Origin of the sequence: Cutibacterium avidum ATCC 25577 (genome assembly GCF_000227295.1) — a bacterium.
GTDB lineage: Bacteria > Actinomycetota > Actinomycetes > Propionibacteriales > Propionibacteriaceae > Cutibacterium > Cutibacterium avidum.
In genome coordinates this window covers 1,693,675-1,750,271 of the sequence record NZ_JH165054.1, presented here as the reverse complement: position 1 = coordinate 1,750,271, position 56,597 = coordinate 1,693,675, and the positions used below count along the sequence as shown (strand labels likewise).

Genomic DNA, 56,597 nt, shown 5'->3' with positions numbered 1-56,597 from the left:
TGAAGAGCCGGTAAAGGATGAGCTGGAAGCACGCGCCGCGCAGATAATCCAGGGCTTCCTCGACGACACCGAGATGTTGGCGAGCCTGGCTGTGGATCTGGCAGACCACTACAAGCAGACCCATGGGCGCCAAGATGCGATCTTGGAAGGTCTTGAGGAGCGTCGCCGTGATGTGGAGAACAAGCTGGCCAACTTCGTCAAGGCCATCGGGATGGGCATCTTCAACGAAGATACCTAGGCCGCCATGACGTCGCTGCGCGAGCAAAAAGAGGAGCTGGGGGCTGCGATCCAGCTGGAGCGCGTCAGGGCCACGCCGACCGAGAAGGAGGGGCCCATCAGGGAGTTCTACCGGCGCTACGCCAAGGCCATGATGGAAGATCCCCAGACGCGCAAGCTGCTGCTGGAGTACTCCGTCGACAAGATCTTCGCGGGTGGCGAGACGCTCACCATCGCGTCGTGGTTCCACGACCACGGGAAGGAGATCACGCACGAGAACCTCATGCAGGCAAGGAAACGGGGGAAGAGCTGACCCTCTCACGAGAGTTCGACACTTCCCCCTCAGGTGGAGATGGCGGGAATTGAACCCGCGTCCTTGAAAGACCGTCCAGACATTCTCCGGGCGCAGTCGATGCTGTCGTTGTTACTCGGCTCCTGCACTCACACCGACATGGTGCAGACAAGCCCAGTCACGGAAAAGTCCCGTACAGCCTCCGTGACCACGGCTGTACAGCAAGCCTTCTAAACGAGGCCAGAATCCGGACGGAAGGCTACATCCGGGCTGACCCTTCGATCACTGATCAGGCAGCGAGAGCGAAGTCAGTGCGAGTGTTCTCGGCACTTATAGGTTTCCAGGGGTCGTTAACGAGTTGACCCTGGGTCCTCGGCCCGCTTCTCCTGGAACAACCATTCCAAGTCGAAACCAGTCATCCCCTCTATGGTGTTGTACCAGTCAAGTCTACCTCATCGGCCCCGAGCCACCGAACCCGTCAGCCGACGTCGACCGTCGTCGAAGAACTTCAGCGGGATCGCGTCGAGCAGCGGATTCGTCCACTCGACACCCTCGAAGGCACGAGCGGCGTGAGTGATCGTCCCGGCGAACCACGCCATTCCGACGAGGGGGAAGGCGATGACAAGCATGCCCGTTTTGGCAACAACCCCCAACACAACCATGGCCAACAACAAGGCAAGCACCTGGAAATTGGCCTGATGAGCAACTTGACGACGAGTCCAGGAACCTCGAGGCGAAATCGCCACACCCAACATCGGACCCAGCGGCCCGAGGAAGAGCGGAGACAACCCGATCAGCCCGGCAGCCAACGATTCCCCAGGAGCGATACGTGCAGTCTGAGAGGAACGGGCCCGACCACCGATGACAGCCAGACCAGCCAGGGTCGCATTGAGATCAGCTCGTGTCACCGCAGCCAGGGCACGACTCACCCTGTCCTCGAAGTCAGCAGGCGACAGACGACCGTCGACATAGGAATTTCGCAAGAAGTCAACGACTCGATCACGCTGAGCGTCGTTGACGAGCCACTGATCCTCTCCCGACCGCCACGGCTGACAACTATTCACGACATCCATCGTGATTCGGTCCGTTGCCCAAACCAATGAAGGCCACCTCGACACCGACCGCGGTCATAGGGCCACAGCATGAACACAGACCAGCGTCTCAGTCTTGTCCCTCGAATCCGCGAATCGCCTGGACGATGGTCACGATCATCCAGATCAGTACGACCGTACCGAGCGCCGCGCTGCCACCAGAGAATGCGGAAGGAGAGAACGCACCGAAGAAGCCCATCAAGGCGAAGAACACAACCTGAGTGATGAACTGGCGCTTCACCCTGCGTCGCGCCCAGGATCCCCTCCTCGTCACCGCAACACCAATGGCCGGACCGATTGGTCCGCTGATGAATACTGACAAGGCACACAGCCCGACGCCCTTCGTCGTCCTCTCGGCAGGAATGTCAGGCAGGGGTGCCCTGATGGCTTCCGGAACCGATGGCTTGAAGGACGGCAGCCCGCGGTAGCCCTGGTCAAGCTCGGACCGAGTGCGCGCCAACAAGGTTATCTCGGTGCGACGCTCTCGCTCCGCGTCGTCAATCACTCCGTGGGCGTAGGCGTCATTGATGTGGTCGAGGACTCTCTCGCGTTGTTTGTTGGTCACCCGCAGCGAGGCATTCTCCGGTCGCCACCCGGAACTCATCGGGACACGTCCCTCCCGAAATCACTCAACTGCGAAACAGCATCTCGCAACTCAGCAGTCTGTCCGGCCACGCGGACGGGGGCAGTGCCACCGCGTCCGGACCGGGAGCGCACCGACCCCTCGACCGTCATGACTTCACGGACCTGCGGGGTGAGTCGGGGATCAATGGCGGCCAGCTCGTCGTCAGTGAGATCGGCCAATTCCTTGCCCTGGGACTCGGCCTCACGCACACATGCCCCGGAAAGCTCATGAGCGACGCGGAACGGCACCCCCTGTCGCACCAGCCACTCGGCGACATCGGTGGCCAGGGAGAATCCCTGACCAGCCATCTCGGCCATGCGCTCGGTGTTGAACACCGCGGTGTCCATCATCCCGGTCACGGCAGGAAGCAGCAGATGGAGCTGATCGATCTGGTCGAAGACCGGCTCCTTGTCCTCCTGCAGGTCCCGCGCATATGCCAGCGGCATGCCCTTGAGGGAAGCCATGAGACCAGCAAGGTCGCCGATGAGTCGGCCCGCCTTGCCACGAGCGAGCTCGGCAATATCGGGGTTCTTCTTCTGCGGCATGATGGACGACCCGGTCGAGAACGAGTCGTCAAGGGTGACGTAGCTGAACTCGCGGGTATTCCAGATGATGATCTCCTCGCTGAGCCGCGAGAGGTCAACCCCAACCTGGGCAGCCACGAAGGCGAACTCGGCAACAACGTCGCGAGCCGCGGTGCCATCGATCGAGTTGGGAGCAGACGAGGAGAACCCGAGGTCCCGTGCGACGGCTTCCGGATCCAGACCGAGTGACGACCCCGCAAGGGCCCCCGAGCCGTACGGAGAGCAGTCCATCCTGGCATCGAGGTCACGGAAACGCTGCACGTCGCGCACCAGTGGCCAGGCGTGAGCAAGCAGATGATGGGCCAACAGCACCGGCTGGGCGTGCTGCATGTGGGTACGGCCAGCGATGACGGCGTCACCAGCCTCCTCGGCCCGTCGCGCCAACACGTTGACCAGTTCCAGCACCTCGCCGGCCAGGCTACGAGCCTCCTCACGCAGATACCGCCGCAGCAGCGCAATGATCTGGTCGTTACGAGAGCGACCAGCACGCAGACGTCCGCCAAGATCGTCACCAGCTCGTTCCATGAGGCCGCGCTCGAGGGCGGTGTGAACGTCCTCGTCATCAGGGCCGGCGACGAATCGTCCGGAGACGACATCGTCCTCAAGCCTGTCGAGGGCCTCGATCATGCCTTGGTACTGCTCGTCGTCTAGCAGACCCGCGGTGTGGAGAACTCCGGCGTGGGCCCTGGAGCCAGCAATGTCGTGGCGCGCCAGCCGCCAGTCGAACTGGGTCGACACGGACAGGGCCGCCAATGCGTCGGACGGCCCACCGGAGAAGCGTCCACCCCACAATGCCATCGGACGGTCAGAGCTGTTCCGGTTGTGGTCGTGCGGTTCGGTGGTCAAGAAGAACTCCTCACTCGGGGACGTGATTTTCAGCTTACCCACCACCATGACCGCCCCCGTTCATCTGTGGCGTTTCCCGGGGACCCCGACCAGATTGTCAGACGGTCACCGCGTCGATGAGGCCGGGGAGGGCGTCGACGAAGGATTGGGCCTGCTCCGTGGTCAGGATGTATGGAGGGGCCAGCCTCAGCGTCGACGGATTGGCCGCATTGACGATGAACCCAGCGTCGCGGGCCGCAACGACGAGGTCGGCAGCAATCTCGGAATCGAACTGGACACCGAGCAAGGCGCCACTGCCCCGCACCTCGGTGATGCGAGGATGGCACTGCCTCAGCGTGGACGACAGCAAGGTACCGATCTGACGCACATGGGCCAGCAGATCCTCGGACTCGATGGTGTTGATGACTGAGTAGGCCGCCGCGCAGGCCAACGGGTTGCCGCCGAAGGTCGTCCCGTGTTGTCCGGCGGAGAGAATGCCGGAGACGTCGGGTCCGAAGGTCATCGTCGCCCCGATGGGGAAGCCGCCGCCCAGAGCCTTGGCAAGGGTCATGATGTCGGGTGTGATGTGAGCGCCATGGTGAGCGAACCAGTGACCGGTGCGCCCCATCCCACACTGCACCTCGTCAACGACCATAAGGACGTCGTGGGAGGCCGTCAGCTCACGTACCCGTTGCAGGTACGCCACTGACAGCGGCACGACCCCGGCCTCTCCCTGAACCGGCTCGACGAAGACCCCGGCCACGTCGCCCTTGTCCAACTCAGCGGCGAGAGAATCGGGGTCCTCCGCAGGGACGAAGGTCACGTCAACGGCTGAGGGGCCGAAGGGCTGACGGTAGGCGATCTTGTGCGTCACCGAGAGAGCACCCAGGGTCCGGCCGTGGAAGGCATGCTCGAGCGCGATGATTCGACCACCGGGGTCACGGGCAAGGCAGATCTTGACCGCCGCCTCATTGGCCTCGGCACCCGAGTTCGACAGGAAGACCGCGGATCCCTGTGGAGCCTTGGCCAGGGCCAACAGCTTCTCGGCAAGGTCGAGCTGCGGCCCGGTGGTGAAGAAGTTCGAAACGTGGGCAAGGGTCGCGGCCTGATGGCTGACGGCCTCAACCCATGCGGGATGCGCATAGCCCAGGGCGTTGACGGCAATACCGCCGAGCAGATCGAGGTACTCCTTGCCGTCACTGTCGACGACGACGCAACCGTGACCGCGTTCCAGGCACAGCTGGGGGCTGCCGAACACGCCGAGCAGGTCGCGCCGGTAGCGCTCCCGCCAAGTGCCAGTCGTCTGATCGTCAGTCATCGTCATCCCCTCAGACGTAGTCATCGCGCCGGGCCATCGTTCCGACTCCCCTGGTGGTGAAGATCTCCAACAACAAGGCGTGCTCGATTCGTCCGTCGACGATTGCCGCGCTCGCGACCCCGCCGTCAATGGCGTCGAGTAAGGCCTGACCCTTGGGCCGCATCCCCTCCCCCAGGCGAGGGATCATGGCGCGCAGATCCGTGTCCGAGATCTCCGAGATGAGGGTGTGCGGATCCGGCCAGGCGCCGTAGATACCAGCAACGTTCGTCAGCATGACGAGTTTCTCGGCACACAGAGCTTGGGCGATGGCGGTTGCAGCGGCGTCAGCGTTGACGTTGAGGACCTGCCCGGTCGGTCGGCCGGCCTCGTCGACCTCGGGACTCACCGGGGCAATGACGGGGATCTGCCCGCGATCCAACATGGAGTTGATGAGTTCGGTGTTGACGTCGACGATGTCTCCGACCAAGCCCATGTCGATCCGTTCCCCATCAACGATGACCCGAGACTTCCGCGCCGCCAACAATCCGGAATCCTCGCCCGACATGCCAGCCGCAAGTGGTGCGTAGGAATTGATCCGGTTGACGAGCTGACGGCCGACCTGGCCCACGAGCACCATCCGGACGACCTCCATGACCTCGGGAGACGTCACCCGCAAACCGTTGCGGAACTCCACGGGTGTCGCGGATTCGGCGAGCATGGCGTTGATCTGAGGTCCACCGCCATGGACGACGATCGGACGGATACCCACCGACGCCATGAAGACGATGTCGTCGGCAAAGGCCTGCTGCAAGCCCGGGTCAACCATGGCATTGCCACCGTACTTCACGACGACGGTCCGGCCCTGGAACCGTCTGATCCAAGGTAGCGCTTCAACCAGCACCTCTGACTTTCGCTGAGCCGAGAACTGTGAATCGTTGAGGGGAATGTCAAGGGCAAGGGTCATGATGTGTATGCGCTGTTCTCTTCGACGTACTCGTGGGTCAGGTCATTGGTCCACATCGCGGCCTCGGCATCACCAGCGTGCAGGTCAATGTCGATGTGGACCTCTCGCGGGTTCATGTCAACGAGATCGCGGTCGTCGCCGATCCCTCCCGATCTGCACACCTGGATGCCGTTGACCGAGACGTCCACCGCGTCGGGATCGTAGGGGGCCACGTCCTCGGGCACGCATCCGACAGCTGCCAGGATTCGTCCCCAGTTGGGGTCGTTGCCGGCAATGGCGGTCTTGACGAGGTTGGATCGGGTGACCTCGCGTGCGACGGCCACCGCAGCCTCGGTACTCGTCGCTCCGTGGACGGTCACCTTGACGTCGTGGTGGGATCCCTCGGCATCGGCGACGAGCTGGCGAGCCAGGGTTGCACACAAGTCGGTCAGGGTAGAGACAAGGGCATCACCCGTGAGGCTGACGCCGGATGCCCCGGACGACATCGCAACGACAGTGTCATTGGTCGACATACAGGCGTCAGAGTCGACGCGGCTGAACGTGACGTCACACGCCTGGGCCAGGGCGTCCTGGAATTCCTCGGGGTCCACGACGGCGTCGGTGGTAAGGAAGACGAGCATCGTCGCGAGTTGGGGAGCCAACATGCCTGCCCCCTTGGCGATCCCTCCGAATCGTGTCCCATTCCTCTCGACGGTGGCGGACTTGGGAACGGTGTCGGTCGTCATGATTGCTCGTGCCGCCGACTCGTCAACGGCGTCTCCCCTGTCCAAGGAGGTGTGCGCGGTCGTGGCTCCCACCAAGATTGAGGGCATGTCGAGTCGCACACCAATGACTCCTGTCGAGGCGACGACCACCTCGTCAGTCTGACAACCGACCAGTGTTGCGACATGCTCGGCCTCGCACTGGGAGTCCGTCAGGCCGTCGATTCCGGTGCAGGCATTGGCGACAGCTGCATTCGCAATGACCGCTCGTGCCTTGTGGTCAGAAACAACCTGGCGAGACCACTGCACGGGAGCGGCACTGACGCGATTGGTCGTGAACACTCCGGCGACGGTGTCGCGAGGGCCGTCGTTGACGATCAACGCTAGATCCGGGGCCGGTTTGGTTCGCAGCCCGGCCTGGACGCCACGGGCGCGGAATCCGAGCGGATAGGTAACGGACATGAATCCTCCTGTCACGGATTGAGGCCAACCATGGGAAGCCCCGCTGTCTCGGGGAGTCCCATGGCCAGATTGAGGCTCTGGACGACAGCACCGGCGGTGCCCTTGACGAGGTTGTCGAGGGCGACGACGACGGTGGCCAGACCGTTGTCGAGGTCACCGACGGCATTGATGTGCGCCATCGCCGATCCGGCGACGTCATGAGTGTCTGGGTGAGCATTGGTGACGTGAATGAGCGGCTCGTCGTGGTAGACCTCGCGCAGGCGTCCGCCGAGTGTCGCGGTCGAGGCCTGGGACGGTGCGGTACACACCGCGAGAATTCCACGGGTCATGGGGACGAGAACGGCGCTGACGCTCAGGTGCGGATCCGTGGCACCCGAGGTACGCAGGGACTGCATGATCTCGGGGATATGCCGGTGAGCATTGCCGACGGAATAGGGGTGGGCTCCCCCACTCATGCGGGAGAAGGTGAGGTCCGGACGACTCGACTTCCCGGCCCCCGAGGTCCCCACTACCAGGGTCACTGCCGTCTGAGAGGTGTCGACGAGGTCGACCAGCGGCGCCAAACCGAGGGCCACCGCTGAGGCATTGCAGCCGGGTCCGGCGATCCGCCTGGCCCTGACGAGGTTGCTGCGCTGCGAACCGCCGGCAGCCAGCGGAAGTTCCGGAAGACCATAGGTCCAGGTGCCGGCATGATCGCCGCCGTACCAGCGCTGCCAGTCCGAGGACGACGACAGCCGGAAGTCTGCACCGGCATCGACGATGACAACATCAGGATTGACCTCGCTGAGCTCACTGGCAATCCTGCCAGAGGCGCCATGCGGAAGGGCCAGCACGACGGCGTCATGGCTCGCCAACCGATTGACGTCAATCTCGGACAGCGTCCGTTCCCCCGCCACCCCGGCCAGGTGTGGCATCGCCTGGCCCACTGGGAGGCCAGCCTGCCGGTGCGCGGCAAGGTCCCCCATCGTCAGCTCGGGGTGTTGGGCCAGCAAGCGCACGACCTCAGCTCCCGCGTATCCGGAAGCTCCAACCACCGCGACGGTGAATCCTTTTGCGCTCATGTGCATAGTTATACACTAGAACGCATGTTCCTCCAATTCGCATTCACAATGTGGAGTCAGAATGCCGCCACCGCACTGTGAGCGCGGTGGCGGTCGTCAACGATTCAGCGCTTGCGGTTGCGCACGCGATTCGCCAGTGCTCGTTGCGCCTCACGCTTGGCGTCGCGCTCACGAATGGCCTGACGCTTGTCCCAGTCCTTCTTGCCGGTACCGACGGCGATCTCGACCTTGGCGTAACCGTCCTTGAAGTACAGCTGCAGCGGGACGATCGTCTTGCCCGGGCCGTCAGCCTCCCGCGACAGCTTGGCGATCTCGCGTTTGTTGAGAAGCAGCTTGCGCTTGCGCATGACGTCGTGGTTGCGCCAGGTTCCGAAGGCGTACTCGGGGATGTGGAGGTTGTACATCCACACCTCGCCCCTGTCATCGACCTGGGCGAAAGCATCGGTCAAGGTAGCCTTGCCGGCGCGCAAGGACTTCACTTCAGTGCCCTGTAGGACGAGCCCGGCCTCCCACTTGTCACCGATGGTGTAGTCGTGGGTAGCGCGACGATTACGCGCGACGACCTTGACACCCTGTTCCCTGGGCATGGCGGACCTCCTTCGACACAGGACGTTCCATCCTATACGGAGGAACTCAGACCCTGAGGTACTTCTTGGTCGCAATGTAGGCCGGTGCCACAGACAACACGATGGCCACGACGATCATCCACGCGATCGAGGTCCACACTTGAGGCCACCCAATCCACGCCACCGTCGTGATGGAATGAGCCATCTTGCGCATGACCACCAAGTCGGCGCCCAAGGCGAGGGTGAGGCAGGCCAGCAACGCTCCGATGAGACCCGCGATGAGGGACTCCAGGAGGAAGGGCATGAGGATATACGCGTTCGAAGCACCTACCAACTTCATGATGCCCAGTTCGCGACGTCTGGCGAAGGCAGCCATCCGAATGGTGTTGCCAATCTGCAAGGCCGCAGCGACCAACAAGAGCGCCGACATTCCGAAGGTCACCCATTTGAGGGCATTCATCCACAGAAATATCGGGTCCAACACGTTGTGCAGGTCAACGACCGACTGCACACCGGGCAGGCCCTGCGCCTCCGTCACCACCCCCTGATATTGCTGGGGATCGACCAATTTGACGCGATAGGAGTCCTGAATGGTGTCCTCGGTGAGAACGTCCTTGACCGGTGAATCCGCATAGATGCGCTGGTACTCCTGGAAGGCCTCGTGCTTGGACTCGTAGTAGACATGCGAGACCTGGGGATTGGTCTGCAGAGCCTGACGAATCTCGTCCTTCTGAGCCTGAGTGGCGGCCTTCTCCCCCGAGCACTGCGCCCCCGAGACGCCGTCAACACACAGGAAGACCGAGACCTCGACCTTGTCATACCACTTGCCCTTGAGCAGGTCGACCTGCTGGGTGGCCAGCAGGGCCGCCCCGAACAGGGACAGGGAAACCCACATCGTGACGATGACGGCCAGGGTCATCGTCGCATTGCGGCGCAGCCCGGACCACGTCTCTCGCAAGGTGTGACGCATGTATTTCCTCGTTCTGTCTCGTGTCGGGGATCTCAGGAGTTGCGGTAAACGCCCTCGTTCTCGTCCCGGACGACATGTCCGGACTCGAGCTCGATGACTCGTCGTCTCATCTGGTCGACGATCGTCGAGTCATGAGTGGCCATGACAACCGTGGTACCAGTGCGGTTAATGCGATCAAGGACCTTCATGATGCCCACGGCAGTATCAGGGTCGAGGTTTCCGGTCGGCTCGTCGGCGATGAGGATCTTGGGACGATTGACGAAGGCCCTGGCCAAGGCGACGCGCTGCTGCTCACCACCGGAGAGCTCATCGGGCATCCGCTTCTCCTTGCCGTCCAAGCCGACCAGTTCCAAGGTCTCAGGGACGACGGTACGAATCTCCTTGGTCGACTTGCCGATGACCTGCATCGCGAAGGCGACGTTGTCGTAGACCGACTTGCCCGGCAGCAGGCGGAAGTCCTGGAATACCGTACCGATCTGACGACGCAGGGCCGGCACCTTCCACGACCTCAGCTGATTGAGGTTCTTACCGGCGACGTAGAGGGTTCCCCTCGTCGGGCGGTACTCGCGCAGGATCAGTCGGATGAAAGTCGACTTGCCCGAACCGGACTGGCCGACGAGGAAGACGAACTCCCCCTTGTCGATGTCGACGTTGACGTCGGACAAAGCGGCCTGACTCTGTCCGAAATATGTCTTCGTGACGTTTTCGAAGGTGATCACGTCTGTCCCGTCAGTCAGTCTCGTTCTTGCGACGCCAACGGATGCCGGCGTCAATGAAGTCGTCGATGTCGCCGTCGAAGACCGCGTCGGTGTTGCCAACCTCGTGATTGGTGCGCAGATCCTTGACCATCTGGTACGGATGCAGCACGTAGGAGCGCATCTGGGCACCCCACGAGTTGCCTTCCGACTTCAGAGAGTTCATCTCGGCTTCCTGCTCCTCGCGAGCCTTCTCCAGCAGCTTGGCCTGCAGGACTCGAAGGGCAGCAGCCTTGTTCTGGATCTGGGAACGTTCATTCTGACAACTCACCACGATGCCAGTGGGAAGGTGGGTCAGGCGGACAGCCGAGTCGGTGGTGTTGACTCCCTGGCCACCGGGGCCGGACGCGTGGAAGACGTCGACGCGCAGGTCCGACTCCGGAATGTCGACGTGGTCGGTCTCCTCGACGACGGGGAGCACCTCGACACCGGCAAAGGAGGTCTGACGACGTCCCTGGTTGTCGAAGGGGCTGATACGCACCAGACGGTGAGTGCCCTGTTCGACCGACAAGGTGCCGTAGGCGAAGGGAGCATGGACGACGAAAGTCGCGGACTTGATGCCCGCCTCCTCTGCGTACGAAGTGTCGAGGACCTCGATCTTGTAACCGTGACGCTCGGCCCAACGCAGGTACATCCGCAGCAACATCTCGGCGAAGTCAGCCGCGTCGACGCCACCAGCCTCCGAACGGATGGTGACGACCGCCTCACGCTCGTCATACTGCCCGGACAGCAGGGTGCGAACCTCGAGAGCGTCGATCTCCTCGCGAAGCTTGGCTGCCTCGCTCGTCGCCTCCGCCAGGGACTCCGCGTCATCGCCATCAGCTGCGAACTCCAGCAGAACCTTGACGTCCTCGATGCGCGAACGCAGCCGCTCCAGGCGCTCGATCTCAGCCTGCAGGGCAGACAGCCGCGAAGTCACCCGCTGAGCGTTCTCCTGGTCATCCCACAGGTTCGGGGCGGCCACCTGTTCCTCGAGGTCCGCGATCTCGGCCTTCTTGGCCTCGGGGTCGAGAACATTTTCGATCGAGGACAGGGATGTGTCGAGCTCCTCGACAGTCTGTTGAAGGTCTACCAATGCCACGTCAGCCAACTCTACAGGGGCACAACGACAACTCACCGTGTCGACGCCGACCCCGAACGGTGTGCTCACACCCACGACTCGGTACAGTGGTGCATCCGGGGCGTATAGCTCAGTTGGTCAGAGCGCCTGCCTTACACGCTGGAGGTCGCCGGTTCGAGCCCGGCTGCGCCCACCCTTGCGCGCCGCAGATCGCATTCAGGTCAGGTACTACGTTTTGGCGGCTACGAACCACCTTTGCATGTCTGGTTGTGTACGCTGTGACGGTGCTGTGCCATTCAGGTATCCTGAATATTGCTGCCGTCAATTGATGAATAAGGAGTTCGCATGACACAGCCGAACCACCCACAGCAACCTGACTATTTTGGCGGCCCGGAGTGGCCCAGCGAGAGCCACGCGCAAGGCGGTTTCGACCAGTTCGGACAGCCTGTGACCGCTCATCCCTACCAGGCTCCAGATCCTTACTCCAATCACAGTGACCCGTCTGGCGAGGACCACCGAAGGCCGCACGTCGATTTCGGCCGCGCCGTCAAACTCTTCTTCAAGAATTACGCCGTCTTCAACGGGCGGGCATCCCGATCCGAGTACTGGTGGATCTTCCTCTTCTCGATCCTGGTCGAGATGATCCTCAATGCGATCAATTTCGCCATGGACGGGACCCCCAACGACCCGGCGAGGCTCTACGCGGTCCTGAGCACCATCTGGTTCCTGGGTACTCTCATCCCCTCAATCGCGATCGGTGTGCGCCGCCTGCACGACACCAACCACACCGGCTGGTGGCTGCTCATCTCCCTCATCCCGGTCATTGGTTGGATCTGGGTGCTGGTCTACCTCGTCCAGGATTCCGACGAGAATGCGTGGCAGTCCTACGACAAGGAGCCGCTGCCCGTCACCGAGTAACTCTTCAGTCACCAGACATCAGAAAGGGTCCGAACACATCGTTCGGACCCCTCTCGCGTACCTCAGTTCTTGGGTTCCTCAGGCTTCTGCTTGCAGATTCGCGAGGACGTCGTCAAGATCGTCAGGGCGCACCAGCACGTCTCGAGGCTTGGAGCCCTCCGACGGCCCGACGACATGACGGGTCTCCAAGATGTCCATGAGGCGACCGGCCTTGGCGAATCCGACGCGCAGTTTGCGCTGCAACATTGATGTCGAACCCAACTGCAACTCGACCACGAGCTTCGCCGCCTCGAGCACGAGCTCCATGTCGTCACCAATGTCCTCGGCAACCTTCTTCTCGGCGGTAGGGGCGGCGACGTCCTCGCGGTAATGGGCCTCCATCTGGGACTTCACGTGAGCGGCGACCTGGTGAATCTCGGAATCAGACACCCACGATCCCTGTACACGCACCGGCTTCGACGCACCCATCGGCAAGAACAACCCGTCACCTTGACCCACGAGCTTCTCGGCGCCCGGCTGGTCCAAGATGACGCGGGAGTCCGTCATCGACGAGGTCGCGAACGCCAGCCGCGACGGGATGTTTGCCTTGATGAGGCCGGTGCAGACGTCGGTCGACGGCCGCTGGGTGGCCAGTACCAGGTGGATGCCGGCAGCTCGGGCCAGCTGGGTGATGCGGACGATGGAGTCCTCGACGTCACGCGGGGCCACCAGCATGAGGTCAGCCAACTCATCGACGACGACCAACAGATATGGGTAAGGGGCCAGCACCCGCTCGGAACCGGGCGGAAGAGTGACCTCTCCCGCCAGCACAGCCTTGTTGAAGTCCTTGACATGGCGGAAGCCGAAGGCGGCCAGGTCGTCGTAACGCTGGTCCATCTCGCGGACCACCCACTGCAAGGCCTCGGCAGCCTTCTTGGCGCTGGTGATGATGGGGGTGACCAGGTGAGGAATCCCCTCGTACTGGGTCAACTCCACTCGTTTGGGGTCTACGAGCATCATGCGGACCTCGTCGGGGGTCGCTCGCATCATCACAGACGTGATGAGGGAGTTGACGAAGCTTGACTTACCGGAACCCGTCGCACCGGCCACCAAGAGGTGCGGCATCTTCGCGACATTAGCGATGACGAACCCGCCCTCGACGTCCTTGCCCAGGCCGACGACCAACGGGTTGTGGTCATTGCGAGCCTTCGAGGAGCGCAGCACGTCGCCCAAGGAGACGATTTCCTTGTCGCGGTTGGGGATCTCGATGCCGATGGCCGACTTGCCGGGGATGGGCGACAGAATGCGGACGTCCGGGGATGCCACCGCATAGGCAATGTTCTTGCTCAGTGCGGTGACCTTCTCGACCTTGACGGCCGCTCCGAGCTCGACCTCGTAACGGGTCACCGTCGGGCCACGGGAGTAGCCAGTCACCTGGGCGTCGATCCCGAACTCGTCGAAGACCGACGACAATTTAGAGACGACAGCGTCAGAGGCCTCCGTGCGAGCCTGCGGAATCGATCCCGGATGGAGCAGCTCAGAGGCCGGCAGGGTGTAGGCGATGTCACCGGAGAGCTGCAATTGCTCGACGCGAGCTGGCATCGGTTCATGGGCCGGGGGTTCGAGGTCCGCATGTTCGTGAACGGTGAATCCCTGCGGCAACCCGGCAGTCGTGCGTTCCTTGGCAGGTTCGTCGTCCCCGGTCGGAAGGTCGAGCGGCAAGGAATCCCCGGCCACGTCGGAAGGGGGCTCATCGACGATTTCGGCGTCAAAGATCGCGTCAAGACTCTCATCGGTGCGCTCGGAGCTGCTCTTGCGTTTCCTGGAACGACGACCCTTGACAGAGGGCATCTCTTGTGTGGCGATCTCGTCAGGATTGTGGTCAACGAGGGTGTCTGTCACCAGAGGGGTGTCGTAGGCCCGGCGAGACTCGATCTCACGAGGCTTGGCCACCGCGCGACGAGAGGCGTTTCGCACCCGTGCGGCCCCGTCAACGAGGGGGCGTCCCACGATGAGGAGCACGCCCAGGACCGTCACGAGGATGAGCAGAGGCAAGGCGACCCACTTCGTCAGCAGGTCAGCCAGCAGACTCGAGGAGATGTAACCAAGCATGCCGCCGGCGGCGCGGACTGCCTCAGGACGATCCGGGCGGGGAAGGCCGTGGGCAATGTTGACGACGCCAAGTAGGCCGAGGAAGAAACACACCCAGCCCATTACCTGGCGTCCACCCGTGCCGTTGGTCGCCGGGTGACGCAGGATGTGCCACATCATGGCTAGCCCGAGCAGCGGCAGGGCGTAGGACAGCGACCCGAAGATCGTCGCCACACCCATTCGCAATCCGTTGCCGAAGCCACCGGGCAGATCGAACCAGAATCCAGCGGCTACCAGGGCCGACAACAACAGCAGCATGAGCCCGGTACCGTCGTGGGTCACCTCAGGCTCCGCGGGACGTCCACCGATACCGCGGACCATAGTTCCCAGTCCGCGAGCAATACCCGACCAAGTTGCCGACAGCGCTCGGGCCACCGGATTCGTGGAAGTGGGTGCACTCGGTGGCGTCGACCTGCTCCTCGAGCTGGTCGACGTTTTCTTGTTGCTTCCGTTCGAGCGTGTGCCCGAGCCACGTGACGATTTCTTCGCCGTCGTATTTCGGGACCGCGCTGGGGAAGACGCACGGGTCGCCATGCCATTGACGTTATCAACCATGGCCACCAGTGGCCGACAGGCCAGGCGGAGAGTCAGATGATTGATCAGCGAGTGTCATCGTTCGAACGCGATGTCAATGCCGTGGTCATCTCAGGAATGGAAGTGGGTCCAGCCTCGCTCACGCTGCCACGGTTGGCCGTCGACGAGAACCGTGGGGTCGGCGACCTGGTCGGGTGGAAGGACCCGCCCGATGACCGTCCATCCCTCCGGAACGGTGCCGGGAGCAAAGGTTGCCGCCAAGGCATGGTCCTCCCCTCCGGCCAGCACCCAGTCGAGCGGGTCCATCCCGGTGGCCATGCCGACAGTCCGCACTGATTCCTCGATGTCGAGAACCGAGGTGTTGACGTCGATGGCGAATCCAGACTCCTCTGCGATGTGGCCCAGATCGGCCAACAAGCCGTCCGAGAGGTCAATCATCGCGTGGGCGCCCGCCTGAGCCGCCACCCGTCCCTGCCCGTAAGGGACCTCAGGACATCGTTGGGCCGAGACCGCTGCACGCGGTGACCGGAATCCTCGACCGAGCAGCACGAGTCCAGCAGCAGCCAGGCCAAGCTGACCGACGACTGCCACCTCGTCTCCGGGCACGGCGCCGTCACGACGGACCGGGGCCATCCCAGCTGTCTGGCCTATCACGGTGACCGCAATGCTGATGACAGGTCCAGCGGTCGTGTCACCTCCCACGACGCTCACCCCAGCCTGCTCGGCCTCGGCAGCCATTCCTGCCATGAACTCCCGGGCCCAGGACGCCGGCAGATCTCCCGGCGCGGAGAATCCGACGACGAGGGCGACCGGGACAGCGCCCATCGCCTCGATGTCGGAGACATTGACGGCGACGGCTTTCCGACCGACATCGGTAGCCGTCGACCATCTGCGACGGAAATGTACCTCTTCGACGAGGACATCGGTCGAGACGACGACAGATCCGTCAACCTGGAAGACGGCACCGTCGTCCCCCGGTCCCAGGGTGACGGCCTGGCTCATGGGCAGATCCCTGACGATGGAGGAAATGAGCGGGAACTCCCCCACCTGGGAAATGGTCGTCGTGGTGGCCATTGGATCTCCTTGGTACCGGGCTGGTGGTCGAGAACACGTTAGCGTGAGTGCGTGCCCATCCATCATGCAACCCGGTGCGCAACCATGCTGGCTGTCTGTCTGTTGGCCGGCACAGCAGCGTGCTCGAACGAGGAACCCATCACCCATCCGTCTCCCAGCGGTTCAGCCGCTGCCGGATGTCAGGCCGCGATGGCCGATCTGCCACAGACGGTTGCCGGAGCGAACCTCGAGGATCATGACGGGACGGTGGCGACCTGGGGCGACCCCCGCATCGTGCTGCGCTGTGGGGTGGACAAGCCCGCCAAACTCGAACCAACGTCGCGATGTGACGTCATCAACGACGTGGGCTGGTTCGCCGAGCAGATCGAGGACGGCTGGCGCTTCACGACCATCGGGAGGGCTGGCAACGTCGAGGTGACCGTTCCTGCCACGTACGCCCCGGAGGCCGATGCCTTGGTCGACCTGTCGGCCACCGTCAAGAAGGTGCCAGTGGTGCAGCCCTGCCAGTGAGGGCTCAGATCAGCGCAGTCCCAGAGGACGTTCCAGGGCAAGCTCGATGAGTTCGCTGACGATCTGGGCATACGTCATACCACTGGCCTGCCACATCAGCGGGAACCCCGAGCTGCGGGTGAATCCCGGCATAGTGTTGGGCTCGTTGACGTAGACGGTGCCGTCAGGGGCCACGAAGGTGTCAATGCGGGCGAGTCCTTCACAGCCAAGCACCCGGAACGCCTTGATCGCGACCTTCTGGACCCGATTGCGGATCTCGTCATCAAGCTTGGCTCGGGCCTGTACGGAGGCCTTCTGTTCCCCGCTCAGGTACTTGGCCTCGAAGTCATAGAAACCATCCGGGTCATGGACGACGATCTCACCAGGCACGGAAGCTCGAGGGGCGGCACCATGGTGACCGTCGAGGACGGAACACTCGATCTCGCGGCCTCGGATCCCCTGCTCGATGAGGACCTTGTTGTCATGCTCGCGAGCCACCTCGATGGCGGCTTCCAGCCTGTCGGGGCTCATCACCTTGGAGATGCCGATTGACGATCCGCCCCGCGCTGGCTTGACGAACAACGGATATTCCAAGCGGGAAGCGGCCTTGAGAACGGCATTGCGGTCCTCTCGCCACTCATGGTCACGGACGACGACATAGGGACCCACGAGAACCCCGGCCTCGGCCAGGATCATCTTGGTGAGGTGCTTGTCCATGCAGTTGGCACTTGCCGCGACGCCGCACCCGACATAGCGCACGCCGGCCATCTCCAGCAGACCCTGGATGGTTCCGTCCTCGCCGAAAGGACCATGAAGTACTGGGAAGACCACCTGGACGAGATCGGCGTTGCCCTCGGTGTCAACGATGCAGGTACCCTCCGGCATCTGCTTGACCGACACCAAGGAGCGATCCCCCACCTCCACGACGGGAAGCTGGCCGGTGCTGGGCAGGCCAAGGATCTCGTCAACCCCGTATCGCACCCAGACACCATCGGGGGTGATGCCCACACCGGAGACGTCGAATCGTTCACGGTCAATCGCAGCTACCACGTTCGCCGCTGACAGGCAGGAGATCGAATGCTCCGAACTCATCCCACCGAAGATGACGGCAACGTGGGTGCGATTCATGTGAGGTCCTTTCGCTATGACGGCACCCCACCCTACCGAGGCATCACGTCACCGAGGGTCGACGACTGGCCGCGCAGGAGCAACCGACTTGGGAACCCGCCTCCCCTTGCGCATGTCGTAACGGTCCGACGGCGGGAACTCTCCGCGAGCACGGGCGACCTGGGCGTCGATGGCATCCATGATGCGATTGGTGGCCTCGCGGACCGACGCGCGGTCGTGATGGCCATGGAGGTCCGACAGTTCGACCTCGGTCCCGCAGTACAGCTTCATCGTCTTGCGCGGCCACAGTTTGGGGAAGGTCATCTCCTTATATCCCATGACCTCCTGGGGTCCCCATTGCCCCACCGGGATGACGGGTACACCGGTCTCCAGGGCCAGGCGTGCGGCACCTGTTCGTCCGGTCATCGGCCAATGCAGGGGATCCGCGGTGATCGTGCCTTCCGGGTACATGACCACCGTCATGCCCTTGTCCAAGCCAGCCTTGGCGTCGTCGAGGACCTTGGCCGGATTCGGACCCTTCCGGTCCACCGAGATCTGACCACTGGCCGAGGCCACCCATCCGACGATCGGCACCGAGAACAACTCCTTCTTGGCCAACCAGTGCGGCCAACGACCATTGGCCACCAAGAAGGACCCCAGCACGATGGGATCGTAGTTGGAGACGTGGTTGCTCACGACAAGGGCTGGCCCTGGTCCAGGCAGATTCTCGCCACCGTGGTGGTCGAACCGCGTCAAGGTACGAGCCAGCGGGTACAGCGTCCCCACACCCATCCGGAAGATGAGACCAGGGGTGTCGGCTGGATTGGTCACGGCGGGCAGCGCCACGGTATCCCTCCTGAGTGATGTGGATCAACCCACCCTATCGGCTCACTGATACTGTCATCGGTGATCGATGAGTGGGTTGATCAACGGGTCAAGCCGTCGTCGGCAGGAAGGATGGCCGACGAGCCTCGTAAGCTGCGATGTCGTCGGCGTACTCGAGGGTCTCGCCAATGGCATCCAGGCCTGCAAGCAGACGCTGACGGGTGGCGTCGTCGATCACGAACGGGTGGGACGTACCGTCGGGTAGGCTGATGGTCTTGTCTTCGAGGGAGACGGTGAGCTTCTCACCGAGGTTGTGCTCGGCGAAGTCCCACAGTTTCTCGACGACCGCGAGGTCCACCTGGGCGAGCAGCAGTCCGTTGTTTCCGGAGTTGTTGCGGAAGATGTCGGCGAACCGCGATCCGATGACGACCTTGAACCCGTAGTTCTGCAGTGCCCACACCGCGTGCTCACGGGAGGATCCGATACCGAAGTCGGGCCCCACGATGAGGATCGAGCCGGTGCTCCACGGCTCCTTGTTGAGCACGAAGTCCGGCTCGGAGCGCCAGGAGGCGAACAGGCCGTCCTCGAAACCGGTTCGGGTGATCCGCTTGAGGTAGCTCGCGGGAATGATCTGGTCGGTGTCGACGTTGGCCCGTCGCAGCGGGACAGGAACTCCGGTGTGCGTGGTGAAAGCGTCCATCTCAGGCCTCGTGGGAAACGGGTGGCAGATCGGCGGGACTGGAGAGCCGTCCGGTGACAGCCGTGGCGGCAACGACGGCCGGGGAGACGAGGTGGGTTCGTCCTCCCTTGCCCTGACGCCCCTCGAAGTTTCGGTTCGAGGTCGACGCCGAGCGCTCCCCCGGTGACAGCTGGTCAGGGTTCATGCCCAGGCACATGGAACATCCGGCTCCGCGCCACTCGGCTCCGGCCTTGATGAAGACCTCGTCCAGACCCTCCTCCATGGCCTGCAGTCGCACCCGCGCCGAACCGGGAACGACGAGCATTCGGGTGCCTTCGGCGATGTGACGCCCCTTGATGACCTCGGCGGCCAGCCGGAGATCCTCGATGCGACCGTTGGTGCACGACCCCAGGAAGACGGTGTCAATGGGGATGTCGCGCATCTTGGTACCTGGTGTGAGGTCCATGTACTCCAGGGCGCGAGCAGCGGCGCTACGAGCCACCTCATCCTCGAAATCCTCGGCGGCAGGGACGACCCCGCCCAGCGGGACCCCCTGGCCGGGGTTCGTCCCCCACGTCACGAAGGGGGTGAGCTTGGATGCGTCGAGGCGGATCTCGGCGTCAAAGGTGGCGTCGTCGTCAGTACGCAGGGTGCGCCAATACTTGACGGCCTCGTCCCACTGCTCGCCCTTGGGTGCATGCGGACGGTCCTTGAGGTAGGCGAAGGTGGTCTCGTCGGGGGCGACCATGCCGGCGCGGGCTCCCCACTCAATCGACATGTTGCAGATCGTCATGCGGCCCTCCATCGACATCTTCTCGATGGCCTCACCGCGATACTCGACCATGTGGCCCTGGCCACCGCCGGTGCCGGTCTTGGAGATGAGGGCCAGGATGAGGTCCTTCGGGGTGACGCCTTCCGGCAGCTCCCCGTCAACCGTCACCGCCATGGTCCTGGGCTTGACCTGCGGCAGGGTCTGGGTCGCCAACACGTGCTCGACCTCGCTGGTGCCGATGCCAAAGGCCAGAGCACCCAAGGCACCATGGGTCGAGGTGTGGGAGTCACCACACACAATCGTCATACCCGGCTGGGTGAGCCCCAGCTGGGGGCCAATGATGTGTACCACTCCCTGGTCCGCGTCACCCAGAGGATGCAGCGGCACCCCGAACTCAGGAGCGTTCTCACGCAACGCCTCGACCTGTGCCCGCGAGATCGGGTCGGCGATGGGCTGGAGAATGTCGAGGGTGGGGATGTTGTGGTCCTCGGTCGCAATCGTCAGATCCGGGCGACGAACCTTGCGTCCCGCCAACCGCAGTCCGTCGAAGGCCTGGGGACTGGTCACCTCGTGCACAAGGTGGAGGTCGATGTAGAGAAGGTCGCGCTCCCCGTCCTGTCCGTGCCTGACAACGTGGGCGTCCCAGAGCTTCTCGCTCAGCGTTCTCCCCATCGCGTCTTCCCTTTCGCTGGTCGTTCGTCACCGATGTTGTGTGGCATGTCATCAGCCCCCACCGGTTGGCGAGACCCATTCTGACTCGACGATCAGGATTTGGAACGCTAATATCGCCATATGGACGAATCAAGTGGTGTGGGCGTGCTCGACAAGGCCGCCCTCGTGTTGGCTGCCCTGGAGACGGGTCCGGCATCCTTGGCAGGACTGGTTCAGATGACCGGATTGGCCCGTCCGACGGCCCATCGTCTGGCCCGCGCGCTGGAACACCATCGGTTCGTCAGTCGTGATCTGCAAGGCCGCTTCATTCTCGGCCCGAGGCTCTCAGAGCTCGCAGCGGCAGCCGGCGAGGATCGTCTCCTGGCTGCATCTGGACCGATCCTGGCCAGACTTCGAGACATCACCGGTGAATCCGCTCAGCTCTACCGTCGCCAGGCTGGCAGCCGCGTCTGCGCAGCCACCGCCGAGCGTCCGACCGGATTGCGGGACACCATCCCGGTGGGATCCATCCTGTCCATGGACGCTGGATCAGCGGCTCAGATTCTGCTGGCATGGGAGGACAGCGACAAGATCCGTCGTGGATTGAGCAACTCCGCCTTCTCCGAGGTCACCCTCGCTGCCGTACGCAAGCGCGGCTGGTCCCAATCGGTGGGCGAGCGCGAAGCTGGCGTCGCCTCGGTCTCCGCCCCGGTGCGGTCCCCCTCCGGCAAGGTCATTGCGGCCGTCTCCGTCTCTGGACCGATTGAGCGTCTGACCCGCCAGCCCGGACGTATTCACGCTCCTGCGGTCGTCGCTGCCGGAGGGCGTCTGTCCGAGGTGCTGAGGCGCTCCGCCAAGTGAGGCCGGTCGTCCCGGTGTGCGCCTGGGATGCGGGGGAATTCCCTTCCATCCTTTTTTTGATTCTCGGAAATGGCCGCGTCGGTATTTCCCGCTGTGAAAGTAATGGCCCGGATCCTGACGGATCCGGGCCATTACTTGGTGGTAGCCCCGAGCGGATTCGAACCGCCGTTTCAGCCTTGAGAGGGCCGCGTGCTAGGCCGCTGCACTACGGGGCCATACGGACATCAATGCCCGTCGAGTTCGGGTTTTGACAACCTTTTTCTGTTGTTCCCGCATCCTTTCCGGACCGGGCTGGAAAACCTTAGCAATCATTCTGCCGCTTTCGCAACTTCATGGTTTCAGTCTCCCGAGCTGGGGTACCAGGACTCGAACCTGGACTAACTGAACCAGAATCAGTCGGGCTGCCAATTACCCTATACCCCATTGCCGTTCCACCTCGGTGTACCTCAGTGGCGCAACGACGAGGAACTTTAACGAACTCTCCCCCCACTTTGCAAATCAGGACGAAATGCCTTGCCGTGAGGGTGTCCTTCGAGCGACTCTCATGAGGTTCCCAATCCACCACCCGGCCAAGGCAATGGTCAGGAATCCGCCGATGTCCCAGGCCGCGTCGACCCAACCCATCGAGGTCATGCCGCGAGCCTGCGACACCCCTCCCAGGAAGACCGCATAGCCGAAGGCGAAGAGGTTGTTGACGACGTGGGCAGCAACCCCGGCCTCCAAGCCGCCGGTGACGATGACGAGCCATCCAGCGAGCAATCCGAAGGCGAGTCTGTCGGCGAAGAGCCAGGCGTTTTGGGTGCCGTGCATCAAGGCGAAGATGAGGGCGGAGCCGACGACCGAAAGCCATCGACCCGCTTTCTCAGGCAGGTTCAAGGCCAGTCCGGAGATGACGTTCATGAGATACCCCCGAAAGAACATCTCCTCGGCAAGGGCCTGCAAGGGCGATGTGATGATGATCGCCAGCAGCCACACCCACCAGTACCGGGGAACGGTGTAATGGGCGTCCGCTCCCCCGCGCACCAGCAGCTGGGTCAGGTTGAGCACGACGACGGCGACCACAGCCACCAGCAGACCGAAACGCCATCGAATGCCTGGTTGGACTGATGCCACCCACCGAGGCGCGCGATGGTTGAGATACCGCGCCAGCACCAACACCACGACGATGAGGCTTGCCAGCGCCAGATGGGTGGCGATGAGGCCTCCGACGGTGTGATAGCCAGCTGCTCGCTTGTAGTAGGTGCTGAACCCTTCCCCGTCGTTGCACTCGACGAGGAAACCGATCCCCAGGAAGGCGTACAGCAGCCCGGGGACAATGATCGCGTACCCCAGTAACAGCCCGATGAGACCGAGCAGACCGGGACCCGGTCCAGCCGACGAATCGACGAGAACCCGAGTGTAGTCCGCTCGCGGCTCAGGGTCGGTCACCGTCGAGCGGCGGGACACGGCACGAGTCGCCATCAGGCCTCCACGACGGTATTGGCCAGGGTACCGATCCCCTCGATCTCGACCTCGACGCGCTGACCGGGTTCCATGGGCCCAACTCCAGCAGGAGTTCCGGTGAGGAGGACGTCGCCGGGCAACAGGGTCATGAAGGACGAGACGTGGGAGATGAGTTTGGGAATGGTGTGGATCATCTGGTCGGTGTTGCTGTGCTGGACCTCCTCGCCGTCCAGACGAGTGACAATCTGTCGGTGTGAGGCCTCGGCGACGGAGAAGTGGGTAACCATCCACGGGCCGAGTGGGCAGAAGGTGTCCGACCCCTTGGCACGCAACCAGTGGCCGTCGGAGTTCTGCATGTCGCGAGCGGTGACGTCGTTGGCCGCGGTGAACCCGAAGATGACTTCCTGGGCCCTTTCCTCGGGGACGTCCTTACAGATGCGACCGATGACGATGGCCAGCTCCCCCTCGTAGTGCAGGTTCGAGGATGCGGCCGGCCGGACGATGGCCTCGTCAGGTCCGATGACCGAGGTGTTGGGCTTGAGGAAGAGCAGAGGCCGGGATGGGACTTCATTACCCAGCTCACTGGCGTGTTCGGTGTAGTTACGGCCGATTCCGATGATCTTGGAGCGCGGAATCACCGGGGACAGCAACCGGACGTCAGCGAGGTCGTGACGAGCACCGGTGTACTGAACCGGAGCCGCTACTGGATCTCCCGTGATGACGGCGATGGTGTCGGGATGGTCTCCGTGATCGGCGGCGAGCTCAACGATCCCGAAGGCGGGGTCGGAACCAGCTGTGACAAACCGGGCAATACGCATGGGTCAAGAGTAATGGCGACACACGACATAACCGGGGCATCCACACACCGAGAACCCGCTGGTACTGCCATACTTTCCGGCATGACCACCACCTACTCCGTCCTCGACCTCATCCGCGCCAAGCGCGGAGGTCAGACCCTCGACTCCGATCAGATCCGTTGGCTCATTCGCGCATACACCGATGGTGTCGTCGCCGATGAACAGATGTCCGCCATGGCCATGGCGGTGTTCTTCCAGGGTCTGGACGACGAGGAGCTCTCGACCTGGACAACGGCGATGATCGAGTCCGGCGAGCGAATGAGCTTCAAGGGGCTGTCTCGTCCCACCGTCGACAAGCACTCCACCGGTGGAGTCGGTGACAAGATCACCCTGCCTTTGGCTCCCCTCGTCGCTGCCTGCGGTGCAGCCGTTCCCCAGCTGTCCGGCCGCGGCCTGGGCCACACCGGCGGCACCCTCGACAAGATGGAGGCAATTCCCGGGTGGCGAGCCGACCTCTCCCACGACGAGATGGTTGCCCAGCTCGACACTGTCGGCGCCGTCATCTGCGCTGCCGGGCCCGGGCTTGCCCCCGCGGACAAGAAGCTCTATGCCTTGCGTGACGTCACCGGCACCGTCGAGTCGATCCCCCTCATCGCCTCCTCGATCATGAGCAAGAAGATCGCCGAGGGCACCGACAGCCTTGTCCTCGACGTCAAGACGGGCTCGGGAGCCTTCATGAAGACCGAGGAGGACGCCCGCGAGCTGGCACGTCGTCTCGTCGGCCTGGGCGAGTCCGCCGGCGTGCGCACCACCGCCCTGCTGACCAGGATGGACGTCCCGCTGGGGTATGCCTGCGGTAACGGCATCGAGGTGGCCGAGTCCCTCGAGGTGCTGTCCGGCGGTGGACCTGCCGACGTCGTCGACCTCACCGTCGCGCTGGCCCGCCAGATGGTCAAGGCCGCTGGGCTGGACGGCACTGACCCGGCCGACGTCCTTGCCAGCGGCAAGGCCATGGACGTCTGGCGCGACATGGTCCGCGCCCAGGGCGGCGACCCCGATGCTCCGCTGCCGGTGGCTCACCATTCCCAGGACGTCATCGCCTCCGAAGCTGGCGTCGTCACCGGAATCGACGCGATGTCCGTCGGCCTGGCCGCCTGGCGTCTGGGAGCGGGACGAGCTCGCAAGGAGGATCCGGTACAGGCTGCCGCCGGCGTCATGTTGCGCGTTCGCCCGGGTGATCGGGTCGTCGCTGGCCAGCCGCTGGCAACCCTGCTCACCGACACCGCCGACACCATCTCGCGCGCCGAGGACGACCTGACCGACGCCTTCACCGTCGGGAGGCCCTTCCAGCCCCGCACCATCGTCGTCGACACCATTACGGCCTGAGCGCATCGCACCTAGGGCATCTGACGACGACTGGGGCCGGTTCACCAAAAGTGGACCGGCCCCAGTGTCATCAGGACAGGTGTCGTCAGGACAGTTTTGACGTTGTGCCGGTCAACAGACTCGCTTGAGCCAACCACGAGTGTCCTCGGCACGGCCGAACTGGATGTCAAGGAGACGACGACGAATCTCCATCGTGGTCTTTCCGGTCGGCTCGGCGACCGTCACCTCGTCGTCGCCGTCGAGGAAGGATCCGATCGGGGTGACAACCGCCGCGGTACCGCAGGCGAAGACCTCCGGGAACTCGCCCGAGCGCACTCCGTCAAGCATCTCGTCGATGCCGAGCTTGCGCTCCACCGGCTCCAGACCGAGATCCGGGGCCACCTCGAGAATGGACCTACGGGTGATACCGCGCAGGATCGTGCCGGTCAGCTCCGGGGTGATGAGCTGGCCGTCCTTGCTGACGGCCATGAAGTTCATGCCGCCGAGTTCCTCGATCCAGCGATGCTCAACCGCGTCGACGAAGAGCACCTGGGCGCAGCCGCGGGCCTGGGCCTCGATTTGGGAGCGCAGCGAGGCAGCGTAGTTGCCACCGCATTTCGCCTCGCCTGTGCCGCCGGGAGCAGTACGAGCCTGCTGGCGCTCGACGAGGATGCGCACTGGCTTCACTCCCCCGACGAAGTAGGCGCCCACTGGTGAACCGATCACGGAGAACAGCACCCTCGTCGCAGGAGCGACGCCGAGGAAGTCCTGGTTGGCAATCATGAACGGACGCAGGTAGAGGGACTTCTCGCCGTCCTCCCCAGGATCAGGAACCCAGCGGGCGTCGACCTCGGCCAACCGCACACAGGCGTTGACGAAGTCCTCAATCGGCAACTTGGGCAGGGCAAGGCGCTCAGCCGACAGGGCGAAACGCTCACCGTTCTGGTCAGGACGGAAAAGCCATACGGACCCGTCTGCGTGACGGTAGGCCTTGAGACCCTCGAAAATCTCCTGGGCGTAATGGAGAACAGCACCACCAGGATTGATGTCCAGACCACGGTAATTGACCACGGCGTCGTCTCCCCAGCCGTCACCGGCCTGCCAGGTGGCAAGGGCCATGTGATCGATAAAAACCTCACCAAATCGGGGAGTGGCATGTTCCAGCGCGATCCGCTCGTCGGAGGACCACGTCAGATCATCAGCAGAAGCAAAGCGCAAACTCATGGCCACACGCTACACCGAGGAAGAACCCGCTGTTCCAATTCGTGAAATCGGATGATCACATCGTGGACCATCCAGGTAGGGTTTCGACCATGACGAACGACGTGATGCAGCTCGCCGTCATCGGTGGCGACGGAATCGGCCCCGAGGTCACCGAGCAGGCTCTCCACGTGTTGGAGCGGACGATCGGGACCGAGACCTTCACCACCCATGAGTACCACCTCGGCGCCGAGCACTGGAAGACCACCGGGGAGGTCCTCAATGACTCCACCCTGGTCGAGATTTCGAAGGCAGACGCCATCGTGCTGGGAGCCGTCGGTGCCACTCCCGGCTCGACCGAGGTCCCCTCAGGACTCCTGGAACGAGGTCTACTGCTCAAACTTCGTTTCGCCCTTGACCATGGCGTCAATCTGCGGCCCTCGACCTGGTACCCCGGCACCGCCACTCCGTTGGCTCCCGAGGTCACCGAGGCCGGACCCATCGACTTCATCGTCTGCCGAGAAGGTACCGAAGGTCTCTACTGTGGCAATGGCGGATCGGTGCGGACCGGAACCCCCCACGAGATTGCCACCGAGGTGAGCATCAACACTGCCTTCGGGGTTGAGAGGGTCGTTCGCGACGCCTTCTCGCGAGCAGCTGTCCGTCGTGGCCACCTCACCCTCGTCCACAAGCACAATGTCCTCGTCAACGCCGGTTCGCTGTGGCGTCGAATTGTCGACGAGGTCTCCGTGGAGTTCCCCCAGGTGACCACCGACTACATGCACGTCGATGCCGTGACGATCGCTCTGGTCAAGGAGCCCCAGCATTTCGACGTCATCGTCACCGACAACCTCTTCGGAGACATCCTCACCGACCTCGCAGGAGCGGTGACCGGTGGCATCGGCCTGGCCCCCAGCGCAAACATCAACACCTCTGGTGAGTACCCGTCGATGTTCGAGCCGGTGCACGGTTCTGCTCCTGACATCGCCGGAACTGGTAAGGCTGATCCCACCGCCGCGATTCTCTCGATGGCCTTGCTCCTGGACCATCTCGGTCACGCCGACGACGCTGAACGCATCCGCAAGGCTGTTGCGGCCGATGTCGCTGCCAGGGCGTCAGGGCCATCCCGTACCACCAGCGAGATCGGGCGAGGCATCGCCGAGCGTCTCTGAGCCGCAACGAGAACCCTGACCCGACAGGGCCGGGGTTTCCTGTGTCCAGTTGTCGGCCGCCACCATCCCGGAGGATGTGCCCTCCTGGCACAATGTCCCCGTGCTATCCATTCCCGAGATTCCCGAACCGGTGACGAAGGCCCTCCACAATGCGCTGGAGATGGGCTACTTCACCACCACCCGTAATGAGACCGGCCGTTTCATGGCGACCTTGGCTGCGGGGGTGCACGGTTCCATCGGGGAATGCGAGACAGGATCCGGTGCCGGAGCTGCCTGGCTGCGTCTGGGGGCCCGCAAGCGCACCAAGGTCATCAGCTACGAGCCTGATCCAACGGTGTGCGCCCGTGCCCGCGAGGTCTTGGCTGACCTCGACATCGACATCATCGAGGGCACCTGGGACGACCTGTTGGAACGCGGACCCTTCGGTCTTCTCTCCGTCCCGATTCGAGTGGCTCGGGTACGTGAGGTCGACGACATCCTCAAGGCTGTCGCCGTCGGCGGTTTGGTCGTCATCGACGACATGCCCCCCAGCCACGGATTTCCCCCGCGCGACATCAACGGCACCGTCGACACCACCAGGCTGGCGTGGCTCACCCACCCGAAGATCCATGCCACCGAGATTCAGCTCGCCTCCGACATGGCGGCCATCGTCGCCTGCCGCCTGTCCCCGCGCGGCTGAGCAACCGTTCGTCACACCTCCTGCACACAGCCCGAGGGCCCGTGGATGTCCACGGGCCCTCGGCATTTGTCAGCAACCTCGAGCTCAGCGAGCAGCACTGCCCTCGGTGTAGTCCTCGTCGGTGGCGGCCAACCAGGAGTACATCTTGCGAAGCTCCTTGCCGGTGGCCTCGATCGGGTGCTTGGCCTCCTCCTCACGCAGCTTCCTGAACTCCGGAGCACCGGCGTCCTGGTCGTCGATGAATCGCTTGGCGAAGGCGCCGGTCTGGATGTCATCCAGGACAGCCTTCATGTTCTCCTTGACATGGTCGTCGACGACGCGCGGGCCAGAGACGTAGTCGCCGTACTCAGCGGTGTCGGAGATCGACCAACGCTGCTTGGATATGCCGCCCTCGATGATGAGGTCGACGATCATCTTCATCTCGTGGCAGACCTCGAAGTAGGCCATCTCCGGCTGGTAACCGGCGTTGACGAGAGTCTCGAAACCAGCCTGGATGAGGTGGGACAGACCACCACACAGCACGGCCTGCTCACCGAAGAGGTCGGTCTCGGTCTCCTCGCGGAAGCTGGTCTCGATGCCGCCGGCACGCAGACCGCCGAGGGCCTTGGCGTAGGACTTGGTCAGAGCCCAGGCCATGCCAGAAGCATCCTTCTCGACGCAGACAAGCACTGGGACACCGCGGCCGTCGGCGTATTCACGACGCACGATGTGACCAGGGCCCTTCGGGGCGACCATGCAGACGTCGACGCCCTCGGGGGCCTCGATGTAGCCGAAGTGGACGTTGAAGCCATGGGCGAAGAAGAGGGCATCGCCGTCCTTGAGGTGCGGGGCGATCTGTTCGGCGTACAGCTGACGCTGGTTCTGATCGGGGGCCAAGACCATGATCACGTCGGCCTCCTCACACGCCTCCTCGATGGACAGCACGCGCAGCCCCTGGGCTTCAGCCTTAGCAATCGACGAGGAACCCTCGCGCAGACCGACCCGCACGTCAACGCCGGAGTCACGCAGGTTGAGGGCATGGGCATGCCCCTGGGAGCCGTAACCAATGACGGCAACCTGACGGTTCTGGATGATGGACAGGTCGGCGTCATCGTCGTAGTAGATCTTTGCCATGGTGTGTTTATCTCCTTGTTGTGTTTCGGCCTCGTTGTATTTCGGTTGGAGGAATTCCTGGTCATCCAGAGCGTTTTGCCCCGAGAGCGGCGGCACCACGGTTGAGGGCCACCTGTCCGGACTGAACGAGTTCGATGATTCCGAACGGCTCCAGCATCTGCAGCAATGCGTCCAGCTTCTCACGTCCCCCGGTCGCCTCGATCGTCAGCGACTCCAGTGAGACGTCGACGGTCTTGCCCCGGAACAGTTCGACGGTGTCGATGATCTTGGAACGATTCTCGACGTTGGAGCGCACCTTGACGAGGATGAGCTCACGGGTGACCGCACCGGGATCCAACTCGACAATCTTGTGAACCTCGATGAGCTTGTTGAGCTGCTTGACGATCTGCTCGAGGGCCTGGGCCGAGACGACGCTCACCCCGATCGTCATCCGGGACTCGCTGGGATCATCGGTCGGCGAGACGGTCAGGGACTCGATGTTGTATCCTCGGCGGGCGAACAGGCCCGACACCCGGGTCAGCACGCCCGGACGGTTCGTCACCAACACCGACAGCACGTGTCTGGTCATCTCAGTTCTCCTCGGTCCCGTCGTCTGCGTCGTCCTCGTCATCGACGGGTGCGATATCATCCCCGGCGTCTCCCCAGTCGGGAGCCATGTCGCGAGCGATCTTGATGTCGTCGTTGCTGGTCCCGGCGGCCACCATCGGCCACACCATGGCGTCAGTGTGGACGACGAACTCCACGACCACCGGACGGTCGTTGATCTCGTTGGCAGTCTTGATCGTTTCGTCGACCTTGTCCGGATCGGTCACGCGGAAGGCCGCACAGCCCATTGCCTCGGCGAGCTTGACGAAGTCCGGCAGACGGTCGGAGTGCAGGTCTGTGTGGGAGAACCTGGAGTCGAAGAAGAGGTTCTGCCACTGACGCACCATGCCGAGCACGTTGTTGTTGATGATGGCGATCTTGACCGGTACATCGTTGAGGGCGGCCGTGACGAGTTCCTGGTTGGTCATCTGGAAGCAGCCGTCACCGTCAATACCCCACACGGTGGCATCAGGACGCCCGACCTTGGCACCCAAGGCTGCCGGGACGCAGTACCCCATTGTTCCGGCGCCGCCGGAGGTCAACCAGGACCGCGGCTTGTCGTGCGGCAGGAAGTGGGAGGCCCACATCTGGTGCTGGCCCACACCCGTCACGAACACGCTGTCCTCGGGTGCCAGGGCGCCGATGCGCTGGATGACCTGTTGCGGGGAGATCTCGCCCTCGGGCACCTCTTCCCACGACGGCGCATAGGTCTCCTTCATCCGCTGCAGCTGACGCACCCAGTTGGAGATGTCGAGCAGCTCCTTGCCCTCCAGGGACTCCGCCAGGCGCGACAGGGTCAGCCTTGCGTCCCCGACAATCGGGACATCGGCATGACGATTCTTGCCGATTTCAGCGGGATCGATGTCGGCGTGGATGACCTTGGCGCCGGGAGCGAAGGTGTCGAGACGCCCGGTGACACGGTCGTCGAACCGAGTGCCGACGGCGATGAGGAGATCGGCGCGCTGCAACGCCCCGACGGCAGCCACCGAGCCGTGCATGCCGGGCATGCCGAGGGCCAACGGATGTGTGGCCGGTAAGACGTCGCGGGCCATCAAGGTGGTTGCGACCGGGATGCTCGTCATATCGACCAACCGAGCCAGCTCGCCCGCAGCCTCGGCCTTGGCGACGCCGCCACCGACGTAGAGCACCGGACGACGAGCGGCCCGGATGAGGTCGGTCGCCTCCTTGATCTGCCTGCTGTGAGGACGAGTCGTCGGCTTGTAGCCAGGCAGGTCGAACTGCTTGGGCCACGTGAACGGGACGACCGAGGTCTGGGCGTCCTTGGTGATGTCGATCAGGACCGGGCCGGGTCGTCCGGTCGACGCGATGTGGAAGGCCTCGGCCATCGCCAACGGGATGTCCTCGGCACGGGTGATGAGGAAGTTGTGCTTGGTGATCGGCATCGTGATGCCGCGGATGTCGGCCTCCTGGAAACCGTCAGTTCCGATGAGGGTGGTACCGACCTGACCGGTGATGGCCACCAGCGGCACCGAATCCAGGTAGGCGTCGTAGAGCGGGGTGACGAGGTTGGTCGCGCCTGGCCCCGAGGTCGCCATGCACACACCCACCTTTCCGGTGGCGACTGCGTACCCCTCTGCGGCATGGCCAGCTCCCTGTTCATGGCGCACCAGGATGTGCCGCACCCTCGAGGAATCCATCAGCGGATCATAGGTTGGCATGATCGCACCACCGGGAAGCCCGAAGACAACCTCGGCACCGAGCTTCTCGAGGCTCTCGATAACGATCTGTGCGCCAGTCATCATCCGTTGATGCCGGGATTTCTCGGTCATGCCATCCTCCATCCGTGGTTGCGAAACGGTGCCCTTCATTGGTGCTGCCAAGGTCCTGGACAAGAAAAAACCCTCGCTGCCGATGTGGCACACGAGGGAGCGTCCTATCCGAGGATGAGGACGCTAACCAATAACAAGAAGCTGGCCGTTCATGCCTTTGAGCTTCGTGCATGAGCGGCCAGCCGTCAACCAATTCGGACAAACGTCCCACACTGTGGACTATCTTCTGTTCGGCTCTCCGGTCACCATGGCGGCAACCTCCTCGACCGGACGCCGCGGCATGGTCGAACGAATGGCATTGATCCCGGGCTCGCGGTCATACCGCGGAACGACATGGACGTGGAGATGATGGACGCTCTGACCTGCGACTTCACCGGCGTTGGAGACGATGTTGACCCCGGATGCTCCCAGCGAATCGACGAGACGCCGAGCCACCTTCGTCACCATCGGGCTGATACGAGCCAACTCCCCGTCGTCGTTGAGAACGCTCGTGACATGCTTCCGCGGGATGACGAGGGTGTGGCCATCCTGGAAGGGCTCGATGTCGAGGAATGCGACCGAGGTGTCGTCGGAATCAACGATCGTCGCAGGGATGTCCCCCGCAGCAATTGAGCAGAAAAGGCAGTCCATGAATCATGACTACCACAACAGCTCTCCCTGATGACGATGTTCGCTCAGCGGACCTCGAAACCGGCCTCGCGCAAGCCGTCCTTGACCTGGGCAATCGTCAGGGTGCGGTAGTGAAACACCGATGCAGCCAGGACGGCGTCGGCACCGGCTCGCACCGCCTCGACGAAGTCAGACACCTTGCCGGCCCCGCCCGAGGCGATGAGTGGGACGTCGACTGCCCGGCGTACCGCCTCGATCATCTCGATGTCGAAACCATCCGTGGTGCCGTCAGCGTCCATGGAGTTGAGCAGGACCTCTCCGGCTCCTCGGTCGACGGCTTGACGCGCCCACTCAACGGCATCAAGACCGGCCGAACGGCTTCCACCGTGGGTGGTCACCCCGAATCCGGAGGGCTGGTCTGGTTCCCGTCGTGCGTCGACCGACAGCACGATGACCTGGTTGCCGAATCGGTCGGCGACCTCGTCGATGATCCCCGGGTTGGCGATGGCTCCGGTGTTGATCCCCACCTTGTCGGCACCCGAGCGCAGCAGGACGTCGACGTCGTCAACCCCGCGTACCCCGCCGCCCACCGTGAGGGGCACGAAAACCGTCTCGGCGCAGCGGGTCACCACCTCGCGGGTGGTGGCTCGTCCCTCGCTCGAGGCGGAGATGTCAAGGAAGGTCACCTCGTCAGCACCCAGGCGTCCGTACTCAGCCGCCAATTCCACCGGATCACCGGCGTCGCGCAGACCGACGAAGTTGACGCCCTTGACGACTCGTCCGTCTTTGACGTCGAGACACGGGATGACACGCACAGCCACAGCCATGGCCACAGGCTACCGGGCGTGGCCCCTTGGCCCAGGGGGTGAGCAGGTGCCGTCGAGGGTGAGCGGCGGTCTCACTCCTCCTCGCGGTCCATGGTGACGACCCCGCGCTGCATGGTACCGACCACCTGACGGCAGGTGTGGGCAAGCTCCTCAGAGACTCCGGCATGAGCGATCTGGCCCGCGAGATCACAGACCTGGCGCACCCGGCGCACGAAGTCACCGGCACTCATGTCATCGAGCACCGTTTCCAACCCGGCCCCAGCAGCCCAGGCATAGGCCATCTCCGCGAATCCGATGTCGAGATCGCGAGGACGCTCGATACGGTGATCGCGCTCCAGCAGGCCGATTTCGGCTCGCACGGCTCGGAGCTGGGATTCCGCCGACTCGCTGCCATGGTCGGGCATGCGGTGCAGGTGGCCACGATCACCAGGACGAGATTCGTGGACGATGGTTGACAACACCGCGGCCAGCTGGGGGTAGTCCAGTTTGTCGAAGACACCACGCCGAATGGCCTCGGCCGTCACGAGGTCGAGTTCGGAGTAGATCCCCGACAACATTCGGCCGGCGTCGGTGACGTCCTGGCCCCCTTCACCGAGGTATCCCAGTGCCTCCAGGACGAGCACGATCCGCTCGAACTGGGTAGCGATCGACGTGGCTTTGGCCCGCGCTTTCGCCAACTCTCGCTCGCTGCGACGCGACAGCCTCATGGCACGCTCGGCAAAGCGAGCGTGGGATTCCCGATCCGGGCAGGAATGGCAGGGATGCTGCCTCATCCGAGCCCTCAGCTCACGGATGCGCTCGGCCAGTTCCGCGTCCACCTCGGGACGTTTCGGTTGGATGACCGGCTGCCCCAGACCGTCAAGGACTCGATCGAGGGCCTTACCCAGGGATCGACGATCGGCCTGATTTCCTGGGTGAAAATGGCGCGGAACCGTGACCCCGGCAACCCGCTTGACGGGGGCGTCGACGTCCTCATGACCAAGGCGAATCACGGTGCGGCCCGGGGTCATGACAAGTGGATGCGGACGCTTACCCCGTTTTCCGTGAGTACCGGGGTCGACGACGACAACCCACCCGGCGTACGGACCGGACGGCACCGCGATGACGTCACCCGAGTCGAGACGGGACAGGGAATCGGCGACCTGGCTGGGCCGTTCCCCCTTGCGCAGCCGCGCCTGCTCATGCTCCAGCTCGCCGATCTCCTCACGCATGCGGGCGTACTCCGCGAAATCGCCGTGCTCGCAGTGGGCCGCTTTCAGGTAGGCGTCGATCTCGGACTGGGTCTTACGGCTCCGTACTGCCGAACCACCCAGCCTGCGATCGGTCTGGAACTGGGCGAAGGAGTGTTCCAGCAAGTCACGGGCCTTCTCGCGTCCCATCGATCCGACGAGGTTGACGGCCATGTTGTAGGTCGGGACGAAGGCCGAGTTGAGCGGATACGTCCGTCGCGACGCCAAACCGGCCACCGCACGGGGATCCATCCCGGCTTGCCAGCACACCACCGCATGTCCCTGGGTGTCGATGCCGCGGCGTCCGGCACGACCGGTGAGCTGGGTGTACTCGCCCGGTGTGATGTCGGCATGGGTCTGTCCGTTGTACTTGACGAGCTTTTCCAGCACGACGGTGCGAGCAGGCATGTTGATACCCAGAGCCAGCGTCTCCGTGGCGATGACGACCTTGAGGAGCCCTGCGACAAACCCTTCCTCGACGATGGCCTTGAGCACCGGCAGCAGTCCTGCGTGGTGAGCGGCGATACCGCGCTCGAAGGCCGCCACGAAGTGGTTCCAGCCCACCGCTCGACGCTCCTCGTCTGTCAATCCCTCGCCGTGGCGCTCAGCGATCCGGCGCAGTTGGCGGGCCTCCCGCTGGCTCGTGAGGACCAGGTCGGTGTTGAGTAATTGGCTGACGGCGGCGTCACATCCGGCCCGGGAGAACACGAAGATGATGGCGGGCAGCAGATTGGCCCTCTGGAGGGACCGCACGACCTGAATGCGACTGGGTTGGTTACGAGGACCGCGCGGCTTGTCACGTCCGCCTCGTCCTCGACGCTGGGCGGAGGCTCCGCCGAACCGGCCACTGCCAAAGGAGACATTGCGTTTCCCCTTGCCAGAGCGGCCTCGGGGACGACGGGAGTCGTCCCGCTGGAATCTGGACTCCTCCTTGGCGATGGAGATCAGCTCCGGATTGACGTCGGTGAGACGCCTGTCGCCAAAGAGATCATGGAGTCGCCGTCCAACGGCCACGTGCTGGGTCAACGGGACGGGGCGACGCTCGGAGACGACGACACGAACGTCCCCGCGCACCTCGTCCAGCCACTCCCCGAATTCCTCCGCGTTGGACACGGTCGCCGAGAGTCCGACGATCTTGACCTGCGGGTCCAGACCGAGGATGACTTCCTCCCAGACCGGGCCACGGAAACGATCAGCCAGGTAGTGCACCTCGTCGAGCACGACCCAACCCAGGGTGTCGAGGGTGTGGGAGTTGCGGTAGATCATATTCCGCAACACCTCAGTCGTCATGACGACAACGGGAGCTTCCGAGTTGATGGTGACGTCACCAGTCAACAGACCCACCTGGTCCTCACCGTGACGAGCCACCAGATCATGGAACTTCTGGTTGGACAGCGCCTTGATGGGGGTGGTGTAGAAGCACTTCAGACCTGAGGCCAGAGCCAAGTCAGTGGCGTACTCGCCCACCACCGTCTTACCGGCCCCCGTCGGCGCGGCGACCAGGACCCCGGCACCGTCGTCGAGATCCTGACAAGCCGTCACCTGGTAGTCGTCAGGTTCGAAGGACAGCCCTGCGATGAACCGGTCAAGAGTCTCGCTCATGCCTCCAACCTAGCGGCCAGGTACGACCGTCACGGCAGACCGACGAGGTTGACCGCGGATGAACGAGCGACGACGGTCAGTGGAACGTCCCCGATCTCTTCTCCGTCGGCCATCGCAAACATGTCATCTCCATCGATGTCAACGCGTCGGGCGCGCAGGGTCTCCACGAAGTCGAGATGGGTGAACCGGCCGGCGTACAGCAGGGGCAGGCAGCTGAGCAGTGCCCGGCGGGATACGGCATGGATGATCGTGATGTCGAGCAACCCGTCGACGACGCTGGCCGTCGGACAGACCCTCATCCCGCCACCGAAGTGTCCGCCATTGCCGACGGCGATGAGCATGGCGTCGAGCTCTCGGTCCTGCCCATCGATGCTGATCCGGTAGTGCCTGGGAGTGAACTCGGCCAGGGCTGACAGCGCGACCCAGCCGTAACTCAGCGGGCCGAACTTCGTCGTCATGCGGTTGGTACGTCGGTTGACGATGGCGTCGTACCCGGTGGAGACAACGCATCCCACCCAGCAATGCCCGCCATACACGGCACCTGTGACCTCGGCGAGGTCGATCCGAGTGGGCTGATCAGCCACGATGTGCCTAATCGCATCGTCAACCCTGGAGGGCAGGCCCACCGACGAGGCAAAGTCATTCCCGGTTCCCGATGGCACGATGGCGAGCCGGATCCTGGTCCCTGCGAGATGGTTGAGTCCCAGGTGGACCATGCCGTCTCCGCCCATGACGACGACGCGGTCCCCCTCACCGTCGGTGGCCGCAAACTCAGCCAATGCCTCGTCGGCATTCTGAAAGCTGGTGGTGTGTACGGCATCGACGTCACCGAAGGCCCGCTGCAACTGTGCTGCCACCCAGGGCTGGAGACGATCAGCGCGGCCGCCACCGGCGGCCGGATTGACAAGCAGACGGGTTGTCATGCGGCGCACTCCTGCCGCGACGCAGAGGTGGGCACGGATCAGTCGATCTGAATGTTGAACTCGGATTTGTCGATGCCCAGGTCATCGGTGTTGCGCTTTCGCTCATTGCTGCGGCAGATCCACTCGGCGATGACGTACATCACGCTCAGTGGTACCGCGAGGGCACACATCGAGATCGGGTCACCGGACGGATTGACGAAGGCGCCTAGGCAGAAGAAGCCGAAGATGGACCACTTGCGCGCCGACTTTAACTGCGCAGACGACAACACGTGGACCAGGTTGAGCAGGACCAGCACGACCGGCAACAGGAAGCTCACCCCGAACAGCAGGATGACGCGAATCTCCAGCGCAAGGAAGGCATTCATGTCCAGCAGGTTGGTGATGCCCATGCCGTGGGGAGTGAAGTTCAACATCAGGGCGATGCCCTTGGGCAGCACCCAATATCCCAGCGCGGAGCCGATGAGGAACAACGGAATGGCCGATCCCAGGAATCGCAGCGCCCATTTCTTCTCGTTGACGAGAAGACCAGGGACGATGAAGGCCCAGATCTGGTACAACCAGACAGGACAGGCTGCGATGAGTCCGGCGACGATGGCCACCCTCATGTTCAACACGAACGGGGCGACGACACCGTTGTTGACGACCTGCAAGGAGGCCGTCGGATTCTTTTCCTTGATCGCGGCGCTGGCCTGCTGGTAGGGATACATGACGATCTCGACCAGCGGCCGGTAGAACACGAAGGCCACGGAGCTCGTGATGGCAACCGCGATGAAGGACACGATGATTCGGTAGCGAAGCTCCCGGACATGATCCAGGAGAGACATCGTGCCGCCCTCCCCGGCCTCGGGCGGACGAAATCGGGCAAACCGACGGTGCTCCTCACCGACGGTCTGCCCCACCTCAGCTTGCTCGACCGGAGTATCCGTGGCCATGAGTTGACTCACTCGGTCGGCTTGCTCTGATCCTTGACGACGTCAGCCTCGACGGCCTCGATGTCCTTCTCGGCCTCCTTGTCCTTGCCCTTGTCGAGACCGGCAGTCTCTTCCTTGAACTCACGGATGGCGCGACCGGCACCCTTGCCAACACCGGCGATGCGGGAACCACCGAAGAGAACAAGCGCGAGGACGACGATGATGATGATGGTCATGTCATTCGCGATGAGCAGAGGAGCCATTGAGGCTCTCCTTCCAGACTTGGCTGGCACCCTTCCCGCACCACACAGGAGGGCCGCCAGCTCGACGATCGGCGTTTAGGCTACCACGACGCTCACCGTACATCGGGCCTCATCGACTCCTTACCAGCAGTGGTGTCGAGATCCTCCAGGACGTGAGCCAACTCGTCGAGCCGACTGGTCGTCCGTTCCACGTCGCTCAGCAATGCGACGACCTTGTGCCACAACCAGATCATGCCGACCACGATCTCCACGACAAACAGGACGAATGCGAGGACAAGAACCCACATCCACCACATATCAGGACTCGCCCCCAGCCTCACGCTGTGGCGCCTCAATACCGTTGGCGATGGCGGCCGCGCGTGCCAGCTGAATCGCTGGAGCAGCCGCACGAGGCGGATCTACGGCGAGGACATCGGGGCTCAGACCCACCATGAGCTCGGCGAGCCAGGTCGGTGAGGCGACTGCGAACGTCACCTTCCACACGTCCCCGTCCTTCTCGACGTGACGCACCGGGTGGTATTCGGCGACCCATCCGGCACGCGGGGCCAGGGTCAGTGTCACTTCATCGACGACATCGGAAAACCACTCAAGAGTCTTGGGCGGACGGCCATGATTTGTGGCGTGACCCACCCTCTTGCCTGTCACGATGCGATCCAGACGCCAGGTTCGCCACTGTTTGCGGGCCATCGACCACCCTACGAGGTAACGATGACCGTCACGAACCTCTACCCGGACAGGATCGACGACCTGGGTGTGCGGGGTGGGGTCATCGCCTCGCTTGTGGACGATCTCGATACGCCACTTGTTGGCGCAGGCTCCGGTGAACCATTCCGAACGCGGGTCGTAATCGGCCTCCACGCTGGCTTCGACCGGGTCCGGACCGGACTGCGGACAGACCTGGCGCAACTTCTCGACCGCCGACGCCACGGCAGGCCGAACGGTGTCGTCGGCCAGATCAGCGATGACCTGCAGAGCGGCCAGCAGGGACCACGCCTCGTCAGGTGTCAGACGCATGGGGCGTGGCAGGGCATCGGCATTGGTGATCGTAATGGTGCCGTCGGAGTCGACGGCATCCATGTCGATGTCGATGAGATCGTCCGGCATGCCGCCGGGCAGTCCGACCATCCACAGGATCTTGAGATCCGCGATCACCCGGTCGGTGGTCACTCCGAAGACCCTAGCGACCTCGGTGACGGCGACTCCGGGATGGGAACGCAGATACGGGATGAGCGCGAGCAGTCTGGCGGTGTCAGTACGGGCGGTCATGAGGCATCCTCCTCCAACCGCAGGACGGCCTGAATACGATCGGCGAGCACCGTGCGGGCCTTCTCCGGGGCGAGCAGAATGATCCGTCCACCAGCGCGCAGCACCGCGGTGGCGGCCTCGTCATATCCGCCAAACCCACCGGTGACGACCTCGTACCCCTCAGGAACGGGTCCATCCCACTCCGCACGAGTCGTCATGACTCCCAGACGCACACCGGGAGCGACGGCCATGGTGACGTCGACCTCCTCGGGCTCCGGCGGTTCGAGGCGATTGAGGTGGGCCTCAATGACCTCAGGTTCGGGACTGGTGACGGTACCGGGCTCCCCCACGGTCGTCACCGCAGAACTGATGCGCGAGAGACGGAACAGTCGCGGCTCGTCGCGGTCCACGTCACGTCCAACGAGGTACCAACGTCCCCGGCGCAGAGCCATTCGCCATGGATCGACGGTGCGCTTTTTGCCACCTCGGTACCCGAACCTCACCCGGGACCGGTCGATGGTGGCCCGCCACAGATCAGAGAAGGACGGCGCGTCAGCTCCCGTGACGACCTGCGTGGCAATACCGGCCTCGGTGTCAGGCTCGACACCAGCAGCCCGCAACTTCACCAGCGCAGAGGTGGAGGACTCGTCAAGAACGGACTCCCGCCACACCCTCGCCGCAGTGGCCAGGGCGTCGGCCTCGGCCTGGGTGAACTGCACGGGAGGTAGCTCGACGTCCGCACGGGGGATGCGGTAACCGACCTCGTCGCCGAAGAAGGTGTCGAGGGTCACGGACTCGACGGTGATGCCGATCCGACGCAGTTCCTCCTTGTCGCGCTCGAAGGAGCGCTGGAAAGCGACCTCGGAGACCCTGCGGTAGTCCTCGATCATGTCGCGCAGCTGGGCACGAGTGAGAGGACGGTCGGTGACCAGGAGAGCGATAACGAGGTTGACCAACCTCTCCGAACGCTGCGCAGCCATCGGCACCCTCCCTTCCAGCGTCACAGCCTACCCATGTGGGCGGGCATGCCCATTCCGTCACAACAATTTTTGCCTACACTGCCGCTCGTGACCGATTTTGCCGCGACCCATTCCTCTCCGCAGCCATCCGCGGCAGCGGGGCGATTCGCTCCATCCCCCACCTCGACCCTCCACCTGGGGAACCTCCGCACCGCGTTGGTGGCCTGGTTGCTGGCTCGATCCTCGGGACGGCGATTCGTGGTGCGCATCGAGGACCTGGATCAGGCACGGGTGGCGGCCGCCGGAAACATCGCCTCGACCCAGTTACGGGATCTGGAGACCCTTGGCATCGACTGGGACGGACCAGTGGTCCGGCAGTCGGAGCGTCGTGACCTCTACGCCGACGCCGTCGCGGGCTTGGACACCTACCCCTGCTTCTGCACTCGCAAGGAGATCGCGGCAGCGGCCACCGCCCCCAACGAGGCCGACTGGCGTCCGTACCCGGGGACCTGCCGAACCGTGACTGCACCACAGCGCGAGGAACGGGCGACGAAACGTCCTCCCGCCACCCGCCTGGCCAGCCAGGTCGACTCCTTCGAGGCCACCGACCTAGCCCGGGGACATTGCCGAGGACGAGTCGACGATCTCGTCCTGGTGCGTAACGACGGCACCCCCGCATACAACCTCGCGGTGGTCGTCGACGACGGGGTGCAGGGGGTGGATCAGGTCGTTCGGGCACGGGACCTGTGGTCCTCGGCGCCGCGTCAGTCTCACTTGGCCGCACTGCTGGGTTTTGAGACCCCGACCTATGCGCACACCGGTCTCGTCACTGCCCCCGGTGGTGAGCGTCTCTCCAAATCGGCGGGAGCTGCAGGACTGACCCGGCTCATGACTGAGGGAATCGACCGCAACCGCATCATGGCATGGCTGTGTCGGTCCTTGGGGCTTCCGGAAGTCAGCGACCCGCATGACCTCATCGGGTCGGTGGCTCTGACCCCACCCTCACCCCCGGCCGTGACGGCCTCGCTGGATCCCGCTTCCCTCGATGGCCCATTGGGGTGGTGGAGTGACGCCGTTCTCTCCGTGGACGAGTTGTGACAACTGATTCGGTCGGTCCTGTCTGACAGGACCGACCGAATCAGTGCCTCAGATCAGTGTCTCAGGACTCCTTCTGAGCCGAGAGAATGTCGATGACGTACACCAGGGTCTCGCCCTTCTTCACGGGCGGATTGGTGTTGCCCTCCGGATAGGCATCAGCAGGCGGGACGATGAGCATGACGCGCGAGCCGACCGTCTGACCCACCAGGCCCTTCTTCCACCCCGGGATGACCGAGTTCATGGAACCGGTGACGGCCTCGCCGGAGAACCCATCCTCGATGAGCTCCTTCGAGGACCAGGCGTAGGTGCGGTACTTGACGTCAATCGCATCCTTGGCCGTGACCTTCTTGCCATCTGCCTTGGTGAGGGGCTGGACGACAAGCTTTGACGGCTTCTTGGCGTTGCCGATCGTCACGACCGGGGCTCCATGAACCTCCTTGACGGTTGGCAGGCCGGACGCCGGGGTCACTGCCTCACCCTTGGCCTTGGTGAGCGGCACACCGACGATGTCGACGACGAAGACGAGGGAATCACCCTTCATGATGCCAGCCTGCGGGGCACCACCTTGAGAATCGTAGGCGTCAGAACCCGGCATCATGATGAGGACGCGATCGCCTTCGTGCTTGCCGGCGAGACCCTTCGCAAATCCTGGGACGACATGGGACAGCGGGAAGTCCACGGTGGATCCACGCTGGTAGGAGGAGTCGAACACCTTTCCGGTACGCCCGTTGACGCCAAGGTAATTCACCTTGACGGTGGCGTTCTTGTCGACCTTCTCGCCGTCGCCCTTCTTGAGCACCTTTGACTGGGTCTTGGCGATGGCCAGCGGCCATGATCCCTCAACCTTGGGTGCCTTGCCGTCCTTGCCTGACACCTTGATCCGATCAAGGTTCGTGACCATGGTCGGCTTCTTGGTCGGAGTGGCCGAGGCCTTCGCGCTCGCGGAGGCGGAGGCCGGGGCGCTTGCCGAGGCACTCGGCGACGGCTTGGCGTCGGAGGATGACTTGTTGCAGGAGGCGAGGGCCAGTGACGACACGCACAGTACGGCGGCAAGTGCCGCGGCGCTGACCGGACGATGCTTGTTCGAACTCACCTGCCTGAGATTACCCGAGGGATGCCTCAGCACAATTCCTGTCACTGAAGCGCCTCACAACTCGACGAGGTCGAGAAGCTGCCCCAGCTCCTCGCGCGTGAGCTCGCGCATGTCGCCACGTCCCAAACGCCCTAGTCTGACCGGGCCGATCGCCGTCCGGGACAGCCGACGCACCGGGTGGGCAACCGAGTCCATCATGCGGCGCACGATGCGATTTCGGCCCTCGTGAAGGCTCACCTCGACCAAGGAGTGCTCATCGTTGGCCTGCACGAGTCGCACGGCATCGGGCTTGACCGGACCGTCCTCCAAGGTGATGCCTTTCGCAAGGCGACGAATGACCTTGGCATCGACCCGACCCTCGACGTCAGCCAGGTAAGTCTTGAGAACCTTGTACGACGGGTGGGTCATGCGGTTGGAGAATTCACCATCGTTGGTCAACAAAATCAGGCCAGAGGTCTCGGTGTCGAGACGACCGACGTGGAACAGACGAATGCCGTGCGGCACTCCCTCGATGTCGGACAGACAGGGGCGCCCTTCTGGATCGTCCATCGTGGACACGACGCCCTGCGGCTTGTTGAGCACATAGTAGACGTGACGTCGGGCAGTAGGTATACGAGACCCGTCGACGCGAATCTCGTCGTGCTCGGGATCGACACGCCGTCCCTGCTCAATGATGAGTTCACCATTGACCTCGACTCGTCCTGCCGCAATCATCTCTTCTGCAGCCCTGCGCGATGCCAGCCCTGCCTGGGCCAGCACCTTCTGAAGCCGGATACCTTGCTCGTCGCTCATGTTCTTCCTCGCGTTGTTCAGTCAGTGGTGAGGAGACGGGCTAGTCGGGAGTCCTGACCGTTCTCCTCCAGATCGGCCAGGGCCATGGCTACCGATGCGCGCACGATACGGCCACGATCGGCGTTGATTCCCTGGGATCGCAGGGCCAACCTGGCGGTCTCCAGAGCAATGAGTTCCTCGGTGGAGACATAGACGGTGATCTTCTCATCATGGCGGACCCGCCCGCTACCAGCTCGTTTCCTTCCAGATGCGCTCGACGGGGACGCCTTGGCAGTTTTCGCCTGCGTATTCTTAGGGGCCTTCGCACGTTCCGGTTCGTGGTTGCCAGCGGTGGGCCGGAAGAGCTCGTTGGCTCCCGGCAGGCTCACTCGACGCGGCATCGGGCCAGAACCTCCTTGGCCAGATCACGATAAGCCTGAGCGCCCGGTGACAAGGAGGCATAGCTGGTGATCGGCTCCCCCGCGACCGTTGTCTCGGGGAACTTGATGGTGCGCTTGATGACGGTGTGGAAGACGACCTCGCCAAAGGCCTGGACGACGCGCTCCATGACTTCCCGAGCATGCAGGGTACGCGGGTCGAACATCGTGCCGAGGATACCGAGGATTTCCAGATCCGGGTTGAGGCGATCCTGCACCTTCTCGATGGTGTCGGTGAGCAGAGCGATACCGCGCAGGGCGAAGAACTCACATTCCAGCGGCATGATGACGTAGTCAGAAGCCGTCAAGGCGTTGATGGTGAGCAGACCCAGCGATGGGGCGCAGTCGATGAGGATCATGTCGTACTCGCCACGGACACGGTCGATGACCCGCTTGAGGGTCTGCTCACGGGCCACCTCGCTGACGAGCTGCACCTCCGCCGCCGAAAGGTCGATGTTGGCCGGTAACAGATCCATGCCCTCGGTCTCGGTGGGCTGGATGACGTCATGAACGTCGTCGCGCCGGGACATCAAGAGGGTGTAGATCGATTTCTCCAGGGTGTGTGGATTGACTCCCAGACCCACCGACAGGGATCCCTGCGGATCGAAGTCGACGAGCAACACCTTGCGGCCATATTCGGCCAGCCCAGCACCCAGGTTGATGGTCGTCGTCGTCTTGCCGACTCCACCCTTCTGGTTGCACATCGAGATGACGGTGGCATGCTTCGGACCGTCGGGAACCGGCGTCGGCTCGGGAAGGCCGGGAAGCGGGCGTCCGGTCGGACCAACGGAGTTCTCGGCAGCCTCCTGGGCCTCTCGGCCCGGCCCGGGGACGCGGAACAGCGGTTCGGGGTCAGTCTCGGACACGTGGTGACCTTCCTCTCGACGTCACGACAACAATCCATGCTCGCACCAACGATAGTGGGCGAACCCGACAACCTCACCCCATCCTCGAGACTGGCCTCAGAGGGCTCGGGGGTGAGAGGACCGGTACACCTCCTTGAGATGGTCGGCCGTCACCAAGGTGTAGATCTGTGTCGTCGTCACCGAGGAATGCCCCAGGAGTTCCTGCACCACTCGGACATCGGCCCCGCCGTCGAGCAAGTGGGTGGCGTAGGAATGACGCAAGCTGTGCGGTGACAGGTGCTCGACATCCAGACCCGCGGTTTGGCCTGCGCGACGAATGACGGCCCACGCTGACTGCCGGGACAACCTCCGTCCGCGAGTGTTGAGGAGCAGGGCGTGGTCGCCATGTCCCGCCCCGGCCCAGGAGGGACGTCCTCGCACCAGCCATGCGTTCACCGCCTTCGCGGCATAGTTCCCCAGCGGGACGATGCGTTCCTTGTCTCCCTTGCCGACAAGCCTCAAGCCGAGTTCTGGATCGTCCAGGACGGGACGAATGTCATCGACGTCAAGGGCGCAGACCTCCGAAACACGCGCACCTGTGCCGTAGAGCAATTCCAGCAACGCCACGTCGCGCAGGCCTTCCACGGTCTCCGTGTCAGGTGCCGCCAGCAGCGCCTCGACCTGGTCCATGGACAGGGCCTTGGGGAGTCGACGGGAGTGAGTTCCCGGAGAGATGCCAGCCGTCACATCTGTCGGAGTCTGCCCGGCACCTGCGGCAAACCGATGGAGATTGCGCACCGCAACCACAGATCGGGTGACCGATGCCGGGGCCAGTCCCAGGTCGTCGAGATGGCGGCGGAATTCCTCGACGTCGACGCGGGTGACCTCCGGGAGAGATCGGATCCCGCGCGAGTCGAGGAAGTCCTGATAGCGCGCAAGGTCGCGTCGGTAAGCCTGAACCGTGTTGTCGGACAACCCTCGCTCCACGACAAGGTGACGCAGGTAGTCCTCGGCCTGCTCACCGACGGTCGACCTCACTCGGCAAGGGCTCCGTTGATGCCACCGGGACGCTCACGAATCGACCACGGCGAATCGGCAGGACGCAGCTGGTCGATCCGGCCAGTGCGACGAGCCAGTTCAAGGGCCATGACCCCGGTCACCAGGGTCGGTGACTGGCACTGACCGGCGTAGATCGCCTCGACGAGGTCGTCCAGCGGCTCCCAACCAGCCTTCATCGACACTTCCTCGCCCTCCAACACGAAACCTTCGGGACGAGGCGCCTCGTGAAGCCCACGAGCCAGGTAGATCCGCAAGGATTCCTGGCATCCACCCGGGGTGGTGACGATGTCGACGAGGACGCGCCAGTCATCGGCAGCGAGCATGGCCTCCTCGGCCAGCTCCCGCTGAGCTGCCATCAGGAAGTCCTCGCCGTCGACGTCGAGCAGACCGGCAGGCGGCTCGACGAGAACCATGCGCACCGGATGACGGTACTGCCTCACCACCGCGACGCGGTCCTGGTCATCGAAGGCGATGATGCCCACCGCGCCGGGATGGCTCATGTACTGACGATTGATGTGCTCCCCGGACGGGGTGACGACAGCGTCATCGACGAAGTTGCACACCCGACCGGTAGCCTTCACCTGGTGGTCAACGACCTGCCAGCACTCGTCGCGGTCCCAGCGCTCCTGGCTCACTTGTCGGCCTCCTTCTTGGCTGTCTCCTTGGGGGCTTCCTTGGCAGCAGCCTTGGCATGCTCGACAGCAGCGGCGACGAGCCCACGGAACAGCGGGTGGGCGTGCGTCGGGCGGGACTTGAGCTCCGGATGGGCCTGAGTGGCGACGAAGTACGGATGAGCCTCGCGGTCGAGCTCCACGAACTCCGCCAGACCGCCGTCAGGAGAGGTGCCGCTGATCCTCAGACCTGCCTGCTCGAGGCGATCTCGGTAGGCGTTGTTGACCTCGTAGCGGTGCCGGTGACGCTCGGAGACCGTCGTCGTGCCATAGAGCTCGGCCACCAGGGAATCCTTGGCGAGCTTGGCGGGGTAGGCCCCCAGGCGCATGGTGCCGCCCAGATCTCCCTTGCCGGAGACGGCGTCGACCTGCTCGGCCATCGTCGCGATGACCGGGTCGGTGGTCTGTGGGTCGAACTCACTGGAGGCAGCGTTCTCGATACCGGCCAGGTCTCGGGCGACCTCGATAACCGCGCACTGCATGCCCAGGCACAGGCCCAGGAAGGGCACCTTGTGCTCGCGGGCGTAGCGAATGGCACCGATCTTGCCCTCGACCCCACGGATACCGAATCCGCCTGGGACGCAAATGGCGTCAGCGTCCTTGAGCTGCTGTGCAGCGCCCTCAGGGGTCACGCAGGAGTCCGAGGCCACCCACACCACGTTGGCCTTGGCCTTGTTGGCAAATCCTCCGGCACGCAAGGCCTCCGTCACCGACAGGTAGGCGTCCGGCAGGTCGATGTACTTGCCGACCAGGGCCACCGTCACCTCGTTGCGCGGCTTGCGGACTCGGTCGAGCAGGTCTTCCCAGGTCGTCCAGTCGACGTCGCGGAAGAACAGGCTGAGTTTCTGCACGACGTAGGCGTCCAAGCCCTCGCGGTGCAGGACCTTGGGAATGAGGTAGATCGACGGAGCATCCGGACAGGACACGACGGCCGGACCCTCGACGTCACACATGAGGGCGATCTTCGACTTGATGCCCTTGCCCAGCGGGCGCTCGGAGCGGCAGACGATGGCGTCGGGCTGGATACCAACCTCCCGCAGGGCTGCCACGGAGTGCTGGGTGGGCTTGGTCTTCATCTCACCGGACGGCTTGATGTAGGGAACCAGGGAGACGTGCAGGAAGAAGACGTTCTCCCGGCCGATCTCGTGACGAACCTGACGGGCAGCCTCGAGGAAGGGCAGGGACTCGATGTCACCCACGGTGCCGCCGATCTCATGGATGACGACGTCGGGGTTGCCCTCCTCCATCGCCAACATGCGTTCCTTGATCTCGTTGGTGATGTGAGGAATGACCTGAACCGTGTCGCCCAGGTAATCACCACGACGCTCCTTGGCGATCACGGCCGAGTAGACCTTGCCGGTGGTGACGTTGGCCTGGCCAGACAGGTTCTCATTGAGGAATCGCTCGTAGTGGCCGATGTCCAAGTCGGTCTCGGCACCGTCCTCGGTGACGAAGACCTCACCATGCTGGAACGGGTTCATCGTTCCCGGATCGACGTTGAGATAGGGGTCCAGCTTCTGCATCGTGACCTTGAGGCCACGAGCCTTGAGAAGAGACCCGAGGGAGGAGGCCGTGAGCCCCTTTCCCAAGGAGGAGACGACTCCTCCGGTGACGAAAACGTGCTTGCTGGAGTGATTGTCGGTGCCCACGGACCTCCAGCCTAACGGATGGCCCAAGGTCTCGGCCAAGACGGCCCGGCTGGCGGACAACCGGCGCAGCCTGTCAGTCCTGTCCTGCAACCTCGTGCAACAGGTCATGAGCGTGCTCCAGACCAGACTCCGAGTCGACCATGCCGCTCATCATCCGGGACAACTCGATCTCACGCTCGGAACCGCCGACCTCTCTCAGACCAGAGCTGGTGACGGCTCCGTCAGAAGCCTTCGTGATGACGACATGGGTGTCGGCGAAGGCGGCGACCTGGGCCAGGTGGGTGACGACGACGACTTGGTGACGACGTGCCAGTTGACGCAGTCGCCGCCCGATCTCGATCCCGACCGCACCTCCGACACCGGAGTCGATCTCGTCAAAGACGAAGGTCTGTGGGGACTGAGTCTGTGCCGCGACGACCTCGAGGGCCAGCCTCACTCGCGACAATTCGCCACCTGAGGCCGCCTTGGACAGCGGCGCCGGATTCGCACCTGGGTTGGCCGCCAGCATGATCGTCACGGCATCGGCACCTCGCGGCCCCATGGGAGCCGGTTCGACGCGAAACTCCAGCCGGGCGTGTGGCATGGCCAGGGCAGCCAACTCCGGCTTCACCTCGGCAGCCAACCGGACGGCGGTCCGGCGTCGCACAGCGCTGATGCGGTCGGCCGATTCCCGCAATTGGGAACGCAACTGCTCCACCTCACGTCCCAGTGCGTCGAGATCATTGGCAGCAGGATCGAGCTCGGCAAGACGGTGTCGATCCGCGGCGGTGGTCTCCAGCAGATCGTCAAGGGTCGTCGTGCGGGCCCTCAACAAGCGCTGAATCGCCGCCAGCCGTCCCCCCAGTTCCTCGAGACGCTGCGGATCGGACTCGGCGCGGGCGGCATGGCCGGCCACTGATGCGGCCAGGTCGGTCAGGTCGTACGACATCTGGCGAGCGCGCTCAGCCAGTTCGGCAGCCTCAGGATCGACGTCCCCGGTGCCGTCGAGCTCGTGAACGGCCTGTTCCAGGAGGGCCAGCGTTCCCGGTTGAGGCCCGGTGGACGTCTCCAGACCGTTGAGGAGGATATCGGCCCTGCGCAGCGATTCTCGAATCGACTGAGCTGCTTGGAGCCCCGCCATCTCCGCGATGAGGTCGTCGTCCTCATGGGGCTGTGGATCGACGGCATCGACCTCCCCCACCCGTCGGGACAGCACCTCGCGCTCCATCTCGGCCCCGGCACGATCCTCATTGAGGCGGTGGAGACGCTGGGAAGCGGTGCGAAATTGCATCCACAACTGGGAGTGACGCTCCAACTGCGCGGCCAGTTCCTTACCAGCGGCACGGTCCACGACATCGAGCTGACGCGATGCATCCACGAGGCGAACCTGCTCGGACTGTCCGTGGATCGTCACCTGCTCCCCGACGACCTCCGCCAACTGGTTCGCGGCGACCTGGGCCCCTCCCAGCAAAGCCCGGGAGCGACGCGTCGTGATGTGTCGGGCGCAGATGACCTCACCGTCCTCAACGGTTCCGCCCAGGTCATTGATGCGATCAGCGTCAGGAACATCGAGAACGGCCTCGACGACGGCTCGGTCGCGACCATGGCGAACCAGTCCGGTGTCGGCCTTGTCCCCCAGCAGCAGGCCGATGCCGGTGACGACCATCGTCTTGCCGGCACCCGTCTCGCCGGTCACCGCTGTCAACGCGGGAGAAGGCTCGAAGACAGTCTCGTCAATGACACCCAGCCCGCAAATCCGGACACTGCGAATCACGAGCTCTCCCCCGGATGATTACGTCCGCGCCCCTGGCGCCACCCACTGACCGGAAGCTCAAATTTCTTGACCAGACGGGAGGTGAAGGGTTGTGCGGCCAGGCGGGCAATGCGCAAACGATCGGGATGACGCACGACGGTGATCCTCTCCCCCGGTCGCACCGTGCAGGAGCGGCGTCCGTCACACCACAGCACCGCGGATTCCGAACCATCTGGCTGGATGTCGAGGTCGACGCGAGCGGCTGGGCTCATAACAAGGGGACGAGCGAAAAGAGCATGGGCGCTGAGCGGCACCATGAGCATGGCATCGAGATCGGGCCACATGACTGGGCCGCCGGCGGAGAAGGCATAGGCGGTGGAGCCGGTCGGGGTAGAGACGAGGATCCCATCACAACTCCAGCGCTGCACGGGCAATTCGTCGACGGATGCCAGCACGTCGAGCATGCGGCGTCGAGCTGCTTTCTCCAAGGACAGCTCATTGACGGCAAACGAATTCCAGCGATGCTGACCGGAATGCTCGGTGACGGCGATCTTGAGGACCAGCCGGTCCTCAACGGTGTATTCGCGCGAACAGACCTTATTAACCAGGTCAGCCATGTCGGAGCGTTCCAATTCGGCCAGGAATCCGACATGTCCCAGGTTGACGCCGATCATGGGGACGTGCCGAGGGAGGGACCACTCCGCCGCCCTCAGGATCGTACCGTCACCGCCGAAGACGACGACGACCTCAGCCTCGTGGGTGAACTCTCCGAGAGCCTGAACCCGAATTCCGGGCAGCTTCTCCGTCATCGGTTCAACCTGATCGTCGGGAACGGCGCAGCCAATATTCCTGCTATCCATCTCGGCGATGAACTCGGCGGCCGCGTCAAAGGCGTCGTCACGAGTGGCATGGGTGACGACGACAACGTATCTGGAAGGGCTCGTGTCGTTCACGTCACCACAGTAGCGGCCCGGTGTGACCTGTCCGGCCCGCTTTCACCGACCAGACCGTTCCAGCAGGACGAAGTGCTCAACGTTTCCGTCCTGTCCGGGCAAGGGGCTGTCGCACTCGTCGCGCACTGACCAACCCAGTTCTTCAGCCTTGGCGATGACGGTTGCGACGGCTTGAGCGCGCAGCTGCGGGTCGGTGACGACCCCGTGGGCACCAAGGGCCTTGCGCCCGACCTCGAATTGTGGCTTGACCAGTAACAACATGAGGCCTTCTGAGCTCAGGACGGCCGAGATCGGTTCCAGGATCATCGTCAAGGAGATGAAGGAGACGTCGCCGACCACCAGGTCGACCGGCTCGAAGTGATCGTCAGTGGCCAGGTCGGCAGGCGTGAGGTCACGCAGGTTGAGGCCTTCGTGAACGATGACCCGTGGGTCCTCGCGCAGCACCGGGGAGAGCTGGTCATGGCCGACGTCGACGGCGTGAACGAGTTGAGCTCCCCTCGCCAGGACGACTTGGGTGAACCCACCGGTGGATGCTCCGGCGTCAAGCACCCGGGCGGGCACCTCGACATCGAGAACGTCCAGCGCCCCGATGAGTTTGTGAGACGCCCGGGAGACCCACACCTCTTCCTCCGCCACCAGGTCGTCCGAGGGGCCAACCTTCGCCGCGGGCTTGGTGACGACCACCCCGTTGACGGTCACCCGTCCTTCACGCACCAATCGGGTGGCCAGGGTGCGTGAACGCGCCAGTTCGGCGTCGACGAGGGCCTGGTCAAGTCTCACGGGGACAGCCTGCCACCTCTCGGTGACCCGCCGCACCAGGGGTGATACAGCAAGCGCCGTCATTGGGGCTCCCAAAGCGACGAATGGCTACTGCTCTGAACGAATAGTTGACGCACCCATGCATCAAGGATGTGCAGTCCCCCACGATTTCAGCAGATTGTTCCCAATTTGTGAGCTTTTCGTTCCACAACCTGAACATGCGACGCGCTGAAGAGGTCACTCATCGTCACCAAGCCCACGGGCCTTGAGGGCCTCCCCCATCTCCAGGGCATGGCCCACTGCGCCCACGAACATCGGGATGAGGAATCTCCAGCTGGAGTGTCTCAGTCCCCTCGCCCTGGCGGCTTCCCTCACCTGCCCGACTGATCCGATGAGATAAGGAATTGTGGTCCACATCAAGGCCAAGGTGAGGGCGAACTTCTCAGGTTTGGCTCCCAGCGGACGCAACGGACCCACCATCGCGACGATGGCGTCCATGAGAGCGCCAGGATCCGTGGTGCACGTGACGAGCCGAGCGATGTAGAGGCAGGCGAGCAGGCCTGCCACATAGATCACTCCTCGCTGCCAGGTGGTGAAGAAGCAGTGATAGGCCAGGATGAGGACGTTCGCGATCCACAATGGCACGCCGATTGACAGCGCAGTGCGGACGGGCATCCTTGCCACGACCAGGTCGATGCCGACGGCCATGATCAGGCAGCCCGACGAGAACCACCATTGCTTGACGAAGAACGGGGTGACACCTACGACCAACACGAGAAGGTACTTCGACCACACCGGCATCCGGTGGGCCAGGCTGTGACCAGGACGGTAACCCCCGAGGAAGGCCGAGATGTCAGCCTTCATCGGGACAGCTCCTCGGTCATCATCCGTCGGCGGTACCCGGCAATGACTTTGGCAGGGTCCCCGTCATCGACGACCCTGCCGTCCTCGACAGCCAGCACCCGATCGAAGGAGGCCGCCAGCTCCAGGTCATGGGTGCAACACAGGATCTGCTGATCCAGGCGTTCAAAGGCGTGCCGGACCATTTCTCGGTTACGCAGGTCGAGCAGGGTCGTCGGTTCGTCGGCGAGGATGACTGATGGCTCCACGGCGAGGACGCTCGCCAGGGAGACCAACTGACGCTCTCCCCCGGACAGGGCGTGTACGCTGCGGCCAGCGATGGCCTCCAACCCCTGGTCGGCAAGGATCTTCAAGGCAGCATCGTGACGCTCCGTACGATTGCGGATGCGCTGGCGCAAGGACAGCTCGACGTCAGCAACGGGGGTCGACATGACGAGCTGGCTCATGGGGTTGGTGAAAATGTACCCCACCCGCCGTCTCGCCGCCTTGCCGTCGAACTTGGGATCAATTCCGTCGACAGTGACGGTGCCTCTGGTGGCCGCCATGAGCCCGTTGACGAGTTTGAGCAGGGTTGACTTGCCCGCTCCGTTGGGGCCGACCACCGCCACCCGCCGTTCAGGCACGGTGACATTGACCCCGCTGAGGATGGTCACCCGTCGGTGATGACCCTCGACGTCATACTCGTCGACGTCGACGCCGACATCCTTGAACTCAATCACGGCATGAGACGCGGGAAGGCCGTCAGCACCGCTGTGGCGATGAGACAGGCCAAGATCCCCTTGACCAGGTCGAGTCCGACGAAGGCGATATTGGCAGCCAGTGCTGCATTCAGGCTGAGCTTCGCGAAGGCCATCAGCCCGAGGATGCCGCCGAGGTAGACGCACACCAGGTCCACGAGTGCGACGAGAAAGAGCCAGACCGGCAGCATTGACTTGCGCGGGCGTCGACGTAGAACCACAGTCGCCACTGCGCCGGCGACGAATGCTCCCAGCAACCAACCCCACAGGAATCCACCGGTCGGGCCGACGAGAACACCGACACCACTGGCACCGCCGCTGAAGACCGGAAGCCCCAGGACACCAACGAGGATGTACAGACCAATGGCGCATCCGCCGCGGACGCTGCCAAGCACCATCGGCGTCAGCATGACGGCAATCATCTGCAGGGCAAAGGGCACTGCCCCCACCATGAAGATCGGCGGAATGACCGCGAGCACTGCGATGAGGGCAGCGAAGACGGCGACGAGTGCCAGGTCGGTGGCCTGGAATCCTCTGCGTGATGACATTGGGTTTCTCCCATGAAGAGATCGTGCGGCCGCACGAGATGAGCGGCCGCCACAACCAATTGAACACTGTTCAGTGGAGCTTGTCGAAAGACTCCTCAGGCTTCTCCGGAACTGTCGCACCGGACTCGTGGACGAGAGTCATCATGGCGGTCACGGCATCGAGCTGTCCGGAGACGTCGCCGGGAACCATGTCAGCGCGGATCTCGCGGTCAGTCGTCAGTGAGACCTCCGCCTCACCACAGCGAGCGTGAGCGTCCGACATCTCAACCGTCCGTGCAGGCTCCAGCAGGCCCGACAGGTCCACAGCGATGTTCCGCGGTCGGTCCTCGGGTGTTGCAGCCAGCAGATCAGCGACGCCGTGAGCCCCGGTGAAGACGAACAAGGAGTCCATCTTCATGGCGTTGGCACCACGAATGTCGGTGTCCAGCCGGTCCCCCACGAAGATCGGCGCCTTGCACCCGAGACGCGAAACGGTGGCCTCCAGCAGCGGACGGTAGGGCTTGCCAGCGATGACCGGCTTGGCGTCACACGTCGTCGCGACGACCTGGAGCTGGGCGCCGATGCCGGGGACGATGCCACGATCGGTGGGACGGGTGATGTCCGGGTTGGCCGCGTACCACTTGGCTCCAGCCTGCAGGGCAAACCCAGCCTCCTCCAACAACGACCAGTCAATGTGCGGGTCGTAACCCTGGATGACCGCCACCGGATCATCCTGCGCCGATTCCACCGTCACGAGCCCGCGAGATCGCGCCTCCACACGCAGCGACTCGGTACCGATGATGAGCACCTTGGCCCCTGCAGACAGCTGTTCGGCGGCAAGATCGGTGATGGCCTGAGCTGAGGTGACGACGTCACTGGCCTCCGTGGGGATACCGATGTCGGTCAAATGCTGGGCAACTACCTCAGCGGACCGGGCCGCATTGTTGGTGACGAAACCAACCTTCACCCCTCGACGACGCAGTTCCGCAATCGTGTCCGGGGCAGCAGGTACTGGATGGGGTCCCAGGTAAACGACTCCGTCCAGGTCGAAGAGGGCTGCGTCATGTCCGTCAATGAGGGCGCCGCTCACTGATTCGTCTCCTCGTCGTCCTCGTCCATCTCGATGAAAACCATGTCGTCCGCGTCGTCGTCAGGATTCCTGCTCGGCTCTCGACCATCGATGATGTCGATCCGGTCCTGACAATCCAGGAAATTGGCTGGATCGTGACTCTGGGCGGAGACGAACCACTTGCGGGCCCCGGCCGTGTCTCCATCCTCGAGCAGAATTTCGGCGTAGGCGTAGTGAAGGCGGGCCGTTGCCTCGGTCGGTGCCTTAAGGTTCTTGACGGCGTCGCGCAGCAGGCGCACAGCCTCGGCCTTCTGGTCGAGATCACGACGGGCACCAGCTTGGACGAGCACCAGCTCGACCTGCTGAGCAGGACTGAGGTCGGTCTGCTGGCCTTCGCGGATGAGTCGAAGCGCCGCTTGGGGGCGATCGAGGGCACGCTCGCAGTCAGCCATCACCGGCAGAAAGTTGTCATTACCGGTCATGCGCCGAAGGGCCCGGTAGTCGTTCAGGGCCGAGGCGTACTCACCGGCCTGGTAAGCCGCTTCTGCGGCCACCTCTCGCAGCACGGGCAGACGCGGCGCGCGTCGACGCGCAGCCTGAGCGTGGGCGTTGGCCCGGGCCGGGTCCTCGTCAAGGAGCTCGGCTGCAGCAACCAGATGGCCCTCGATGATATGGGCGGTGTCAGCAGGAACACCACGCAGTTCCGCCCGTACCGAGGCGGGCAGGGCCTTCTCGTCGAAGTCCAGCGGTGCCATCGGCTCGTCAGGGGCCTGGGTCACCTTCTCCTCGAGCGAAGCATCGTCACCATGATGGTCATGCCGGTGATCATTGCGACGATCATCCCGATGGTCATGACGGAAGTTCTTGCGGTCCGTCTTGCGGAAGTCCTTGCGACCGTTCTTGTCCCAGTGACGATCGCCACGGCCATGGCCTTCATGACGTCGGTTGTCACCCTCGTCATGCCGATCATCACGGCGATCCTCCCAGCGCCGGTCATTGCGGCGACGATCATCACGGTCATTCCAGCGGTCGTCCCGGTCCTGGTCGCCCCGACGCGACCTGCGATCATCTCGCCAGGAACGCCCCGAGCCACCGTCGCGACGGGGCTTGCGATCCTCGTCCCAGTGACGACCGCCGTCTCCCCCGTGTCCCTGCCTGCGATCACCGCGGCGATCGCCGTCGTCCGACCAGGATCGACGGTCACGGCGACCCCCGCCACGACCATTCGACTTCGAGTTCCAACCGCCGCGTCCGCCCGACTTGCCGGACCATCCATTGCGGCCCTGGCCTCGTCGGTCTCCGCTGGAGCGACCGTTGTTGGGGGAGGAAGAATCTGCCATGTCTCCCATTGTCCCGCACACTCGGCCCTCATGGCGAACCGAGATCGGAGCCAGGCGGGCCTGGTCTCGTCAGCACCGTGTTTCCGAAAAGCCCACCTCCAGAAAAGAATCCCTTAGTGCAGCAGTGCCGCATTTGCGACAGTCCTGCCAGCCCAGTCGGAGTCGGGCACGACGCTGTGGAACGGCCGCGCATTCGGCCAGGGACCAACGTCGAAATGATGATGTTGGCCGTATTTCCCGCCTCAAAGTCGTGGTCGTCCAGGTGGACAGGGTAGCTACCTGGTAAGAAAGATCTCCCGCCATCCGGATGACGTAAAGCGCGTTGAGAAGGACGTCATCCAAATTTCCAGTTCCCAGCGAATTCCAAGGATCAACGACGTCCCCTTGATCAAAGGGCACATTGACGGCTTCACCTCCTTCATCGCCACTGATGTCGCACGGAAGGAAGGATGAGCATGCCACGGTCATCACTCTCATGATGACGATGATCCCCGCTACGACCATGGTGGCCTCAGCGAGAACACCGTGAGGGGATTCTGCATGGAGGCTGGGTTCAGCCAGATGACATGGCCAGGTGCCCCTGACCATCAAAGGAGAGCGAGAGGGAAAGATCTTGGATTTTCCCCTCTTTCTCGCCAGAGCACGGTACTGAACGAAAATCGCCTACATCAATTGTTGCGAATTCCAGACGTCATTGTTATCTGCCACGAAGCACAATGTGGCCCAACAATGAGGACGACCGCATAGTCGGCCCGTATGTGGGTATACAGAAAGT

At 63.6% G+C, this 56,597-nt stretch carries 56 protein-coding genes, 3 tRNA genes, 1 other RNA gene and 1 pseudogene; 11 read left to right on the top strand and 50 right to left on the bottom strand.

The window, feature by feature from the left end:
- Both HMPREF9153_RS07845 and HMPREF9153_RS07840 read left to right on the top strand, forming a co-directional pair.
- Positions 1-238 (top strand): annotated as a pseudogene (locus HMPREF9153_RS07845) (recombinase family protein); the annotation flags it as partial.
- A 6-nt stretch (positions 239-244) separates the two neighbouring features.
- Positions 245-529: a hypothetical protein gene (locus HMPREF9153_RS07840; RefSeq protein WP_004811021.1), complete on the top strand. Its 285-nt coding sequence runs from the start codon at positions 245-247 to the stop codon at positions 527-529.
- A 31-nt stretch (positions 530-560) separates the two neighbouring features.
- On the opposite strand, the gene ssrA is transcribed toward HMPREF9153_RS07840, so the two are convergent.
- The 12 genes from ssrA to prfB all read right to left on the bottom strand — a co-directional run bounded on the left by ssrA (position 561) and on the right by prfB (position 11,490).
- Positions 561-931: a transfer-messenger RNA gene (ssrA, locus tag HMPREF9153_RS11610) on the bottom strand.
- A gap of 29 nt (positions 932-960) precedes the next feature.
- Entirely contained in the window at positions 961-1,572 is a 612-nt protein-coding gene (locus HMPREF9153_RS07830) for a DUF1707 SHOCT-like domain-containing protein (protein WP_174266669.1), read from the bottom strand.
- A 97-nt stretch (positions 1,573-1,669) separates the two neighbouring features.
- Positions 1,670-2,203, bottom strand: a complete 534-nt coding sequence (locus tag HMPREF9153_RS07825; RefSeq protein ID WP_004811017.1) for a DUF1707 SHOCT-like domain-containing protein — start codon at positions 2,201-2,203, stop codon at positions 1,670-1,672.
- Positions 2,200-3,606, bottom strand: a complete 1,407-nt coding sequence (gene argH, locus HMPREF9153_RS07820) for an argininosuccinate lyase (protein ID WP_036980103.1) — start codon at positions 3,604-3,606, stop codon at positions 2,200-2,202. The genes HMPREF9153_RS07825 and argH overlap by 4 nt, the downstream gene beginning before the upstream one ends.
- Positions 3,607-3,751: 145 nt before the next feature.
- The gene (locus HMPREF9153_RS07815; protein ID WP_036980101.1) at positions 3,752-4,951 is read right to left on the bottom strand and encodes an acetylornithine transaminase; all 1,200 of its coding nucleotides are present in this window, start codon (positions 4,949-4,951) and stop codon (positions 3,752-3,754) included.
- 10 nt (positions 4,952-4,961) lie between these two features.
- On the bottom strand, positions 4,962-5,894 hold the full coding sequence (gene argB / locus HMPREF9153_RS07810) for an acetylglutamate kinase (protein WP_004811010.1): 933 nt from the start codon (positions 5,892-5,894) through the stop codon (positions 4,962-4,964).
- On the bottom strand, positions 5,891-7,057 hold the full coding sequence (gene argJ, locus HMPREF9153_RS07805; protein WP_004811007.1) for a bifunctional glutamate N-acetyltransferase/amino-acid acetyltransferase ArgJ: 1,167 nt from the start codon (positions 7,055-7,057) through the stop codon (positions 5,891-5,893). The genes argB and argJ overlap by 4 nt, the downstream gene beginning before the upstream one ends.
- Before the next feature lie 11 nt (positions 7,058-7,068).
- Complete coding sequence (gene argC / locus HMPREF9153_RS07800) at positions 7,069-8,124, bottom strand: N-acetyl-gamma-glutamyl-phosphate reductase (protein ID WP_004811004.1); 1,056 nt, start codon at positions 8,122-8,124, stop codon at positions 7,069-7,071.
- A 98-nt stretch (positions 8,125-8,222) separates the two neighbouring features.
- Positions 8,223-8,705, bottom strand: coding sequence for an SsrA-binding protein SmpB (smpB, locus tag HMPREF9153_RS07795; RefSeq protein ID WP_004811003.1), 483 nt, complete (start codon positions 8,703-8,705; stop codon positions 8,223-8,225).
- Positions 8,706-8,751: 46 nt separating this feature from the next.
- The gene (ftsX, locus tag HMPREF9153_RS07790) at positions 8,752-9,654 is read right to left on the bottom strand and encodes a permease-like cell division protein FtsX (RefSeq protein ID WP_004811001.1); all 903 of its coding nucleotides are present in this window, start codon (positions 9,652-9,654) and stop codon (positions 8,752-8,754) included.
- A gap of 32 nt (positions 9,655-9,686) precedes the next feature.
- Entirely contained in the window at positions 9,687-10,373 is a 687-nt protein-coding gene (gene ftsE, locus HMPREF9153_RS07785; RefSeq protein ID WP_004811000.1) for a cell division ATP-binding protein FtsE, read from the bottom strand.
- Between the two features lie 10 nt (positions 10,374-10,383).
- Positions 10,384-11,490, bottom strand: a complete 1,107-nt coding sequence (prfB, locus tag HMPREF9153_RS07780) for a peptide chain release factor 2 (protein WP_004810998.1) — start codon at positions 11,488-11,490, stop codon at positions 10,384-10,386.
- Positions 11,491-11,588: 98 nt separating this feature from the next.
- Here prfB and HMPREF9153_RS07775 point away from each other — a divergent pair.
- Together HMPREF9153_RS07775 and HMPREF9153_RS07770 are read left to right on the top strand one after the other, a co-directional pair.
- Positions 11,589-11,662 (top strand) — tRNA-Val (locus HMPREF9153_RS07775).
- A 152-nt stretch (positions 11,663-11,814) separates the two neighbouring features.
- Positions 11,815-12,387: a DUF805 domain-containing protein gene (locus tag HMPREF9153_RS07770; protein WP_004810996.1), complete on the top strand. Its 573-nt coding sequence runs from the start codon at positions 11,815-11,817 to the stop codon at positions 12,385-12,387.
- Positions 12,388-12,465: 78 nt separating this feature from the next.
- On the opposite strand, the gene HMPREF9153_RS07765 is transcribed toward HMPREF9153_RS07770, so the two are convergent.
- Entirely contained in the window at positions 12,466-14,838 is a 2,373-nt protein-coding gene (locus tag HMPREF9153_RS07765) for an FtsK/SpoIIIE family DNA translocase (RefSeq protein WP_036979729.1), read from the bottom strand.
- Between the two features lie 19 nt (positions 14,839-14,857).
- On the opposite strand from HMPREF9153_RS07765, the gene HMPREF9153_RS07760 reads away from it, so the two are divergent.
- The gene (locus HMPREF9153_RS07760) at positions 14,858-15,112 is read left to right on the top strand and encodes a hypothetical protein (protein WP_036980099.1); all 255 of its coding nucleotides are present in this window, start codon (positions 14,858-14,860) and stop codon (positions 15,110-15,112) included.
- A gap of 50 nt (positions 15,113-15,162) precedes the next feature.
- Here the strand turns inward: HMPREF9153_RS07760 and HMPREF9153_RS07755 are convergent, their stop codons facing one another.
- Complete coding sequence (locus tag HMPREF9153_RS07755) at positions 15,163-16,125, bottom strand: thiamine-phosphate kinase (RefSeq protein WP_004810989.1); 963 nt, start codon at positions 16,123-16,125, stop codon at positions 15,163-15,165.
- 51 nt (positions 16,126-16,176) lie between these two features.
- Between HMPREF9153_RS07755 and HMPREF9153_RS07750 the strand changes: the two genes are divergently transcribed.
- Positions 16,177-16,635, top strand: a complete 459-nt coding sequence (locus tag HMPREF9153_RS07750) for a DUF3515 family protein (protein ID WP_174266639.1) — start codon at positions 16,177-16,179, stop codon at positions 16,633-16,635.
- Positions 16,636-16,644: 9 nt separating this feature from the next.
- Here HMPREF9153_RS07750 and HMPREF9153_RS07745 read toward each other — a convergent pair whose 3' ends face one another.
- The 4 genes from HMPREF9153_RS07745 to leuC all read right to left on the bottom strand — a co-directional run bounded on the left by HMPREF9153_RS07745 (position 16,645) and on the right by leuC (position 20,669).
- Positions 16,645-17,742, bottom strand: coding sequence for a D-alanine--D-alanine ligase family protein (locus HMPREF9153_RS07745; protein WP_004810986.1), 1,098 nt, complete (start codon positions 17,740-17,742; stop codon positions 16,645-16,647).
- A gap of 48 nt (positions 17,743-17,790) precedes the next feature.
- Positions 17,791-18,513 (bottom strand): lysophospholipid acyltransferase family protein, encoded by a 723-nt coding sequence (locus HMPREF9153_RS07740; RefSeq protein WP_174266668.1) that lies wholly within the window; start codon positions 18,511-18,513, stop codon positions 17,791-17,793.
- Positions 18,514-18,655: 142 nt separating this feature from the next.
- Positions 18,656-19,246: a 3-isopropylmalate dehydratase small subunit gene (leuD, locus tag HMPREF9153_RS07735; protein WP_004810983.1), complete on the bottom strand. Its 591-nt coding sequence runs from the start codon at positions 19,244-19,246 to the stop codon at positions 18,656-18,658.
- Between the two features lies 1 nt (position 19,247).
- Complete coding sequence (gene leuC / locus HMPREF9153_RS07730; protein ID WP_004810980.1) at positions 19,248-20,669, bottom strand: 3-isopropylmalate dehydratase large subunit; 1,422 nt, start codon at positions 20,667-20,669, stop codon at positions 19,248-19,250.
- A 120-nt stretch (positions 20,670-20,789) separates the two neighbouring features.
- On the opposite strand from leuC, the gene HMPREF9153_RS07725 reads away from it, so the two are divergent.
- Positions 20,790-21,509 (top strand): IclR family transcriptional regulator, encoded by a 720-nt coding sequence (locus HMPREF9153_RS07725; protein ID WP_004810977.1) that lies wholly within the window; start codon positions 20,790-20,792, stop codon positions 21,507-21,509.
- Positions 21,510-21,648: 139 nt separating this feature from the next.
- On the opposite strand, the gene HMPREF9153_RS07720 is transcribed toward HMPREF9153_RS07725, so the two are convergent.
- The 4 genes from HMPREF9153_RS07720 to HMPREF9153_RS07705 form a co-directional block, all read right to left on the bottom strand.
- Positions 21,649-21,724 (bottom strand) — tRNA-Glu (locus HMPREF9153_RS07720).
- Positions 21,725-21,860: 136 nt separating this feature from the next.
- Positions 21,861-21,932, bottom strand: a tRNA-Gln gene (locus tag HMPREF9153_RS07715).
- Positions 21,933-22,007: 75 nt separating this feature from the next.
- Entirely contained in the window at positions 22,008-22,970 is a 963-nt protein-coding gene (locus HMPREF9153_RS07710; protein ID WP_004810975.1) for a CPBP family intramembrane glutamic endopeptidase, read from the bottom strand.
- Complete coding sequence (locus HMPREF9153_RS07705; protein WP_004810974.1) at positions 22,970-23,770, bottom strand: fumarylacetoacetate hydrolase family protein; 801 nt, start codon at positions 23,768-23,770, stop codon at positions 22,970-22,972. Before HMPREF9153_RS07705 ends, HMPREF9153_RS07710 begins: the two co-directional genes overlap by 1 nt.
- An 81-nt stretch (positions 23,771-23,851) precedes the next feature.
- Between HMPREF9153_RS07705 and HMPREF9153_RS07700 the strand changes: the two genes are divergently transcribed.
- On the top strand, positions 23,852-25,135 hold the full coding sequence (locus HMPREF9153_RS07700; RefSeq protein ID WP_004810973.1) for a thymidine phosphorylase: 1,284 nt from the start codon (positions 23,852-23,854) through the stop codon (positions 25,133-25,135).
- A gap of 111 nt (positions 25,136-25,246) precedes the next feature.
- Here HMPREF9153_RS07700 and HMPREF9153_RS07695 read toward each other — a convergent pair whose 3' ends face one another.
- Positions 25,247-26,338 (bottom strand): branched-chain amino acid aminotransferase, encoded by a 1,092-nt coding sequence (locus HMPREF9153_RS07695; RefSeq protein ID WP_023033452.1) that lies wholly within the window; start codon positions 26,336-26,338, stop codon positions 25,247-25,249.
- 89 nt (positions 26,339-26,427) lie between these two features.
- On the opposite strand from HMPREF9153_RS07695, the gene HMPREF9153_RS07690 reads away from it, so the two are divergent.
- Together HMPREF9153_RS07690 and HMPREF9153_RS07685 are read left to right on the top strand one after the other, a co-directional pair.
- A complete protein-coding gene (locus tag HMPREF9153_RS07690; protein WP_023032785.1) occupies positions 26,428-27,486 on the top strand; it encodes a 3-isopropylmalate dehydrogenase in 1,059 nt (352 codons plus the stop codon).
- 100 nt (positions 27,487-27,586) lie between these two features.
- Positions 27,587-28,165: an O-methyltransferase gene (locus HMPREF9153_RS07685; RefSeq protein WP_015582550.1), complete on the top strand. Its 579-nt coding sequence runs from the start codon at positions 27,587-27,589 to the stop codon at positions 28,163-28,165.
- A gap of 84 nt (positions 28,166-28,249) precedes the next feature.
- On the opposite strand, the gene ilvC is transcribed toward HMPREF9153_RS07685, so the two are convergent.
- The 12 genes from ilvC to HMPREF9153_RS07625 all read right to left on the bottom strand — a co-directional run bounded on the left by ilvC (position 28,250) and on the right by HMPREF9153_RS07625 (position 40,242).
- Entirely contained in the window at positions 28,250-29,374 is a 1,125-nt protein-coding gene (ilvC, locus tag HMPREF9153_RS07680; RefSeq protein ID WP_323808879.1) for a ketol-acid reductoisomerase, read from the bottom strand.
- Positions 29,340-29,846, bottom strand: coding sequence for an acetolactate synthase small subunit (gene ilvN / locus HMPREF9153_RS07675; protein WP_004810963.1), 507 nt, complete (start codon positions 29,844-29,846; stop codon positions 29,340-29,342). The genes ilvC and ilvN overlap by 35 nt, the downstream gene beginning before the upstream one ends.
- 1 nt (position 29,847) lies before the next feature.
- The gene (locus HMPREF9153_RS07670) at positions 29,848-31,665 is read right to left on the bottom strand and encodes an acetolactate synthase large subunit (RefSeq protein WP_036901880.1); all 1,818 of its coding nucleotides are present in this window, start codon (positions 31,663-31,665) and stop codon (positions 29,848-29,850) included.
- 207 nt (positions 31,666-31,872) lie between these two features.
- Positions 31,873-32,283: an HIT family protein gene (locus HMPREF9153_RS07665; RefSeq protein WP_004810959.1), complete on the bottom strand. Its 411-nt coding sequence runs from the start codon at positions 32,281-32,283 to the stop codon at positions 31,873-31,875.
- A 44-nt stretch (positions 32,284-32,327) separates the two neighbouring features.
- On the bottom strand, positions 32,328-33,089 hold the full coding sequence (hisF, locus tag HMPREF9153_RS07660) for an imidazole glycerol phosphate synthase subunit HisF (RefSeq protein ID WP_016667809.1): 762 nt from the start codon (positions 33,087-33,089) through the stop codon (positions 32,328-32,330).
- 71 nt (positions 33,090-33,160) lie between these two features.
- A complete protein-coding gene (locus HMPREF9153_RS07655) occupies positions 33,161-35,920 on the bottom strand; it encodes a DEAD/DEAH box helicase (protein ID WP_004810954.1) in 2,760 nt (919 codons plus the stop codon).
- 29 nt (positions 35,921-35,949) lie between these two features.
- Positions 35,950-36,843 carry a diacylglycerol/lipid kinase family protein gene (locus tag HMPREF9153_RS07650; RefSeq protein WP_004810951.1) on the bottom strand — a complete coding sequence of 298 codons (894 nt, stop codon included), beginning with the start codon at positions 36,841-36,843 and terminating at the stop codon, positions 35,950-35,952.
- Positions 36,844-36,881: 38 nt separating this feature from the next.
- Positions 36,882-37,775, bottom strand: a complete 894-nt coding sequence (tatC, locus tag HMPREF9153_RS07645; protein ID WP_004810949.1) for a twin-arginine translocase subunit TatC — start codon at positions 37,773-37,775, stop codon at positions 36,882-36,884.
- An 8-nt stretch (positions 37,776-37,783) separates the two neighbouring features.
- Positions 37,784-38,017 carry a twin-arginine translocase TatA/TatE family subunit gene (locus tag HMPREF9153_RS07640; protein WP_004810948.1) on the bottom strand — a complete coding sequence of 78 codons (234 nt, stop codon included), beginning with the start codon at positions 38,015-38,017 and terminating at the stop codon, positions 37,784-37,786.
- Between the two features lie 92 nt (positions 38,018-38,109).
- Positions 38,110-38,313: a hypothetical protein gene (locus tag HMPREF9153_RS07635; protein WP_004810945.1), complete on the bottom strand. Its 204-nt coding sequence runs from the start codon at positions 38,311-38,313 to the stop codon at positions 38,110-38,112.
- 1 nt (position 38,314) lies between these two features.
- A complete protein-coding gene (locus HMPREF9153_RS07630; RefSeq protein WP_004810944.1) occupies positions 38,315-39,283 on the bottom strand; it encodes a WYL domain-containing protein in 969 nt (322 codons plus the stop codon).
- Positions 39,280-40,242 carry a helix-turn-helix transcriptional regulator gene (locus tag HMPREF9153_RS07625; protein WP_004810941.1) on the bottom strand — a complete coding sequence of 321 codons (963 nt, stop codon included), beginning with the start codon at positions 40,240-40,242 and terminating at the stop codon, positions 39,280-39,282. The genes HMPREF9153_RS07630 and HMPREF9153_RS07625 overlap by 4 nt, the downstream gene beginning before the upstream one ends.
- 45 nt (positions 40,243-40,287) lie before the next feature.
- Here HMPREF9153_RS07625 and gluQRS point away from each other — a divergent pair, with 45 nt between their 5' ends.
- Positions 40,288-41,319 carry a tRNA glutamyl-Q(34) synthetase GluQRS gene (gluQRS, locus tag HMPREF9153_RS07620; RefSeq protein WP_036979724.1) on the top strand — a complete coding sequence of 344 codons (1,032 nt, stop codon included), beginning with the start codon at positions 40,288-40,290 and terminating at the stop codon, positions 41,317-41,319.
- Positions 41,320-41,380: 61 nt separating this feature from the next.
- Here the strand turns inward: gluQRS and HMPREF9153_RS07615 are convergent, their stop codons facing one another.
- From HMPREF9153_RS07615 to HMPREF9153_RS07545, 15 genes are all read right to left on the bottom strand, one after another.
- Entirely contained in the window at positions 41,381-42,457 is a 1,077-nt protein-coding gene (locus HMPREF9153_RS07615) for an FKBP-type peptidyl-prolyl cis-trans isomerase (protein WP_004810938.1), read from the bottom strand.
- A 9-nt stretch (positions 42,458-42,466) separates the two neighbouring features.
- Complete coding sequence (locus tag HMPREF9153_RS07610; RefSeq protein ID WP_004810937.1) at positions 42,467-43,204, bottom strand: pseudouridine synthase; 738 nt, start codon at positions 43,202-43,204, stop codon at positions 42,467-42,469.
- A 17-nt stretch (positions 43,205-43,221) separates the two neighbouring features.
- The gene (locus HMPREF9153_RS07605) at positions 43,222-43,584 is read right to left on the bottom strand and encodes a hypothetical protein (RefSeq protein WP_004810935.1); all 363 of its coding nucleotides are present in this window, start codon (positions 43,582-43,584) and stop codon (positions 43,222-43,224) included.
- On the bottom strand, positions 43,569-44,486 hold the full coding sequence (locus HMPREF9153_RS07600; RefSeq protein WP_004810933.1) for a ParA family protein: 918 nt from the start codon (positions 44,484-44,486) through the stop codon (positions 43,569-43,571). The genes HMPREF9153_RS07605 and HMPREF9153_RS07600 overlap by 16 nt, the downstream gene beginning before the upstream one ends.
- A gap of 96 nt (positions 44,487-44,582) precedes the next feature.
- Positions 44,583-45,503, bottom strand: a complete 921-nt coding sequence (locus HMPREF9153_RS07595; RefSeq protein ID WP_004810932.1) for a site-specific tyrosine recombinase XerD — start codon at positions 45,501-45,503, stop codon at positions 44,583-44,585.
- Entirely contained in the window at positions 45,500-46,159 is a 660-nt protein-coding gene (locus HMPREF9153_RS07590) for an NUDIX domain-containing protein (RefSeq protein ID WP_004810930.1), read from the bottom strand. The genes HMPREF9153_RS07595 and HMPREF9153_RS07590 overlap by 4 nt, the downstream gene beginning before the upstream one ends.
- Positions 46,156-47,844 carry a CTP synthase gene (pyrG, locus tag HMPREF9153_RS07585; protein WP_015582533.1) on the bottom strand — a complete coding sequence of 563 codons (1,689 nt, stop codon included), beginning with the start codon at positions 47,842-47,844 and terminating at the stop codon, positions 46,156-46,158. The genes HMPREF9153_RS07590 and pyrG overlap by 4 nt, the downstream gene beginning before the upstream one ends.
- 73 nt (positions 47,845-47,917) lie before the next feature.
- Complete coding sequence (gene recN, locus HMPREF9153_RS07580) at positions 47,918-49,597, bottom strand: DNA repair protein RecN (protein ID WP_004810926.1); 1,680 nt, start codon at positions 49,595-49,597, stop codon at positions 47,918-47,920.
- A complete protein-coding gene (locus HMPREF9153_RS07575) occupies positions 49,594-50,529 on the bottom strand; it encodes an NAD kinase (protein ID WP_004810924.1) in 936 nt (311 codons plus the stop codon). The genes recN and HMPREF9153_RS07575 overlap by 4 nt, the downstream gene beginning before the upstream one ends.
- A gap of 42 nt (positions 50,530-50,571) precedes the next feature.
- The gene (locus HMPREF9153_RS07570; RefSeq protein ID WP_036980095.1) at positions 50,572-51,309 is read right to left on the bottom strand and encodes a TlyA family RNA methyltransferase; all 738 of its coding nucleotides are present in this window, start codon (positions 51,307-51,309) and stop codon (positions 50,572-50,574) included.
- A 216-nt stretch (positions 51,310-51,525) separates the two neighbouring features.
- Positions 51,526-52,152, bottom strand: coding sequence for an energy-coupling factor transporter transmembrane component T family protein (locus HMPREF9153_RS07565; protein ID WP_004810919.1), 627 nt, complete (start codon positions 52,150-52,152; stop codon positions 51,526-51,528).
- Positions 52,149-52,868, bottom strand: a complete 720-nt coding sequence (locus HMPREF9153_RS07560; RefSeq protein WP_004810917.1) for an energy-coupling factor ABC transporter ATP-binding protein — start codon at positions 52,866-52,868, stop codon at positions 52,149-52,151. Before HMPREF9153_RS07560 ends, HMPREF9153_RS07565 begins: the two co-directional genes overlap by 4 nt.
- Positions 52,865-53,434, bottom strand: a complete 570-nt coding sequence (locus HMPREF9153_RS07555; protein ID WP_004810916.1) for a biotin transporter BioY — start codon at positions 53,432-53,434, stop codon at positions 52,865-52,867. The genes HMPREF9153_RS07560 and HMPREF9153_RS07555 overlap by 4 nt, the downstream gene beginning before the upstream one ends.
- A gap of 70 nt (positions 53,435-53,504) precedes the next feature.
- Entirely contained in the window at positions 53,505-54,503 is a 999-nt protein-coding gene (locus HMPREF9153_RS07550; RefSeq protein WP_004810914.1) for an HAD-IIA family hydrolase, read from the bottom strand.
- Positions 54,500-55,831, bottom strand: coding sequence for a hypothetical protein (locus HMPREF9153_RS07545; protein ID WP_036979720.1), 1,332 nt, complete (start codon positions 55,829-55,831; stop codon positions 54,500-54,502). The genes HMPREF9153_RS07550 and HMPREF9153_RS07545 overlap by 4 nt, the downstream gene beginning before the upstream one ends.
- Positions 55,832-56,597 lie beyond the last annotated feature (766 nt).

Bases quoted from the DNA above. Each gene is read 5' to 3' on its own strand.
- argH (WP_036980103.1), bottom strand. From the start codon at position 3,606: ATGGCATTGTGGGGTGGACGCTTCTCCGGTGGGCCGTCCGACGCATTG.
- HMPREF9153_RS07770 (WP_004810996.1), top strand. From the start codon at position 11,815: ATGACACAGCCGAACCACCCACAGCAACCTGACTATTTTGGCGGCCCG.
- gluQRS (WP_036979724.1), top strand. From the start codon at position 40,288: ATGCCCATTCCGTCACAACAATTTTTGCCTACACTGCCGCTCGTGACC.
- HMPREF9153_RS07640 (WP_004810948.1), bottom strand. From the start codon at position 38,017: ATGGCTCCTCTGCTCATCGCGAATGACATGACCATCATCATCATCGTC.
- HMPREF9153_RS07625 (WP_004810941.1), bottom strand. From the start codon at position 40,242: ATGGCTGCGCAGCGTTCGGAGAGGTTGGTCAACCTCGTTATCGCTCTC.
- leuC (WP_004810980.1), bottom strand. From the start codon at position 20,669: ATGGGGAGAACGCTGAGCGAGAAGCTCTGGGACGCCCACGTTGTCAGG.
- ftsX (WP_004811001.1), bottom strand. From the start codon at position 9,654: ATGCGTCACACCTTGCGAGAGACGTGGTCCGGGCTGCGCCGCAATGCG.
- ilvN (WP_004810963.1), bottom strand. From the start codon at position 29,846: ATGACCAGACACGTGCTGTCGGTGTTGGTGACGAACCGTCCGGGCGTG.
- HMPREF9153_RS07650 (WP_004810951.1), bottom strand. From the start codon at position 36,843: ATGACAACCCGTCTGCTTGTCAATCCGGCCGCCGGTGGCGGCCGCGCT.
- HMPREF9153_RS07725 (WP_004810977.1), top strand. From the start codon at position 20,790: ATGGACGAATCAAGTGGTGTGGGCGTGCTCGACAAGGCCGCCCTCGTG.
- HMPREF9153_RS07670 (WP_036901880.1), bottom strand. From the start codon at position 31,665: ATGGAGGATGGCATGACCGAGAAATCCCGGCATCAACGGATGATGACT.
- HMPREF9153_RS07565 (WP_004810919.1), bottom strand. From the start codon at position 52,152: ATGAAGGCTGACATCTCGGCCTTCCTCGGGGGTTACCGTCCTGGTCAC.
- HMPREF9153_RS07840 (WP_004811021.1), top strand. From the start codon at position 245: ATGACGTCGCTGCGCGAGCAAAAAGAGGAGCTGGGGGCTGCGATCCAG.
- HMPREF9153_RS07705 (WP_004810974.1), bottom strand. From the start codon at position 23,770: ATGCGTATTGCCCGGTTTGTCACAGCTGGTTCCGACCCCGCCTTCGGG.
- HMPREF9153_RS07545 (WP_036979720.1), bottom strand. From the start codon at position 55,831: ATGGGAGACATGGCAGATTCTTCCTCCCCCAACAACGGTCGCTCCAGC.
- HMPREF9153_RS07740 (WP_174266668.1), bottom strand. From the start codon at position 18,513: ATGGGTGTGGGGACGCTGTACCCGCTGGCTCGTACCTTGACGCGGTTC.
- HMPREF9153_RS07815 (WP_036980101.1), bottom strand. From the start codon at position 4,951: ATGACTGACGATCAGACGACTGGCACTTGGCGGGAGCGCTACCGGCGC.
- HMPREF9153_RS07700 (WP_004810973.1), top strand. From the start codon at position 23,852: ATGACCACCACCTACTCCGTCCTCGACCTCATCCGCGCCAAGCGCGGA.
- HMPREF9153_RS07610 (WP_004810937.1), bottom strand. From the start codon at position 43,204: ATGAGCGACGAGCAAGGTATCCGGCTTCAGAAGGTGCTGGCCCAGGCA.
- HMPREF9153_RS07555 (WP_004810916.1), bottom strand. From the start codon at position 53,434: ATGTCATCACGCAGAGGATTCCAGGCCACCGACCTGGCACTCGTCGCC.
- HMPREF9153_RS07825 (WP_004811017.1), bottom strand. From the start codon at position 2,203: ATGAGTTCCGGGTGGCGACCGGAGAATGCCTCGCTGCGGGTGACCAAC.
- HMPREF9153_RS07745 (WP_004810986.1), bottom strand. From the start codon at position 17,742: ATGAATCGCACCCACGTTGCCGTCATCTTCGGTGGGATGAGTTCGGAG.
- HMPREF9153_RS07765 (WP_036979729.1), bottom strand. From the start codon at position 14,838: ATGGTCCGCGGTATCGGTGGACGTCCCGCGGAGCCTGAGGTGACCCAC.
- HMPREF9153_RS07710 (WP_004810975.1), bottom strand. From the start codon at position 22,970: ATGGCGACTCGTGCCGTGTCCCGCCGCTCGACGGTGACCGACCCTGAG.
- hisF (WP_016667809.1), bottom strand. From the start codon at position 33,089: ATGGCTGTGGCTGTGCGTGTCATCCCGTGTCTCGACGTCAAAGACGGA.
- HMPREF9153_RS07695 (WP_023033452.1), bottom strand. From the start codon at position 26,338: ATGAGTTTGCGCTTTGCTTCTGCTGATGATCTGACGTGGTCCTCCGAC.
- leuD (WP_004810983.1), bottom strand. From the start codon at position 19,246: ATGGACGCTTTCACCACGCACACCGGAGTTCCTGTCCCGCTGCGACGG.
- HMPREF9153_RS07755 (WP_004810989.1), bottom strand. From the start codon at position 16,125: ATGGCCACCACGACGACCATTTCCCAGGTGGGGGAGTTCCCGCTCATT.
- HMPREF9153_RS07605 (WP_004810935.1), bottom strand. From the start codon at position 43,584: ATGCCGCGTCGAGTGAGCCTGCCGGGAGCCAACGAGCTCTTCCGGCCC.
- smpB (WP_004811003.1), bottom strand. From the start codon at position 8,705: ATGCCCAGGGAACAGGGTGTCAAGGTCGTCGCGCGTAATCGTCGCGCT.
- HMPREF9153_RS07630 (WP_004810944.1), bottom strand. From the start codon at position 39,283: ATGACCGCCCGTACTGACACCGCCAGACTGCTCGCGCTCATCCCGTAT.
- argJ (WP_004811007.1), bottom strand. From the start codon at position 7,057: ATGTCCGTTACCTATCCGCTCGGATTCCGCGCCCGTGGCGTCCAGGCC.
- argC (WP_004811004.1), bottom strand. From the start codon at position 8,124: ATGCACATGAGCGCAAAAGGATTCACCGTCGCGGTGGTTGGAGCTTCC.
- argB (WP_004811010.1), bottom strand. From the start codon at position 5,894: ATGACCCTTGCCCTTGACATTCCCCTCAACGATTCACAGTTCTCGGCT.
- tatC (WP_004810949.1), bottom strand. From the start codon at position 37,775: ATGGCCACGGATACTCCGGTCGAGCAAGCTGAGGTGGGGCAGACCGTC.
- HMPREF9153_RS07690 (WP_023032785.1), top strand. From the start codon at position 26,428: ATGACGAACGACGTGATGCAGCTCGCCGTCATCGGTGGCGACGGAATC.
- HMPREF9153_RS07665 (WP_004810959.1), bottom strand. From the start codon at position 32,283: ATGGACTGCCTTTTCTGCTCAATTGCTGCGGGGGACATCCCTGCGACG.
- HMPREF9153_RS07655 (WP_004810954.1), bottom strand. From the start codon at position 35,920: ATGAGCGAGACTCTTGACCGGTTCATCGCAGGGCTGTCCTTCGAACCT.
- HMPREF9153_RS07635 (WP_004810945.1), bottom strand. From the start codon at position 38,313: ATGTGGTGGATGTGGGTTCTTGTCCTCGCATTCGTCCTGTTTGTCGTG.